Consider the following 57,671-nt stretch of genomic DNA (forward strand, 5'->3'; position numbering starts at 1 on the left):
TTGGTTTTGGATCTGGAGTTGGTTTTGGATCTACTTCTTTCTCATACTCATAGATAACATGAGTTGTACCTTCTTTTAACTGACCTGTTTCTGGTGCAGATGTTGAAGAAACACCAACTAGATTGTATTTTTGACCATCTACAGTGATAGAAGACGGACGCTCATCTGCGTTTTCAGCAGCATTATAGGTCACAAGATTTCCATCAGATCCATAAATAGTAGTTAATGGTGTGTCTTTATAAGTTTCCTTGATAGATTGATTTGTTCCTTTGATCACATAATCCACCACTACATCTCCATAGTGAAGCGTAGAAACATCCTGGTCAGCCATATCTTCAAATTCTGAAGCATAGTATTTAACAGCAGGATTGTATTTCAAATTAAAAATTTTAACATAATTAAAGAAGGTCTCAGGATTAATATTAACATCATGAGGAATAGTTTTCCAGTCACCGTTATTTGGTGTGATATAAGTAGTTGGGTTTGAAACTGACCTAATTAGATGGTCATTCTGAACATAAGTATCATCTACTAAACTTGGATTAGCTAGGGCACCGTAAGTCAATTTCCCATTGTTGTCTTGATAATATGGTTGAATTTGATGATATTCTTCTAGACTTTGGCAACCTTCTTCATATGAACCAATCCCACCTTCTTGAGAACATTTCCAAGCAAATCTCACGTCGATTGGTAAGTACTTGATCTTCTTAGCTTCCTCCAAGGGTACGGTCACAGATACTCGAAGAGCTGTTGATCTAAATGTTTTTGAACTAACAGCATATGTACTAACTCTATCATTATAAAATTCATTATAATTGTCTAGAACACTGCCATTATAATCATCATATCCCTTCATATTAACAACGGAAGGTTTCTTACCAGCTGCTAGTTCCTCAGCAGTTGGAACAATCGCCTCTCCATCAGTAGACTCAGCATATTCATTGTACGAAAGCTCTTTCATTGGAACATTGACATCTACAGGATTTCCATTGGCATCACGTGTTCCGATCAAAGTGAAATCAGCTTTTGCCCCTGAAATTTCAGGAATACGGATACGAATGTCACGGACTGTTTGGCCACGATCACTTGAGTGCATTCCTTTGAAGGATACAGTGTAATTGTAGACTACACTTTTACCATCTTCACTAAAATGTGCTGGAAGTCCTTCAACATTGACGTAACCACCTTCATCAATGATATTGCTACCATCTGGTTCCCAACTAGCGCCTGGGACAGAGTCTGTTAAAGTCCCAGAAGGAGAGGTTGAATCTTCTTTCCCGCCAGTTGTAGCTTCGCTATTAGTTGAGATTTCTTCAGTTTTTGGTGAGGAAGCATTGGCACCCTCTTCGCCTGATTTTAGTGAGGTGTCACTAGTAGGGTCTGGTGCAACCCTATTGTCCCCTAAAGACGTGTTCTCAGCATCAGTTGAATTAGTAATACCTGGTGTCACTGAAACATTTGCTGGTTCGCTATTAGTTTCATCAGCTTGAACCACTGACTGTGATACCAGATTTAGAACAAAAACAGACATTGTGATAATGCCAAATTTAGTGAGTTTTTTCATTCACTTTTTCTCCTTATATGAAAGGGATCATGCATAAGCAAAATCCTATTCATAGATATTATTTTCACATACATTATACTATGTAAGCGCTTTGTTTGCAAGCAATTTCCTAATAAATTAAGAATTCTTTCATATTTTATTGAAAAAACGCGTAAAATCCACAAATAATCTATCATAAAATATAGAAAAAACCGAATTAAGACTCTTTTATTCAATATTTTCTTTCAATTTCTCAACAAAGAGATAGGCTACTGGACAGGTTAAAGTGTTTTTGATCATCAGATTATTAATTTGATAGATTTTTTAACGATCTGTATGTGAGAACTCATGACAGGATTTGGAACGGATATCATAGATAGATCAGAGATTGTCACCTCCTAAAAATGGACAGGGCATAGATTTGAAGATCTTAACCCCATCCTCGTCTACCCGCAAAAACTCTGATTTTTTTCACGGCGGAAAATTTCGGTATATTCTTAATCAAATTTAAAAGTTAGATCTTATGTTGATTTCTTTACAAAATCGCTTAACATATTTTACTTAAAAATTATTTTTTTAAAATTCTAAAGGAAGTTGAAGTCCCTTTAATTTTTGCTGTGAAGATGATATAATCATACGAGTGAAATCAATGAAAGAGAGTCAAGCATGAGTATTTTAGAGGTGAAAAATTTAAGCCACGGCTTTGGAGACCGGGCTATTTTTGAGGATGTGTCTTTCCGCTTGTTAAAGGGAGAGCATATCGGTTTGGTTGGAGCCAATGGTGAAGGGAAATCCACCTTCATGAGCATCGTGACTGGTAAAATGCAACCTGATGAAGGGAAGGTTGAGTGGTCTAAGTATGTGACGGCAGGTTACCTGGATCAGCATTCGGTCTTAGAAGAGGGACAAACAGTTCGCGATGTCTTACGGACCGCTTTTGATGAGTTGTTCACAGCTGAAGCTCGCATCAATGACCTCTATATGGCCATGGCGGAAGAGGGAGCCGATGTCGATGCTCTGATGGAAGAAGTTGGAGAACTCCAAGAGCGTCTAGAAAGTCGTGATTTTTATACCTTGGATGCCAAGATCGATGAAGTGGCGCGTGCTCTTGGGGTCATGGACTTTGGGATGGACACGGATGTAACCTCCTTGTCAGGTGGGCAACGGACCAAAGTCCTCTTGGCCAAACTCTTACTTGAGAAACCAGATATCCTTCTCTTGGACGAGCCAACCAACTACTTGGATGCAGAGCACATCGATTGGCTTAAGCGCTACTTGCAGAATTATGAAAATGCCTTTGTCCTCATTTCCCACGATATTCCTTTCTTGAATGATGTGATCAACATCGTCTACCATGTGGAAAATCAACAGTTAACCCGCTATTCCGGAGACTACTACCAATTCCTCGAAGTCTATGAAATGAAGAAATCGCAATTGGAAGCGGCTTATGAGCGCCAGCAAAAAGAGATTGCTGATTTGAAAGATTTCGTAGCCCGCAATAAGGCGCGTGTGGCTACACGGAATATGGCCATGTCTCGTCAGAAAAAGCTGGACAAGATGGAACTCATTGAGTTGCAAAGTGAGAAACCAAAGCCATCCTTTGAATTTAAAAATGCCCGTACTCCTGGACGTTTTATCTTCCAGGCCAAGGATCTCCAGATTGGCTATGATCGTCCTTTGACCAAGCCTTTAAACCTAACCTTTGAACGCAATCAAAAGGTAGCCATCACCGGAGCTAACGGGATCGGGAAAACCACTCTCTTGAAGAGCTTGCTGGGGATTATCCCACCGATCGCTGGAGAAGTCGAGCGGGGAGATTACCTAGAGCTTGGCTATTTCGAGCAAGAGGTCGAAGGGGGCAATCGCCAGACACCTCTTGAAGCAGTCTGGAATGCATTTCCGGCTCTCAACCAAGCTGAAGTTCGTGCCGCACTAGCCCGTTGTGGTTTGACCACCAAACATATCGAGAGCCAAATCCAGGTGTTATCCGGTGGGGAGCAAGCCAAGGTACGCTTCTGTCTCTTGATGAATCGTGAAAACAATGTCTTGGTACTGGACGAGCCGACCAACCACTTGGATGTGGATGCCAAAGAAGAATTGAAACGGGCTCTGAAAGAGTACAAGGGATCGATTCTCATGGTTTGCCACGAACCAGACTTCTATGAAGGCTGGATGGACCAAATCTGGGACTTTAATGAATTGACGTAAAGACAAAAAGAGAAACTTGTCTCGCTTTTTAGAATGAAGAAATTTTGTTGTTTACATAAGGCGGCACAACTAATTCAAAAAATCTAAATGATTCTATTTTTACATTTAGTCAAGTAATGACCGAAACATTCCGCAGTGAGAAAAGTGCCTGAAACAGATTTGTTTCAGGCACACGGAATTATTGAGAGTAAAACAGTTTGGGAAACTGTTTTAGCGTGAGCCCAGAAATTAAAAAGCGAAGGGGCTCAATGCGAATTGAACACGGGCTGCGGATTGTGTCAAAAAGATAAGTTTTCCTTGAACCAAAAGATTCTGTGTCAAACTTCCTATTTTGACCTTATCCGCAGACGCCCTTTGTATCTTGATTTAGTCATGGAACTTCGCAGAAGTTCGCTGACGTCCGTACTCACCTAAGGAAAGTTTCTAAGAAAAATTTACATTTGATAGAAAAAGAGAACCGTTTGGTTCTCTTTTCATTATTTCTTGAAATTATAGTCTTTTAAGATCTCGATTTTTTCAATCTTGATGTCTGTTTTTGGTTTGTCCTTATCATCAGTTTCGGCAGAGGCGATTTTATCGACCACATCCATGCCATCGATCACTTGGCCAAAGACAGTGTAGTTACCACCATCGAGGGTTGGATTTCCACCATTTTTATAAGCATCGATGATCTTAGCTGGGAAGCGGTCAGTTGGGAGTTTACTTGAAATATCATCCTTATTTTGGTTGATATAGAATTGACTACCATTGGTATCTGGACCAGAATTGGCCATGGCAAGGGCTCCACGAAGGTTGTAAAGGTATGGAGAATACTCATTCTCAAAACCAGTACCTGAATCTTTGGATTTGTCTTTGCCCTTCCAGATAGATTCGCCACCCGTACCGTCTCCTTTAGGATCCCCAGTTTGGATCATAAAGTTGTTAATAACACGGTGGAAAAGCAAGCCATTGTAGTAGCCTTCTTTTGCATGGGTCAAGAAGTTTTCAACTGCAAGGGGCGCATATTTAGGGAAGAGCTTCACAGTGATATCGCCTTCAGTTGTTGTGATTTTAACCTCTGCTTCGTCTTCAGCCACATCAGTTGAAAGTTGTGGGAAGACGGCATTTTCATTGGTCATGGCATCGTTAAAATCTTTGCGCAGTTGTTCTAATTTCTTTTGTTCTTGTTCAATTTTCTTTTGATCTTTTTCACTAGAGCTAGAAGTTGCTGTCTGCTCTGTCTTTTCTTTGCTTGAACTTGAAGAGTTAGCATCAGTCTTATTAGACGAACAAGCTGTCAAAGCCAAGCCGGAAAATAATAGTAGTGCGATTAATTTTTTCATATTCTTCCTTTCCAACATAGTTGTCTTTCTCTATTGTACCTTAATTTTGCGATACTTTCAAATCTGGATAAAATTTAAGGTGAAAACACTATTCTGAAAATTTGCAGAAAATAGATGAAAGTAATTCCGAATTCCTGTATAATAGGATGACTACAGGAGAACGATCATCAAAAAATGAAATCATCACATTTTGCGAGAGCCCTTTGGTTTGGTATCCTAGGTGCTCTCTTTTTTGCATTTACCTTTATTTTTAATCGAAGTATGAACCTGGCAGGTGGTTCCTGGATGTGGAGTGCTAGTTTGCGCTACCTTTTTAGTTTGCCCATGATGGCTGTTTTAGTCTGGCAGAAAGGCGAATTAAAGGGTGTCTTGTCAGCGATTGCACGAGCCCCGTGGACTTGGCTGCTATGGAGTACGGTTGGCTTTGGTCTCTTTTATGCTCCTTTATCGATGGCTTCTATCTATGGAGAATCATGGTTTGTGGCTGCAACCTGGCAGATTACGATTTTAGCGGGTCTCCTTCTGACCCCACTTTTTGGCCAAAAGATTCCAAGAAAACAGTTAGGAATGACTTTGCTGATTTTGTTAGGAATCGTATTGATTCAAATTCCATATTTTGGACGAGGTCTCGGAGAAGGTGTGGTGCGAGCTAGTATCTTAATTTTGATCGCTGCTTTTTCATATCCATTGGGAAATCGCAAGATGCTGGTTCATTGTAAAGAAGAACAATTATCAACGACCCAACGGGTCTTTGGGATGACCTTAATGAGTGTTCCTTTTTGGTTGCTCTTATCCGTCTTTGCAGGACTTGATGCAGGCTTGCCATCAGGTGGACAAATTCTCCAATCCTTGATCGTAGCTGTATTTTCCGGAGTCATCGCGACCATGCTCTTTTTCGAAGCAACCAACTTGGTGAAACACAACCATCAGCAGTTAGCCGTTGTTGAAGCTACCCAGGCCGGCGAGGTCCTCTTCACCCTATTTGGAGGCTGTCTCTTTCTGGGAGATCAGATCCCAACCCTACTAGGATTTTTAGGGGTCTTCATTGTGATCATCGGTATAGTAGGAAATAGTCTGCTGACTTCTTCAGAATAGATAGTGGTAGAAAAGTAGAACTTAAAAGATGATATTGCGGTTCAGTCTATCAATGCTAACGCCCACAAGGGTGTTTTCTTTTTGGACTAAATCACTAATTAAGAAGAAAGTTGCGTAGAGATGGAAAATTCGGTATGATGGGAGATAAGTTGATTTGGTGGGATATGAACGAATTCCCTCAAAAATCGTATCATGAATGGGGAGCCCCAGATGAACATTAAGAGAGGTATAAAATGGATAGAAATAAGAGTTTGATCTATATGATGCGTTTTGCTGGTAAAGAGTATTACCTAGATAAGATAAGAATGAGACTTTATGTGAACCATCAAAAAAAGCCTGTCAGATTTGATCGATGGACTTTTGGTCTAGGAGCGATCATTGGCTTTTTCATTCTAGTTCCCCATTGGGTCCATTCCATTTCTGTAGTTTACAAAACTATCTTGCTTGGATTGGGCTGGTTGTTGGTTGCTACACTGATCAGACGTATGATGACCATGGAACAAGATCCAAATTTTGAAGAGTTTCATATTGAGACGCTGGACAAGCGAGCGGAGTTTCTTTTAAGAATGAAATCAAAGCTTTATCGTAAACTGTGGATTGGACTGGTCTTTCTGTATGCCAGCATCTTTCATGCAGTTCATTACATCATGACCAATCTTCCAGGAAGCTATGGTATGAGTCTGATGATGTTCTATGGAGTCTATCTCTGCTTAGGTCAATCCCATATTCTATCTCAGATGAAGATCTTTAAAGAGCTAACAAAAACAATTGCGTAGATAAGGACCAGATTTGTACTTAAGATGTGCTGACTTCATATGAATTAAAGAGTGGGAAAGATTTATTTTACTTGTTAAAGGGGAGAAGGTTGACACTTTATCAATCAGCAAGAATCAAGGATGATGAACCAGATATGAATAAAAGCATAATCTTTCAAGAAGCGAAAATTTAATTGTTCCAATGAATTAGAAGCCGTTTCAAATAAATATTTCTGATTCTAAGGTTGCTAAATTATATCCTGAAGTAGAAAAGATATAAACTATTTAAATCAAATTTGTTTCCGTCCAAACAATACAATGAACGCAAATTGTGTGATAAAATCACTCATTAGTTTGCGCTGAAAGGTCAAGAAAATATGGAACTTTATGTTAGAGACGAAACAAGAGGGGATAAAACACAAATTTATTCTTATGACGAGTTTGTAGCGTGGATAAAGTTCCATCGGAAGAATGAATCATCAGCTAAACAAAGTCAAGTTTTTATAGATCAATCAGATACTGGGGAATGGGCAGAGCTTCCTCACGATAGTCTTTATTTTCTTGCTCGTCATTCGGTTTTAAAGACGTTCGTAGACTTACCATAAGCGTTTTTCAAACAGCTAGGGATGTTTATCTTTTGGAAATCATTCTGGGTCTATTTGCTTCATTAAAATTTTCCCGATCTTCGCTTACAATACCTACCGATCAAAATGGGGCTAGGACTGGTTTCTAGCTTTATTTTTTTCAGTTTTATTCTGTACATGTTCGGAAATGATTTTACTAGAGAACTGGCTTGGAATTGTGATATAATAAAGGTTATGGCAAACAATAATCAATCAAAAAAAACACGGTCGACGAGACGACTGTCCAAAGCAGAATTAGAAAGAAAAAAAGCGATTCATCGCATGATTGCGACCATTCTCATTAGTCTGGTTTTAGTCTTTGCAGCCTTGAAATTGGGGGCAGTAGGGGTCTTGGCCTACAACTTAATCCGACTGTTTGTTGGGAGTTTGGCTTACTTGGCTATTTTAGCGACCTTTTTCTACCTCTATGCCTTTAAATGGCTGGACAAACACGAAGGGGTTATTTCAGGATTCCTAAGCTTCTTTGCTGGGGTTCTCTTGATGTTTCAGGCCTTCTTTGTATCCTCCCTTCATTTAGACAATAATGGAATCAAGGTCACCTTTTCAAGAATCATGGCAGACTTGATTCATCTGCGAGTGGAGAGCTTTGCCGGTGGTGGTATGATCGGTGCCCTTCTTTATGCCCCGATTTCCTTCCTGTTTTCAAATATTGGCTCTTATTTTATTGGCCTTCTCTTTATTGGATTGGGGATCCTCTTGATGAGTCCTTACTCCATCTATGATTTGTTTGAAAAGGGATCGGAAGCCTTCCACGCTTCTATGGAAAAACGCAAAGAACGTCGCGAGCAAAAATTCCTTGAACAGGAAGCGAGAGCTGCTGAGGAAGCTGCTGCAGCTGAACGAGAGCAAGAAGAAGCAAGTGCAGTTCTTCCAACTCCCCTTTCAATGGAAGGGCATCCTGTAGACCCTGAAACGGGAGAGGTGCTGGCGGAAGAGCCGTTCACAGAGGCCTTCCCAGAAGCCGAAATTTTCGCACCAGCAACACCAGAGATCTACCTGCCAGATGAAGAATGGCCTGAAGAGCCTGAAGCATACGAAGAGCTTCCGGAAGCCGAAGAATTCGAGGACGATGGGGAAGAAGTTCAAGTGGATTTCACACCTAAGGAACTCCTCCAGTACAAGCTTCCAACCATTGATCTCTTCGCACCTGACAAGCCCAAAAATCAATCCAAAGAGAAAAACATCGTTCGCCAGAACATCCGCATTTTAGAAGAGACCTTTGCAAGCTTCAATATCAAGGCGACAGTGGAGCGGGCAGAGATCGGTCCTTCTGTCACCAAGTATGAAGTCAAGCCAGCTGTTGGTGTGCGGGTCAACCGCATCTCTAACCTAGCAGATGATTTGGCCTTGGCCCTAGCAGCCAAGGATGTGCGGATTGAAGCACCGATTCCAGGGAAGTCTCTGGTCGGGATTGAAGTGCCCAACTCAGAGATTGCGACGGTTTCCTTCCGTGAATTGTGGGAGCAGTCCAAAACAGATCCAGCTAAACTCCTTGAGATTCCTCTTGGGAAGGCTGTAGATGGTTCAGCTCGGACCTTTGATTTGGCTCGGATGCCCCACCTCTTGGTAGCGGGTTCTACTGGATCTGGTAAGTCAGTAGCGGTCAATGGGATTATTTCGAGTATCTTGATGAAGGCTCGTCCAGACGAAGTCAAATTTATGATGGTCGATCCAAAAATGGTGGAGCTTTCTGTCTACAATGATATTCCTCACCTCTTGATTCCAGTGGTGACCAACCCACGCAAGGCCAGTCGAGCTCTGCAGAAGGTCGTTGATGAGATGGAAAATCGCTACGAGCTCTTCTCAAAAGTAGGCGCTAGGAATATTGCTGGCTTTAATGCCAAGGTGGCTGAGTACAATGCCCAGTCTGAGATGAAGCAAGTGCCCCTTCCATTGATCGTGGTCATTGTCGATGAGCTGGCAGACTTGATGATGGTCGCAAGTAAAGAAGTGGAAGATGCCATTATTCGCCTTGGACAAAAGGCGCGTGCGGCGGGGATCCACATGATCCTTGCAACCCAACGGCCATCGGTTGACGTTATCTCAGGTTTGATCAAGGCCAATGTGCCTTCCCGTGTCGCTTTTGCGGTATCATCTGGAACCGACTCACGGACCATCTTGGATGAAAATGGGGCAGAAAAATTGCTTGGTCGTGGGGACATGCTCTTTAAACCGATCGATGAAAACCACCCAATTCGTCTGCAAGGATCCTTTATCTCAGATGACGATGTGGAGCGGATTGTCAACTTTGTCAAAGAGCAGGCAGAAGCCGATTATGATGATGCCTTTGATCCAGGAGAAGTATCGGAGTCGGACTTTGATGGAGGTATGGGTGGCTCAGACGAGGGTGATCCTCTCTTTGAAGAGGCCAAAGTGCTCGTCATCGAGACCCAAAAAGCCAGTGCTTCGATGATCCAGCGTCGTTTATCGGTTGGTTTTAACCGGGCGACTCGCCTCATGGAAGAGTTGGAAGCAGCGGGTGTGATTGGACCAGCTGAAGGAACCAAGCCTCGAAAAGTATTGCAACAATCATAAGGATAGGGAAAAAGGGCATATGCTCCACTCCCTTTTCTTTTTATAGAAAATAGAAAGTAGGACCAGATGAAGTTAGACACGATTCATCATATTGCCATCATTGGACGGGATCGCGACGCTATGTTGCACTTTTATGTGGACCAGTTGGGCTTTGCGATTGTCAGTGAGTATGACCGTCCAGAACGCGGAGATATCTTGATCAATCTCCGCCAGGGGCAGCTGACTTTAGAACTCTTTATCAAACCGACGGCCCCAGAACGGCCTAAGCTCCCCTTGCCCGAGCATGCGGGACTGCGTCATCTGGCCTTTCAAGTGGACGATGTAGAGACCTATCTAGCCAGATTGGATCAGCTAGGTATAGAGAATACAGGCCTTCGCTATGATGATTTTGATGGCAAGAAGATGGCATTTTTCTTCGATCCAGAAGGATTGCCCTTGGAAATACATGAGTGAGGAAAGCAATGGTTAGATTAGAAGGACTCAGTCAGGAAGAAGTAGCGAAAAAGATCCAAGAGGGCAAGCAAAATAAGGTCACGATTAAGACAGAAAAAAGTATTGGGCAGATCATTCGAGACAATGTCTTTACTTACTTTAATCTGATTTTCCTGGTCTTAGCGGTCTTGCTGGTAGCAGTGAAGTCTTGGAACAATCTCTTGTTTGTCCCGGTCGTCGTGGTCAACTCCTTGGTAGGAATTGTGCAGGAAGTCCGCTCTCGACGGATCTTACGTCAGATGCAATTTCTACATATGAGTGAGGCGATTGTTCTTCGCGAAGGAAAAGAAGTCACTCTACCGATCGATCAGCTGGTAGAGGGCGATCTGGTTCGCTTTCAAGCTGGAGATCAGATCTATGCGGATGGGGTCTTGCTGGAGGGGGATCTAAAAGTCGATGAGTCGCAATTGACCGGTGAAGCCGATGAGGTCAAAAAAGGAGCGCAAGACGCGCTCATGTCAGGTAGTTTTGTGATCGCTGGTCAAGGACTGGCGCGATTGGAAAAAGTTGGGAATGACTCCTACATCAACCAGCTGAGCCTCGAAGCCAAGCAGGTCAAGTCTCATGAGGAGTCTGACATGGTCCATGCAGTCAATCGTATTGTGGGGATCATTGGTCTTCTCATCATTCCGCTAGGTTCTCTCCTTTTTCTTCGCAGCTATATCAGCCTAGGCGATAGTCTCAAGCTCAGTGTGACTTCAACAGTCGGGGCCTTGATCGGGATGATTCCGGAAGGCTTGTATCTCTTGATGACCTTGGCACTGGCTCTGGGTGCTGTCAGATTAGCCAAGGAAAAGGTCCTGCTCAATAGCATGAAGGGAATTGAGACCTTATCGCGCGTGGATATCCTTTGTGTCGATAAGACGGGGACCATTACAGAGCCGGGTATGGAAGTAACAGAGATTCGTTCAGTTAAAGACGCTCAAGACTTGGAAGCTCTAGCTCAGTATGTAGAGGCTAGTATGGATCAAAACGATACCATGGATGCCATCCGAAAATTTCATAAGACACCAGTCAGCCAGCCTTGGAAGGCTAAAGACATTCAGCCCTTTACGTCTAAGAAAAAGTATGGGGCCATTGCCTTTGAATCTGGGATCTATGTATTAGGTGCACCAGAATTTGTTTTACGAGAGGGCTTCTCTGAGCTTGAACAGGAGATAGCTCCTGCTACTCAGGCTGGCAATCGGGTCTTGGCCTTTGGGAAATATCGGGGGGATCACCTGGGAGAGACTTTAGAGGCTCCTGTAGACTTGGTAGCCTGGATTATTCTCTCCAATCCTTTGAGAAAAAATGCCAAAGAAACCTTCGCCTACTTCAAACAACAAGGAGTGACCATTAAGGTCATTTCAGGGGACAACCCAGCAACGGTCTCAGCTATTGCACAAAAAGCAGGCATTGAAGGAGCAGAGGATCTAATCGATGCCAGAACCTTACTGACGGAAGAAGACTTGCACCAGGCGGCGAGCCAATATACGGTCTTTGGACGAGTGACACCAGAGCAAAAGAAAAGCCTTGTAGAAGGCTTGCAGGCAAAGGGGCATAAAGTCGCCATGACTGGAGATGGAGTCAACGATATTCTGGCCCTCAAAACAGCGGATTGTAGTATTGCGATGGAATCTGGAAACGATGCGACCAAAAAGATGGCGCAAGTAGTCTTGCTAGATTCCGACTTTGGGAAGATGCCGTCCATCGTGGCAGAAGGGCGGCGGGTGGTCAATAATATTCAACGATCAGCCAGTCTCTTTTTGATCAAGAATATCTTTTCCATTTTGTTGGCCATCTCAGTGACGCTCTTAGCCTTTACCTATCCCATCATGCCGTCGCAGATGTCTTTGATCAGTGGTTTTACAATTGGGATCCCAGGATTCTTCCTAGCACTGGAGCCCAATAGCGAGCGCATCAAAGGGCGCTTTATCGAAACGGTCTTTAAAAATGCGCTACCTGCTGCCTTGACGGATTTTATACTGATCTTTAGTTTGGTTTTGCTCTCTTCAGCATTTGGCATGAGGTCGGAAGAGCTCTCAAGTGCAGCCATCTGCTTGATGGCCTTCGTCGGCTTTACCATCATCTATCAAGAATCCCAGCCTCTCAATCACTACAAGAGACTGGTTCTTCTAGGAAATATCCTAGCCTTCTTGGTTTCAAGCAGTATCCTAGGGAAATTCTTTAACATGAGCCCCTTGAGGCTTCAAACGCTACTGATCTGCGCCATCATGGCAGCTCTAGCTCTCATCTTGATTCAAGTCTTTAAGAAACTAGTGGGCTGGTTCTTTCATCGGAAGAAATAAAAGAAAAGGCAACTCTTACAGATAGAGTTGTCTCAGATTGAAGAAAAAGAAAATTTGGAAACTTTCCTTAGGTGAGTACGGACGTCAGCGACCTTCCACGAAGTTCCATGACTTAGTTTTGAACCTAAAGTTTCAAAACTCCCGAGTGCTAGAAACAATCGTGTTTCTAGCACTTTTCTCACGTCGGAAAGTTTCAGTAAATATTTGGAGAATTTAAACTTAAAATGACTTCAGTCTATGCAGTATCATCAGGGTTATTTATAAAAAAGACAACTCTTAAAGATAGAGTTGTCTTTTGGTATTAGATAAACAAACTAGCGGTTAGGATCAGATAGAGGAAGAAGGTAACCAGAAATCCAGCGCGCCAGAAGTATTTGATAAATTTCGGATAATAAAAACTCTTTTTCTTTTTTAAGAAATAAACCGTTAGTCCCAAGGCCAAAAGCGAAAGACTCAAGGCTAGCAGCGGTAAGAGGCTGTGGTAAAAGGCGCTGTCTGAGATCAGGTAGTACTCCAAAGCAAATAAAGGAAAGGCAATATCGGTGGATCGCCATCCTCTTTTTTGGAGTTTAAAGAGGTGAACAATGATGCCGCTCAGAATCAGCGTTAAAAAAATAAATAATACAGAAGCAACTTTGATTAACATAGCTTCATTCTATCATAAAACGAAAAAAAAGTTTACTATATTTTAATTTTTTCTTGCAAAAAATGAGAAATCGTGTATAATAGAAAGGTATGCACAACGCATACTTGTGGGAGGTAAAAATCTGTAATTACCGCCAAAACCACAAAGGAGGATTTAAGAAATGGCTAAAAAAGTCGAAAAACTTGTAAAATTGCAAATCCCTGCTGGTAAAGCTACTCCAGCTCCACCGGTTGGTCCAGCGCTTGGTCAAGCAGGTATCAACATCATGGGATTCACTAAAGAGTTTAACGCTCGTACAGCTGATCAAGCTGGTATGATCATCCCAGTTGTTATCACTGTTTATGAAGACAAATCATTCGATTTCGTTACAAAAACACCACCAGCTGCTGTTCTTTTGAAAAAAGCTGCAGGTGTTGAAAAAGGTTCAGGTACACCGAACAAAACGAAAGTTGCAACTGTAACTCGTGCACAAGTACAACAAATCGCTGAAACTAAGATGCCAGATTTGAACGCTGCAAACATTGAGTCTGCAATGCGTATGATCGAAGGTACTGCTCGTTCTATGGGATTCACTGTTACTGACTAATTGTAACAATCCTATTTGCCCGCAATACACTTGATCAAATGACGAGTGACGTGGGAGATGAAAATCGATATGACCACATTACAAGGAGAAAGATAAAATGGCTAAAAAAAGCAAACAACTTCGTGCTGCTCTTGAAAAAATCGACAGCACAAAAGTCTACAGCGTAGAAGAAGCTGTAGCTCTTGCAAAAGAAACTAACTTTGCAAAATTTGACGCAACTGTAGAAGTTGCTTACAACTTGAACATCGACGTGAAAAAAGCTGACCAACAAATCCGTGGTGCAATGGTATTGCCAAACGGAACTGGTAAAACAGCTCGCGTACTTGTATTTGCACGTGGTGCAAAAGCTGAAGAAGCAAAAGCTGCTGGTGCAGACTTCGTAGGTGAAGATGACCTTGTTGCGAAAATCAACGATGGTTGGTTGGACTTCGACGTTGTTATCGCTACACCTGACATGATGGCTCTTGTTGGACGTCTTGGACGTGTCCTTGGACCACGTAACTTGATGCCAAACCCTAAAACTGGTACAGTAACAATGGATGTTGCGAAAGCAGTTGAAGAGTCTAAAGGTGGTAAAATCACTTACCGTGCTGATAAAGCAGGTATCGTTCAAGCAATCATCGGTAAAGTTTCATTCGATGATACTAAATTGGTTGAAAACTTTAAAGCTTTCAACGACACAATCCAAAAAGCAAAACCAGCTACAGCTAAAGGTACTTACGTAACTAGCTTGACTTTGACTACAACTCAAGGTCCTGGTATCAAAGTGGATGTTAACTCACTTTAATTGAAATGAAAAGCTGCCTTCGGGTAGCTTTTTTTGTACTCCATTTTTATTTGCTACAGTTGGTAAAACTAATCGGGTGGAAAATAGAAATTTTTGATGGATATGACTATATAAAAAGCGTAATTTATGGTAAAATAATACAGATCAAAAAAGGAGAGAGAAAATGGTAGAACCTAAGTATAAACGTATCTTAATCAAGCTATCTGGTGAAGCCCTTGCTGGCGAACGTGGTGTCGGAATCGATATCAAAACTGTCCAAAATATGGCTCAAGAAATCAAGGAAGTTCATGAACTTGGAATTGAAATTGCCTTGGTGATTGGAGGGGGAAACCTTTGGCGTGGAGAACCTGCTGCTGAAGCAGGGATGGATCGTGTCCAAGCAGACTACACAGGTATGCTAGGTACTGTCATGAACGCCCTTGTGATGGCTGATTCGCTTCAACAAGTTGGCGTGGATACCCGTGTTCAAACTGCGATTGCTATGCAACAAGTTGCAGAACCATATATCCGTGGTCGTGCCCTTCGTCACCTTGAAAAAGATCGGATCGTGATCTTTGGTGCAGGGATCGGTTCTCCTTACTTCTCAACAGATACGACTGCAGCCCTTCGTGCAGCTGAGATTGAAGCAGATGCCATTCTCATGGCCAAAAATGGGGTCGATGGTGTTTACAATGCCGATCCGAAAAAAGATGCTTCAGCTGTGAAATTTGAGGAATTGACTCACCGCGATGTGATCAACAAAGGTCTTCGCATCATGGACTCAACAGCCTCTACTCTCTCCATGGACAACGACATTGACTTGGTTGTCTTTAATATGAATGAACCAGGCAATATCAAACGCGTTGTCTTTGGTGAAAATATCGGTACAACCGTATCGAATAACGTAGAAAAATAATAGAAAATAGAGGAAGATTATGGCAAACCCAATCGTAGAAAAAGCAAAAGAAAGAATGACCCAGTCTCACCAAAGTTTGGGACGTGAATTTGGTAGCATCCGTGCTGGACGTGCAAATGCAAGTCTTTTGGATCGTATTTTCGTAGAATACTACGGAGTAGAGACACCATTGAACCAATTGGCATCTATCACCATTCCAGAAGCGCGTGTCTTGTTGATCACACCATTTGATAAATCATCTTTGAAAGACATCGAGCATAGCATCAATGCATCTGACCTTGGCATCACTCCAGCCAACGATGGATCTGTTATCCGCTTGGTTATCCCAGCTTTGACAGAAGAAACTCGTCGTGACTTGGCAAAAGAAGTGAAAAAAGTGGGTGAAAATGCTAAAGTAGCGATCCGTAACATCCGTCGTGATGCTATGGATGAAGCGAAGAAACAAGAAAAAGCAAAAGAAATCACAGAAGATGAATTGAAAGGTCTTGAAAAAGAGATCCAAAAAGTTACGGATGACGCTGTTAAGCATGTAGATGAAATGACAGCTCATAAAGAAAAAGAATTGATGGAAGTTTAATCCATCCCAACCATTACAGGAAAGAAAGACTCAGTTGGCACTGCTGGCTGGGTTTTATTTCCATTATTCTTGTGAAGAAGCAAGAGGAAAGAAGGAAACATGAATACGAATCTAGCAAGCTACATCATGGGAATGGTCATTGATGAAAATGATCACTTCTATTTTGTTCAAAAAGATGGCCAGACCTACGCACTTGATAAAGCAGAAGGCCCACACAAAGTCGGGGAAAGTGTCAAGGGCTTTGCCTATACCGATATGAAGCAAAAACTCCGACTCACGACACTTGAAGTTACTGCAACTCAAGAAAGCTTTGGCTGGGGAACGGTCACGGAAGTGCGCAAGGATTTGGGAGTCTTCGTGGATACAGGACTTCCAGATAAGCAGATTGTTGTCTCACTAGATATCCTACCGGAGATCAAAGATCTATGGCCTAAAAAGGGCGATCGTCTCTATATTCGCTTAGAAGTTGATAAGAAAGATCGGATTTGGGGGATCTTAGCCTACCAGGAAGATTTCCAGCGTTTGGCTCGTCCAGCTTACAACAATATGCAAAACCAAAACTGGCCAGCCATTGTCTACCGCTTGAAATTGTCTGGAACCTTTGTTTACCTTCCAGAGAACAATATGCTGGGCTTTATCCACCCAAGTGAGCGCTATGCAGAACCTCGTTTGGGAGAGGTCGTAAATGCTCGCGTTATTGGTTTTCGTGAGGTGGACCGGACCTTGAATCTATCTTTGAAGCCACGCTCCTTTGAAATGTTGGAAAACGATGCCCAAATGATTTTGACCTATTTGGAAGCTAATGGAGGCTTTATGACCTTAAATGATAAATCCTCTCCAGAAGAGATCAAGGCAACTTTGGGGATTTCAAAAGGCCAGTTCAAAAAGGCCTTGGGTGGCTTGATGAAGGCAAAAAAGATCAAGCAAGACCAGTTTGGAACAGAGTTGATCTAAGAGGAGACTTATGCGAAAATCATTTTATACTTGGTTGATGACGGAGCGCAATCCTAAAAGCAATGCTCCTAAAGCCATTCTAGCAGATCTTGCTTTTCACGAGTCTGCTTTTCCCAAGCATACAGATGACTTCGACGAGGTCAGTCGCTATCTAGAAGAGCATGCCAGCTTTTCCTTTAATCTTGGCGATTTTGATGCGATTTGGGAAGAATACCAAGCCCACTAGAGAAGGATAGGTCGAGGATGGTTTTTTCTCGGCCTCTTTGTTATAATAATAGAAAAATACAGGTAGAGAGGTTCTTTATTTGCAAGAACATTCAGTTGAAATTACATTAACGCATCCAGACGATCTCTTTCATTTGTTTGGATCTAACGAACGCCATCTTCGTTTGATGGAGCAAGAATTTGGGGTAACTATTCACGCCCGGACAGAAATCGTCCAAATTATTGGGGAAGAAGAAACCTGCGAGCAGGTTCGTCAAGTCATTCAGGCTCTTTTGGTCCTCGTCAACCGTGGCATGACCATTGGAACGCCGGATGTGGTGACCGCCATTACCATGGTGAGAAATGGTGAATTGGATAAGTTCATCGCTCTCTATGAAGAAGAGATTATCAAGGATAGTTACGGCAAGCCCATTCGGGTTAAAACGCTTGGTCAAAAGATCTATGTGGATAGTGTCAAGAACCATGATGTCACCTTTGGGATTGGACCAGCGGGGACTGGGAAAACCTTCCTAGCAGTGACCTTAGCCGTGACTGCCCTCAAGCGTGGTCAGGTCAAGCGGATCATTTTGACGCGTCCTGCTGTAGAAGCTGGAGAGAGCCTTGGTTTCCTACCAGGGGATCTTAAAGAAAAAGTAGACCCTTATCTACGTCCGGTCTATGATGCTCTTTACCAGATTTTAGGGAAAGACCAAACCACTCGGATGATGGAGCGGGAGATTATCGAGATTGCGCCTTTGGCTTATATGCGGGGGCGGACCTTGGACGATGCCTTTGTCATCCTCGATGAAGCGCAAAATACCACCATCATGCAGATGAAGATGTTTTTGACCCGTCTTGGTTTTAACTCTAAGATGATTGTCAATGGAGATACTAGCCAGATTGACCTTCCTCGAAATGTCAAATCCGGCTTGATTGATGCTCAGGAGAAATTGAAGAACATTTCTCAAATTGACTTTGTGCATTTCTCTGCCAAGGATGTCGTTCGCCATCCAGTAGTAGCAGAGATTATTCGGGCCTATGAGCCCATTCCAAATCCAGTCCTCAAAGAAAAACCGGATGTGGAAGAAGAAGAATAAAAGAAAAGGCAAAGATCATCAGATCTTTGCCTTTTTTATGTTAGAAATTAAACCAATTCATCGATTGGTGTGAAGTCGCGCTCTAAACCAGTAGCAACGGGTTGGCTTGTGATATGGCCTTGGTAAGTAGTGACACCTTGGCGCAAGCCTTCATCGAGGGCAATTGCCTTGTGGAAACCATTGTCAGCTAGGGATTCAACATAAGGAAGGGTCACATTGGTAAGGGCGATAGTAGAGGTACGTGCGACAGCCCCTGGGATATTGGCAACGGCATAGTGGAGCACGCCATGTTTTTCGTAAACTGGCTCCGTATGCGTTGTGACACGGTCTGCTGTTTCAATAACCCCACCTTGGTCCACAGCTACGTCCACGATGACTGAACCGGGACGCATTTGTTTAACCATATCGTCTGTCACTAATTTAGGAGCTTTAGCACCAGGAATCAAGACAGCACCGATGACAACATCGGCATCACGGACGCTGGCTTCAATGTTAAATGGATTGGACATAAGGGTTTGGATTTGGTGACCAAAGACATCTTCCAGAACAGCTAAACGTTTAGCGCTGATATCTAAGATGGTCACTTGGGCGCCGAGTCCAAGTGCGATCCGAGCTGCGTGGGTTCCAACGACCCCGCCTCCGATGATGGTGACTTTTCCTTTGGGAACACCTGGCACCCCACCTAGGAGAACACCAGCCCCACCTTCTTGTTTGGTCAGGAAGTGAGCACCGATTTGCACGGCCATACGTCCAGCAACCTCACTCATTGGCACCAAGAGTGGCAACTGTCCATCTAAGTCACGAACGGTTTCGTAGGCCACCCCAGTTGTTTTAGCTGCGACCATAGCGTCCGCTAATTCTGGTGCAGCGGCCATATGCAAGTAAGTGAAGAGCAAGAGGTCTTCGCGAAGGAAGCCATATTCTTCAGCGAGGGGTTCTTTGACTTTGACCACCATCTCAGCGGCCCAAGCTTCTGTAGCAGTCGCAACAATGGTTGCCCCTTGCTTCGTGTAATCTTCATCCGCAAAGCCAGAACCAAGTCCAGCATTTGTTTCCACCAAAACGTGATGACCTTTCTTCACCAAGCTTTGTACGCCTGCAGGTGTCAAACCGACCCGATTTTCGTTGTTTTTAATTTCTTTAGGAATTCCAATAAGCATTATTTTCTCCTTGCTCAGATTTAGGTGTAAAAAGGTCATTGGTGTGAGATGGCTCTCTTGACTCAATGACCTTTTCACTCCTTATCTGATTGTTTTGATTGATTTTATTGTATAGAAAAGTGGGTTAAAAAGCAAGAAAAATTTGAGCTTGCCTTACTTTATGTTATTTGTTAAACTAATCCCTAAAGAAGGAGAGTCAAATGGAAAATTTATATGTGAAGTTAGCGGCTTATCGTGAAGTGGAGACAGAGCGTTTGCACTTGCGTCCGGTCACTCTTGATGATGCACCAGCTATGTTTGAGTATGCTTCTGATGAGACAGTTACGCGCTATACCTTTTCAACCAATCAAAGTCTTGAAGAGACGCGTAATAATATTGCCCTCTTTTACCTAGCGAGCCCACTTGGAAGATGGGGGATCGAGCTCAAAGAGAATGGAAAATTTATCGGGACGATTGATTTACTGGATTTGGATCTTTGTCTGAAGAAGGGGAGTATCGGCTATGTTCTGAATAAAGACTATTGGAACCAGGGTCTTGCGACAGAGGCTACCAAGGCAGTCATTGCCTTGGCTTTTGAACAGTTAGGGATGAACAAGCTAATTGCTGTTCATGATCAGGACAACCCAGCTTCTGGACGGGTGATGGCCAAATCAGGGATGAAATATTCTCACGAGGAGCCCTACGCGATGCTAGACCTGCATGAAGAAGGGAGAATGGTAACGAGAGTTCATTATGTCCTCACTAAGGAAGAATATTTGTCAGAAAAATGAGTCAGGATATTGACAAAAGACCTATCTCCATGATATAGTAGATAGGTACTGCTGGTTTAGCTCAGTCGGTAGAGCGCATCCATGGTAAGGATGAGGTCGCCGGTTCAATCCCGGCAACTAGCATAGCAGAAGAGAGAAGCTTAGAGAAGATCTAGGCTTCTTTTTTTGCGAGTCCATCTTAAAAATTTTGCTTTTTTCAATAATTTTCAAAAAAGCGTTGACAAGCAAGGAAATCCGTGGTAAAGTTAGAACAACAAAGAGAAAGGAGAAAACCATCATGAACAAAGTAGATGTTTTGATGACACAATTGAATACACAGCTTCTCCAATCTCAGTTGAGTTCGATGTAAACTATAAATAGAACCCAAGATGGAGGAGCCTGTCTTGGGTTTTTTGTATGCATTTTTACCTGCCTTAACTGAATTGGTGATAGGTATCAGAAGGCCCAAGTGTGGACTGAGACTGCTCTCAGCTCCTTGCTTGGGTTTTTCTGTGCCATTTTGAAAAGGAGAATATATGATCAGAGCTATTTGGGAGTATATCAGGGAGCGCAAGTGGCGATATGTGAAGATCGCTATGGTCCTGATCCTTTATGATTACACTTTATTGATCCCGACGCAAGTTATCCAGCGTTTAGTGGATCATTTGAGTCAGCAGACGCTGACGCAATCCAACTTTGTATGGGATATGGTCCTCTTGGTAGGATCAGCCATCCTCAATTACCTGACGGCTTTTTATTGGCAGTTGCGACTTTTTCAGTCGTCAGTCCATTTCAAGGCGACCCTTCAGGGACAAGCGTTTCGTAAGCTAGTAGCTATGCGGCGTCCGTTTTTTGAGAAATTCCGTTCAGGGGATCTCTTGACGCGCTTTACGACAGATGTGGATGGGATGGCTGATATGGCTGGTTACGGGATGATGGTGCTCCTGTTTGGCGGTGGCTTGTTTGCCTTTATTATTCCGACCATGTTTTTCATTTCTTGGCAATTAACCTTGATTTCCTTTATTCCCATGATCTTCCTCGTCGTCTCTACCTATTTTTTGAGTAGAAAGCAGGAGGAGTATGTTGAGCAAAACCGGGAAGCGGTCGCTCAGTTGAATGATGAAGTCTTGGAGTCGATCGAAGGGATCCGTGTCATGCGGGCCTATAGTAGACGGGACCAGCAGGTCAAACAGTTTCAGAAAAAAACGGCCAGTCTATCCAAAACAGGGGATAAAATTGCCTCTATCCAGTATTCTTTTGGACCTTTAGCCCTGTTGTTTATTGGATTCTCGACAGTCTTGCTCCTGCTATTTGGAGGCCAGTCCCTGGCAAGCGGACAGTTGAGCCTTGGCAAATTATTGGCTTTACAGCTGTATTTGGTCTTTTTAATTGAGCCTATGTGGATGATGGCGGACTTGATCTTGGTCTACCAGACAGGGCAAATGTCCTATAAAAAATTAAAAGAAGTGATTGATGAAACGGATGATCTGGAGTCAGATGGTCCTCATTACCTAGAGCAGATTGATTTGGTGCAGTTTAAGGACTATTCTTTCAGCTATCCTGGTGCTGAGCGAAAGAGCCTATCAGGCATTGATTGGACTATCCAGCGAGGACAGACGGTTGGAATTGTTGGTCGTACCGGAGCAGGAAAGACAAGCTTGGTTCGACAATTCTTGCGGCAGTACCCAGTTGGTGAGGGAGAGTTTTTGATCAACCAGCAACCGATCGTGGACTACAACCGACACTCCATCGAAGAAAAAATTGGTTATGTTTCCCAAGAACATATTTTATTCTCCAAGTCTATCCGTGAGAATATAGCGCTTGGTAAAAAAGGAGCCAGCCAAGAAGACTTGGTGGAAGCAGTAGCCCAAGCTGCTTTTGCGGATGATCTCGAGCGGATGTCTCAGGGAATGGACACCCTGATCGGTGAGAAAGGGGTCTCTGTATCAGGAGGTCAAAAACAGCGGATCTCTTTGGCGCGTGCCTTCTTAAGAGATGCAGAGCTCTTGCTGTTAGATGATTCTCTTTCTGCAGTGGATGCTAAGACTGAACAGGCCATTATTGACACGATTCAAAAGGAACGAAAAGACAAGACGACCATCATTGTTTCCCATCGCTTGTCGGCTGTTCATCAGGCTGATTGGATCATCGTCTTGGATCAAGGTCGTATTGTAGAAGAAGGTAGGGCTAGTGATTTATTGGCTCAAGAAGGCTGGTATTATGAACAATACCAACGGCAACAAAAACAGGAAGGAGAATAAGATGAAAGTTTTAAAACGATTATTATCGAGGATCACGCTTTATCCAACTGTCTTTCTTGCTGGCTTTATTTGCCTCTTACTAGCCACCATTTTTTCTGAATTGTCTCCCTTTCTTCTCCAAAAGATGATCGATGGCCCTTTGACCGCACTGACCCATGGTGGCGGGCAAGGTGACTTGCTTCAGATGGGAGGATTTTATCTCTTGGTCTTGAGCCTAGGGCAGCTGATAAGCTACATGGGCAATCGGATCTTGCTACATGGAAGTAATCAAGTAACCGCTAATCTGAGAGATCAAGCCTTTCAAGTCATGCAAGGGCTGCCTATTTCTTATTTTGATGATAAGCCGGCTGGGAAGATCGCGACAAGAATTGTCAATGATACGGAGACCTTGCGGACCCAGTTTTATAACTCTTGTATGATTTTAGTCATCTATTTGGTACGCTTTCTTTTTATCCTAGGTATTCTCTTTTACCTGAGTCCTATGATGGGCCTTCTCTTGTGTTTGGTCTTTCCGATTTTCTATGGGATCCAGTATCTCTACAAGGTCATGACGGACCAGCCTATGAAGGATTTCTTTGATGCGAGAAGCGAGGTCAATACCCAGGTCAATGAACTCTTGCACGGTGCCAGTATGATTCAGCTCTATCATCAAGAGCCTGGTGTGGTGGAGGAGTTTGAAGCCACTACCCAGAAGATGTTAGGAGCCAATGATCGAATCCTCTTAGCCGATTCTATTGCTTCTTGGACCTTGACGGAATTGCTCAAGTTTTTAGTGATTGCAGGCATTTTGACTATCGCTGGGATTTCTTTCCTACAGGGTAATATCGGTGTGACGGCTGGTTTCTTATTTATCAATATTAACTATGTGATTAATCTATTTGATCTCATGGCCAATCTTAGTCGTCAATTCCCAAATATTCGGCGATCCTTAGAAACGGGGAGCCGTGTCCTTGCTTTCTTAGACCAACCGTTGGAGGCCGATGGTGCATCGAAACTGAAGATAGAAAAAGCTCAAGTCGTGTTTGACGACGTTCAATTTGCCTATGAAGAAGACAAGCCAGTTCTGCGGGATATTGCCTTTCAGGCTAGTCCAGGTCAAACCATTGCTCTTGTGGGTCATACTGGATCGGGTAAGTCTTCCATTATGAATCTACTCTATCGTTTTTATGATCCTCAAGAAGGAGCGATTTTGATCGATGGTCAAGATATTCGCCAAGTTTCTCGTGAGAGCCTGCGAAGCCACATGGGGATTGTTCTGCAGGATCCTTATCTATTTACAGGGACTATTGCTAGTAATGTGGCCATGAGTCAGGATCACATTGATCGGGAGGCGGTCCAAGATGCGCTGAAAAAAGTCGGGGCTTGGCCCTTTGTAGAGCGCCTTGAAAAGGGAATCGACCATCCAGTCGTAGAAAAAGGATCCGCCTTTTCAAGTGGTGAGCGCCAATTGATTTCCTTTGCGCGGACGCTCTATATGAATCCGCAAATTCTGATTTTGGATGAGGCAACCTCTCACATTGATACGGAAACAGAAGAAATCATCCAGAAGGCTATGGCAGTCCTGCAAAAGGGCCGGACCACCTTTATCATTGCCCATCGCTTGTCCACTATCCAAGACGCGGATCAGATCTTAGTCTTATCTGAAGGACGCATTGTGGAGCTTGGTAGACACGAGGAACTAGTCGCACAAGGCGGGATCTATGCCCAGATGAATGCCATCCAGCAAACAGTGGTGTAAGATGAGTTCCACTGTTTAAGACGAGGAAAATCCCTAGCTAATTTATCTTTGTAATAAACAGACTATATTTTAGATATAAGCTGGTTAATATCTGGGATAAAAGATTCTTAGAAACTTTCCTTATGTAATTACGGACATTAGGTGAAATTATCCAGTGGATGATTTCAGCAATCCAGGAAGTTCCATGACTTAGTTTTGAGCCTAAAGTCTCAAAACTCCCGAGTGCTTGAAACAGTACTGTTTCAAGCACTTTTCTCACGGCGGAAAGTTTTATTAGTGTCTTGAATGATCAAAAAAATAAAAATTATTATATCTTTCTTGATATTTTGATATGAAAAACTGCGGATCTATATTTTAAACCAGCCTGTATCTAGTATATAGGCTGGTTTTTGTGATATAATAAAGTGATAATAGTGAGGTGATCCAGATGTATATTGAAATGGTAGATGAGACTGGTCAAGTCTCTGACGAAATCTTAAAACAAACGCAAGAAATTTTAGAATTTGCTGCTCAAAAAATTGGGAAAGAAGACAAGGAAATGGCTGTGACTTTTGTAACCAATGAACGCAGTCATGAACTAAATCTTGAATACCGTGATACGGATCGTCCGACGGATGTCATCAGTTTAGAATACAAGCCAGAGATGGAGATTTCTTTTGATGAGGAAGACCTTGCAGAAAATCCAGAATTGGCAGAGATGATGGCTGAATTCGATACCTATATTGGTGAGCTCTTTATTTCAATTGACAAGGCGCGGGAGCAAGCCGAAGAATATGGCCATAGCTTTGAGCGCGAAATGGGATTTTTAGCAGTGCATGGTTTTCTTCACATCAATGGCTATGATCACTATACGCCGGAAGAAGAAAAGGAAATGTTTGGCTTACAGGAAGAGATTTTGACAGCCTATGGACTCACAAGACAATAAGAGAAAATGGAAAAATCGGGACTTCACTTCAAGCCTGGAGTTTGCGATAACAGGAATTTTCACTGCGATCAAGGAAGAGCGCAATATGCGCAAGCATGCCTTATCAGCCCTTGTAGCAATTCTTGCTGGTTTGGTATTTAGGATTTCTGCGACAGAATGGCTCTTTTTATTGCTCAGCATCACCTTGGTGATTGCTTTTGAAATTATGAATTCAGCCATTGAAAATGTGGTGGATTTAGCGAGTAACTACCATTTCTCCATGTTGGCAAAGAATGCCAAAGACATGGCAGCTGGAGCAGTCCTCGTCGTATCAGGCTTTGCCCTACTAACAGGACTGGTGATTTTTGTGCCCAAATTCTGGGCCTTGGTATTTGGATAAGAGGGAGTATGCCCTCGTGAAAGGATAATATGACATTTAAATCAGGCTTTGTAGCCATTTTAGGACGTCCCAATGTTGGGAAGTCAACGTTTTTGAACCACGTCATGGGGCAAAAAATTGCCATCATGAGTGACAAGGCGCAGACAACGCGCAATAAGATTATGGGGATTTATACGACGGATAAGGAACAGATCGTCTTTATCGATACCCCAGGGATTCACAAACCAAAGACAGCGCTTGGAGACTTCATGGTGGAGTCGGCCTATAGCACCCTTCGAGAAGTGGATACCGTTCTCTTTATGGTGCCAGCAGATAATCCACGTGGAAAGGGCGATGACATGATCATCGAGCGTCTCAAGGCTGCTAAGGTGCCGGTTATTCTGGTGGTCAACAAGATCGACAAGGTGCACCCTGACCAACTCTTGGCGCAAATCGATGACTTCCGTAGTCAGATGGATTTCAAGGAAATCGTGCCGATTTCAGCCCTTCAAGGAAACAATGTTTCGCGTTTGATTGATATTTTAAGTGAAAACTTAGAAGAAGGGTTCCAATATTTCCCTGCTGACCAAATCACTGACCACCCAGAGCGCTTCTTGGTCTCTGAAATGATCCGTGAAAAGGTCTTGCATTTGACGCGGGAAGAAATTCCCCACTCTGTTGCAGTAGTCGTGGATTCTATGAAGCGGGATGAGGAGACAGATAAGGTTCATATCCGTGCAACCATCATGGTCGAGCGCGATAGCCAAAAAGGGATTGTCATCGGAAAAGGTGGCGCCATGCTCAAGAAGATTGGAACCCTTGCGCGTAAGGATATCGAGCTCATGCTAGGGGACAAGGTCTTCCTAGAAACCTGGGTCAAGGTCAAGAAAAATTGGCGGGATAAGAAATTAGACCTAGCTGATTTCGGATACAACGAAAAAGAATATTAAGAAGAGGTGGGCAGAAGCCTGCTTCTTGTTTTTAGAGAAGGAGAAGCTATGCCTGAATTACCAGAAGTAGAGACGGTTCGACGCGGTCTTGAGAAATTAATTCTTGGGAAAACCATCCAGTCCGTGGAAGTAAAGTATCCAAAGATGATTCAGACGGATCTGGATACTTTTCGTCAAGATCTCCCAGGCCAAGAAATTCGGGTCATGGGGCGCCGTGGGAAATACCTTTTATTTTATCTGACGGATCTGGTCCTCATCTCGCATTTGCGGATGGAAGGCAAGTATTTCTTTTATCCAGACGAGGTTCCTCTTCGCAAGCATGCCCATGTCTTCTTTCATTTTACAGATGGTAGCACCCTGGTCTATGAAGATGTCCGCAAGTTTGGGACCATGGAAGTCCTAGTACCTGAGCTTGTCGACAGCTATTTTTTGGCGAAAAAAATTGGTCCAGAGCCGACGGAAGCGGATTTTAAAGCACCAGCCTTCCAAGCAGCTCTTAAAAAATCAAAGAAACCCATTAAATCAGCTCTTTTAGACCAAAAATTAGTAGCTGGTTTGGGCAATATCTATGTGGATGAGGTCCTTTATCGAGCCAAGGTTCATCCAGCCCGTTTGGGTCAAAGCTTGACTGCTAGAGAAGCCAAAGTAATCCGCAAAGAAACGATTGCTGTGCTTGCTCAAGCTGTTGAAAAGGGTGGCTCCACCATTCGCTCCTACAGCAATGCTTTTGGAGAAGATGGCACCATGCAGGAAGAACACCAGGTCTATGGGAAAACAGGCCAGCCTTGTTTGCGCTGCGGGACGCCGATTGAGAAAATTCAGCTGGGGGGACGTGGAACCCATTTTTGCCCTCACTGCCAAAAGGAGAACTAGATGGCGAGAATCATTGGATTAACAGGAGGGATTGCTTCAGGAAAGTCCACTGTCACCTCCTATTTGAGAGAAAAAGGCTATCCGGTTATTGATGCTGATCGAGTGGTCCATGACTTGCAAGCACCAGGAGGAGCTCTCTACCGTGTCCTAGTAGATCATTTTGGGAGAGAGATCCTTACCAAAGAAGGAGAGCTGGACCGCGTCGCTTTAGGTCAGCGGATCTTTTCAAATCCTAGTGAAAGAAACTGGTCCAATCGCGTACAAGGCAGGCTTATTCGTGAGGCTCTAGCAGAGGTAAGAGATAGACAAGCTGCACAATCCGATATCTTTTTTATGGATATTCCACTCTTAATTGAACAAGGCTATGAAGAGTGGTTTGAATCTGTCTGGTTGGTAGCTGTATCAAAAGAAACCCAGCTCAAACGCCTGGTGGAACGCAACCACTTATCAGAACTGCAGGCCCAAGAACGCATTGCGTCTCAAATGCCGCTAGATGAAAAAAGAGCCCATGCAGATCTGGTCTTAGACAATAATGACGATCTTGCTGCCCTCTATGCCCAATTAGATGCAGCCCTACAACAATTAGAAAGAAGATGATTTTATCACAAGAGAAATCAATTGGCGTAAAAATCTATATATTGCCTGGATCGGGTGCTTTTTCATCGGAGCCAGCCTTTCTTTAGTCGTCCCTTTTATGGCCCTCTTTGTGGAAGAGTTGGGTGTTACGGGTAAGGCTGTTCCCCTTTATGCTGGGATTGCCGTCGCGAGTTCTTCTGTGACTTCTGCGATCATGTCCCCCATCTGGGGGAGCCTGGCCGACCGCTATGGTCGAAAACCTATGATGCTTAGAGCTTCCATTGCCATGACGCTGACCATGGGAGGCATTGCCTTTGTCCCTTCTGTCTTTTGGCTCTTGGTCCTGCGTTTGCTCAATGGGGTCTTTTCAGGCTTTGTCCCTAATAGTACAGCCTTGATTGCCAGTCAAGTTCCCAAGGACCAATCCGGCTATGCCCTAGGGACCTTGTCGACCGGTGTCGTGGCTGGAACCTTGATGGGGCCTTTGATTGGAGGACTCATTGCTGAAAATCTGGGAATGCGCAATGTCTTTCTCTTGGTCGGCTTCTTCTTATTTTTGGTTTCCCTCTTAACCTTCTGGGGTATTGAGGAAGAGTACGAACCCCTTCCAAAAGAAGAACAAAAATCCAGCTGGGAGTTACTCATGTCCATTCAGCAAAAAGATATCCTCTTGGGACTCTTTTTGACCAGCATGACCATTCAAATGATCGCCCAATCTATTTCTCCGATCCTGCCTCTTTATGTGCGGGCTTTGGGACAAAGAGATAACCTGATCTTTGTATCAGGGATGATTGTTTCGGCTATGGGAGTCTCCAGTATGCTCTTTTCAGGTTGGATGGGAAAACTCGGAGACCGAATCGGGAATCACCGACTCTTATTAATCGCCCTTCTCTATAGTGGCTGTCTCTATATTCTTTGTGCCCAAGCGCAATCACCCCTTCAATTAGGGATTTTACGCTTCCTCTTTGGGATCGGGACAGGAGCCCTACTACCTGGAGTTTCTGCATTATTGAATCGTTTAACCCCTCCTGAAGGGATCTCTCGGATCTTTAGCTACAACCAGCTCTTTTATTACTTAGGTGGTGTATTAGGGCCAATGATGGGGTCGAGTATTTTCATGCATTTTGGCTATCATTGGGTATTTTACGGTACAGCCCTTTTGGCTTTTACCGATTTGATGTTCCTCTTATTCTTATTTAGAAAGTATTTGAAAGTGAGAGACGTACGTGCGAATTAAAGTTCAATTGACCTGCACCAGCTGTGGGAGTCAGAATTATTTGACCAGTAAAAATACCAAAACCCATCCTGAAAAGATCGAGGTCTTGAAGTATTGTCCCAAGGAAAGAAAAGTAACCTTACATATTGAATCAAAATGATTTTCATGGTATAATAGTGAAGATTTTAAGGAGTTTTGAATATGAGCGGAGCATTAACAACTATTTTACTAGTATTATCAGTATTGATTATTATCGCAATTTTTATGCAACCAACAAAAAACCAATCGAGCAACGTCTTTGACGCAAGCTCAAATGACTTGTTTGAACGTTCAAAAGCGCGCGGGTTTGAAGCCGTGATGCAGCGTTTAACAGCTATTATGATCTTCTTTTGGTTATTGATCGCGATGATCTTAATGGTACTTTCTAGTAGATAAGATAGGCTCAGACATTGTCTTTGCCTATTTTTATTTTGCAAAACAAAGACACAAGTAGATAGAAAAAAGGAGGCTGGATAACCAGCAAATAAATCAATGAAAACAAGTATTAAAGAATATTTACAAGAGCATGACAAAGTCCAGATCAATGATCTAGCAGCAGCTCTAGGAAAAGAAGGGTCAAAGGATTTCCGTGACTTGGTCAAGACCATCTCTATGATGGAACGCCGCCATGAGTTGAAATTCGAAGATGATGGCTCTCTTCGTTTGGCTCAAAAGAAGGCCCCGGCCATTACGCTCAAGGGGATCTTTCATGCCCATAAAAATGGCTTTGGCTTTGTCAGTTTAGAGGGCGAAGAAGAGGACCTCTTTGTTGGCCGAAATGATGTCAACCACGCTATCGATGGTGACACCGTTGAGATCGTCATTACCAAGGTAGCAGACCGAAACAAGGGAACGGCAGCAGAAGCCAAAATTATTGATGTTCTGGAGCATAGCATCAAAACGGTGGTTGGACAAATCGTTCTGGATGAGGAAAAACCTAAATATGCCGGCTACATTCGTTCGAAAAATCAAAAGATCAGCCAGTTGATCTATGTGAAGAAGCCAGCCATCCAATTGGAAGGGACCGAAATCCTCAAGGTCGAAATAGATCAATACCCGAGCCGCAAGCACAATTATTTTGTGGCAACCGTGCGGGATGTGGTCGGTCATGTAACAGATCCAGGAATCGATGTCTTGGAAGTGTTAGAATCCATGGACATTGTCTCAGAATTTCCAGAAGAAGTGCTGAAAGAGGCTGAACAGGTTCCAGATGCACCGTCTAAAAAGGATTTAGAGGGGCGATTGGATCTGCGAGAGGAGATTACCTTTACGATTGATGGGGCAGATGCCAAAGACTTGGACGATGCAGTCCATATCAAGCTACTCAAGAACGGCAACTTTGAGCTGGGGGTTCACATCGCAGATGTTTCTTATTATGTTACAGAAGGTTCAGCACTCGACAAGGAAGCTCTAAATCGTGCTACCTCTGTCTATGTGACCGACCGAGTAGTACCCATGTTGCCCGAGCGTCTGTCCAATGGGATCTGTTCTTTGAATCCGAATGTGGATCGCCTGACCCAGTCTGCCATCATGGAGATTGATCCTCATGGCAAGGTTGTCAAGCATACCATTACCCAAACAGTGATCAATACAACCTTCCGAATGACCTATAGCGACGTCAATGATATCTTAGCAGGCGACGAAGAAAAGGCTCAAACCTTTAAGAAAATTGTCCCAAGTATTCATCAAATGGCCACCTTGCATGGCATTTTAGAAAGCATGCGGATTCGCCGCGGAGCCCTTAATTTTGATACCAATGAGGCTAAAATCTTGGTCAATAAAGAAGGAAAACCAGTTGATATCGTTTTGCGTCAAAGAGGGATTGCCGAGCGGATGATTGAGTCCTTTATGTTGATTGCCAATGAAACGGTAGCGGAACACTTTACGCGACTGAAGCTGCCGTTCATCTACCGGATCCACGAAGATCCGAAAGCAGAAAAAGTACAGAAGTTTATCGATTATGCTTCTAGCTTTGGGATCCAGATCTACGGAACGGCTAGTGAGATGAGCCAAGAAGCCCTGCAAGAAATTATGCGCAAGGTTGAAGGAGAACCCTATGCAGATGTCCTTTCGATGATGTTGTTGCGCTCGATGCAACAGGCCCGTTACTCAGAGCACAACCATGGCCACTATGGGCTTGCTGCTGAGTATTATACCCACTTTACCAGTCCCATCCGTCGGTATCCGGACCTGATGGTTCATCGAATGGTGCGCGAATATGGGAAATCCCAAGAAGTAGCTGAACACTTTGAACAAGTCCTTCCAGACATTGCCAGCCAATCCTCTAGTCGAGAACGCCGAGCTATTGATGCAGAGCGCGAAGTAGAAGCCATGAAGAAGGCTGAATACATGGAAGACTATGTTGGAGAAGAGTACGATGCTGTGGTTTCCAGTGTGGTGAAATTTGGCCTCTTTGTGGAGTTGCCAAATACGGTTGAAGGTTTGATCCATATTACCAATCTTCCTGAATTCTACCATTTTAACGAACGAGATCTAACCCTTCGCGGAGAAAAATCAGGAGTGACCTTCCGTGTCGGTCAGCAAATCCGGATCAAGGTAGAAAGAGCCGACAAGATGACAGGAGAGATTGATTTCTCTTATATTCCAAGTGAATGGGATGTCGTCGAAAAAGGCCTCAAGTCTAAAGGACGTGACCGAGGTGGCAACCACAGGGATCGCAGACGCAAGGACAAAAAAGTTTCTAAGGGATCAACCGCTAGAAAAGATGACAAGCGGAAAGATTCTTCCTCTAAAACCAAAAAGAAAAAAGGGAAGAAACCATTTTACAAGGAAGTAGCAAAGAAAGGAGCCAAACATGGCAAAGGGCGAAGGAAAGGTAGTCGCGCAAAATAAAAAGGCGAGACATGACTACACCATCGTGGATACGATTGAAGCAGGGATGGTGTTGACGGGGACAGAGATCAAAAGTGTCCGTGCAGCACGCATTAACTTGAAAGATGGCTTTGCACAAGTAAAAAATGGCGAAGTTTGGCTTAGCAATGTCCACATTTCCCCTTACGAGGAAGGGAATATCTGGAACCAAGACCCAGACCGTCGTCGCAAGCTCCTTCTTCATAAAAAGCAAATCCAAAAGCTGGACCAAGACACCAAAGGGACCGGAATGACCTTGGTGCCTTTGAAGGTCTATCTCAAGGACGGCTATGCCAAATTGCTTTTGGGGCTCGCTAAAGGGAAACATGATTATGACAAGCGTGAATCTATCAAACGTCGGGAACAAAACCGGGATATTGCACGGGTCATGAAACAATACAATACACGTTAAAGAAAAAGGCAGTTTTGAAACTTGTTTCAGATCTGTCTTTTTTATGGTTTCTGCTTGTAATCGCTTGCAAAATGATTGCTTATATTATATACTAAAATTAGGGTGTTGGTATAGTTGCTTTTCTTAGGCTTGAAAGTTTTTCTAGCCTCTTTTGTAGTCAATAAGGAGAAAGACTATGAAGAAAATCCTATTCAAACTACTGTTTGGCCTCATGCTAATCGCTCTCTTCCCTGTGCAGGTCGCACAAGCCTGTTCGGCCTTCATTGTAGGGAAGGACTTAACCACGGATGGCTCCATGCTGTACGGTCGTACAGAGGACTATCCCTATGCACCAGATGGCGGGCGCCACAATCAAAACTTTGTTGTAGTTCCAGCAAAGGACTACAAGGAAGGGGATAAGATCGAAGATGAGTCCAATGGCTTTACCTATCCTCATTTGAGCCATGAAATGAAGTACACAGCGACCTATGATGCTGCGCGTGGTGATGGAAGTAACGGGAATTTCGGAGCTCATGGTTTTAATGAAGTGGGCGTGTCAATGACAGCGACAGTATCAGCGACTCCTCATGACAAGATTTTGAAAGCCGACCCTTTGGTCAAGGATGGCCTACCAGAAGCTTCCATGATCGACTTGGTCTTGCCTCGTGCAAAAACTGCTCGAGAAGGAATCGAAATTGTTGCCAAGACCTTGGATGAAAAAGGTTCTGCCGAAGGGAACATTATCGTTGTAGCAGATAAAAATGAGCTCTGGTACATGGAAATCCTCTCAGGTCACCAATATGTGGCTATTAAATTCCCACAAGACCGCTATGCTATTTTTGCCAATACCTACTATCTGGGACATGTGGATCTCAAGGACAAGGACAATGTCATTGCTTCAAAAGATGTAGAAGCAGTAGCTAAGAAAGCCGACCATTACAAGACGGATAAGGATGGCAAGTTCCATATTGCGGACTCTTATGGTCCGGACGAATACACCGAACGCAACCGCTCACGGACCTATGCAGGGATTACCTTGATGGATCCAAAAGCGGATGTCAAATATGATGATCAACACTTTGATCTACTTCGTAAACCAACGGATCCTTCTAAGAGGTATAGTCTAGAAGATGTTTTCGCCGAACAACGGAACCGTTTCGAACACCTCAAACAATTTACAGCAGATGACTTGGCCGAACCAGGTAAAAAAGTTGATACCAAGAAATACAAGTATGCTCTAGGAAATGAAAACGTCATTGATGCCCATGTCTATCAAATCAAGAAAGACTTGCCAAGTCCATTTGGTGGAATCGTTTGGTTGGGTCTCGCCCAAAGTCGCAATACCCCATATGTTCCATTCTATGGCTTAGTCAATGACACCTACGGTGCCTTTAAAGTCCGCTCTGCTAAGTATGATCCTACTTCATGGTATTGGGCTGTTTGGCATATCGACCAAATGGTCATGAAATATCCAGACCTCTTTGGCACCAGTATCCAAGATAAATGGAAAGAAATGGAAGCCGGCTGGATCAAGGAACAAGCTGCTTTGGATAAAAAATATAGTGGTCTCACAGATGAGCAAGCCAAAGCTCTTCAAGGTGAAGTTACTAAGGAATCCATGGATCGAGCAGATGTAATCTTCAAACAAATCAAGGCTACTGAAAAGGAAATGGAAGATAAGATTCGTGAAGAAAAGGGCTTGGAAGCTGACTTTGTCTACGATGGCTATAACAAAGCGAATTTAATGGCTGCTGCTGAAAAAGACAGTTCAGACAAGAAGCCAGAAACTTGTCAGGAAGCGCTCGGAGATACCCCTAAAAAGGCTAGCCAGACTCAAGATTCAAGTGTGGTCTTCTCAGTCCTTCTTGGAGTATTGGCTGTTTGTGGATTTAGTTTAGCTGGATTCTTTTATAAAAAATCAAAAAATAAAGAGGATGAATAGATCCTAACAAGGAGGTTTCGCTAGAAAGCGGAGCCTCTTTTTCCAACTTGTAAAAAGGGGCTTTTTTCTGTATGATAAGAGTAGTGAAAGAAAAAGGAGAAGTAGCATGACACAAAAATTGATTGCTTACAAGCGCATGCCTATCTGGACCAAGGATACCATGCCAGAAGCTCTTCAAAGAAAGCACAATACCAAGGTCGGAACCTGGGGGAAGATTACTGTTTTAAAGGGTCAGTTACGATTTATTGAATTGACCGAAGAGGGGGAAGAAATCGCGAGCCACCTCTTTGAAGCAGGAGCAGAAAACCCCATGGCTGAGCCCCAGGCCTGGCACCGTGTGGAAGCAGCGACGGACGATGTGGAGTGGTACTTGGAATTTTACTGTGAGCCAAAAGACTATTTCCCAAAAAAATACAACACCAATCCTGTCCATTCAGAAGTACTAGAAGCAGTGGAAATTGTCCCAGCTGGAAAGGCGCTGGATCTAGGATGCGGGCAAGGCCGTAACGCCCTCTTTTTGGCCCAACATGGCTTTGATGTGACAGCTGTAGATCAAAATGAACTGGCTCTTGAGATCTTACAAAGTATTGTCGCTGAGGAAGATCTGGACATGCCTGTGGGTCTCTATGATATCAATGCTGCAGCTCTTACCCAAAACTATGATTTCATCGTATCGACTGTGGTCCTCATGTTTTTAGACGCTGATCGGATTCCAGCGATTATCCGCAATATGCAAGAGCATACCAATCCAGGTGGCTACCATCTCATTGTCTGTGCCATGGATACAGAAGATTATCCTTGCCAGATGCCTTTCTCGTTCACCTTTAAAGAAGGAGAATTGGCGGAGTATTACAAGGATTGGGAATTGGTCAAATATAATGAAAATCCTGGCCATCTCCATCGTCGAGATGAGAATGGCCATCGGATTCAACTTCGATTTGCAACCATGTTGGCAAAGAAAAAATAGAGAAAAAGCAGGATCCTAGCATCCTGCTTTTTTGCTTTCTACAAACAAGTTGAACAAGGTGATCTGAATGTTGTTCACTTGCCAAAAAGAAAAACCTTCTCCATAAAGGTAGGAGAAGGTTGGGGAATTTAGTTCCAGCTAGCAAAGTCGCAGACGCTGAGAATGATCGTCCCGATTTCGATTGGCTCTTCTTTCGCACCGGATTCTAACCAGGTCACAATCACAGATTCAATCGTAGCGATGAAAATCTCTAGACCATACTTGTATGGAACTTGAAAATCTGAAATGATATGTTCCTTTGCATGGGGAGTATCGTCCAGTGCATGTAGGGTAAAACTTCTTACCAATTTACGGAAGTCCGAGCAACAGGATTGTGACAATGCATAAATAAAATCATAATTCTCTTTAATAGCAGTCAAGACATTGAGAAAGTTCACCTTGACAGGGCTTCCTTCAACGAAGAGGCTATCTAATTCTTGCATCATGTCCAATTTCATTTGCTCAAACATGTCGTATTTATCGACATAGTGCAAGTAGAAGGTCCCGCGGTTAATTCCAGCGGTTTCGGTTAATTGTCGAATAGTGATGCTTTCAAAAGGTTGTTGCAAGAGGAGTTTTGAGAGCGCATTTCGTAAGTCTGACTTGGTTGTTGTTTGTCTTTGGCGTACCATATGTTCCTTTCTGTAGTTGTATCAATCTGTTTATTTTTATTTGACGTTAAAATAATTTATATGTTAAATAATTTTACGACACTAACAAATAGCATTATACTCCAAAAGAATAAATTAGACAACAATTCTCATTTTTGTACAGATAACGAAAAGTGTACAAAAATTTTACAAGTTTATGAATGACGGGCACTGACAAGATTTTGTGAAAACCTCACAACAATTAGTGATTTAAAATAATTCCCTCCTAAAAAAATGGTCAGGAAATTTTTAGGAAATGGAGGAGCAAGATGGAAAAGGGAGTGTAATAAATAAAAAGAGGCTGGGACAAAAGTCCTAGTCTCTCAATTGTCTTTGGATTGTCGAGCAAGACGCAGTGGTTGAGTGGGCTCTACTACGCTGATTTCATCAGTTTTTACAGCCCTACTCAACTGTTCGGAGGTGGGACGACGAAATCGAATTCTAACGAATTACCGATTTCTGTCCCACTCTCTCTTTATTTGATAAAAGTTGTCACGATCAGATTGAAATTTAAGATAGTTAAGACAATCGCAACGAGATAGCCTAAGAAAGTATTCCACTTCGCATTGACATGTTCTCCCATGATTTCCTTGTTGGAGGTGAAATAAACCAGAGGGAAGATAGAAAAAGGAAGAGCCGCTGATAGGAAGACTTGAGAATAAACCAGAAGGTCGTCAAGGACATGTTCCTGATCTCCAAATAAGATCGCAACGACGATGACAGGAAGAAGGGCAATGATCCGAGTCATGAGACGAACGACCCATTGTGGCAGGCGGAATCTCAAGAAACCTTCCATAACGATTTGACCGGTTAGGGTCCCAGTAATGGTTGAATTTTGACCACTAGCTAACAAAGCGATGGCAAAGAGAGTGGACAAGAAAGGACTTGCGATGGCACCAGCAATATGGTTATCCTTGAGGGCATTGTACATGCTAGAGAAAGCACCAATCTTATCTCCGTGCCCGAAGAAGAGGGCCGCTCCAAGAATCAAGAGGAGGGAGTTGACGACAAAAGCCAAACTCAATTCAATATTTGAATCCCAGGTCATAAAGCGCACTGCCCGTTTGATATCTGCTGGATCCTTATAATCAACTTTTCGCGTTTGCGAAATGGAAGAGTGGAGGTAGAGGTTGTGGGGCATCACCGTTGCCCCGATGATTCCAAGTGCCAAGGTCAAGGCTTCATTTCCTTTTGGAAGCCCAATTCCCAGTACTTCTTTTTGAGGCAGGAATCCAGCAAAGATTCCCCCGATATCTGGTTTCGATAGGAAAACCAGATAACCAAAAATCGCAAGGATTGTGAGGATCAAGGTTGATACGATGGCCTCGATCTTTCGAAATCCTAGATGCATGAGCCCCAATAAGAGGAAGACATCAAAGATGGTGATCAGAATGGAAAAAAGCAAGGGCCAGCCAAAAAGAAGGTGGAGGGCAATCCCTGATCCGATGACTTCTGCTAAATCTGTCGCCATCAGGGCAAGCTCGATCACAATCCAAAGGGTATAGCGAAGCCATTTTGGCAAGTGATGGGCGGTTGTTTGGGCCAGGTCCTTACGATGGACAATTCCTAGTTTACCAGCCATTTGTTGCAACTGCATGGCGATTAAAGAGGAGAGAAGAACCACTGATAAGAGGAGGTAGCGGTATTGTGCCCCTCCGACCACACTGGTAATCCAGTTTCCCGGGTCCATATAGCCGACAGCTACCAGACTTCCTGGTCCTGAAAAGAGTAGAAGAGTCTTCCAAAAGGGGATGCCTTTTGGCACGTCAATAGACTGGTTGATTTCTTGAAGAGATTTCCTTTCAAACTGTTGTAAACTCATGATGAGCCTTCTTTCTAAGAATAAATCAAATTTCTCTCTAATTATAGCATAAAATTTATAATAGTTCATGATAATGAGGAAGAATCACTATTGGTGATGCCTCGATTTCTTTGTAATCTATCAGAAAAGGACTATAATAGAGTTAGGAAATAGGAGGGAGGAGAGAAAAAATGGCCTACATCGAAATGCAGCACTGTTACAAGCGATACACTAGTGGAGAAACGGAGATTCTCGCTAATCAGGATGTTTCTTTTGAGATTGAAAAAGGCGAATTGGTCATTATTTTAGGGGCGTCAGGAGCTGGAAAATCAACAGTTCTCAATATCTTAGGAGGGATGGACACGAATGACGAAGGACAGGTCCTGATTGATGGGGTGGATATTTCTAAGCTCAATTCCCATCAACGAACGGATTATCGACGAGATGACGTTGGCTTTGTCTTTCAATTTTATAATTTAGTAGCCAATCTGACAGCCAAGGAAAATGTCGAATTGGCTTCAGAAATCGTCTCTGATGCCTTGGATCCGGAAGCCGTTTTAAGAGAAGTAGGACTTGGCAATCGTCTTGATAATTTTCCTGCCCAATTGTCAGGTGGAGAGCAACAACGGGTGGCGATTGCTCGGGCAGTGGCGAAAAACCCTAAAATTCTCCTTTGCGATGAGCCTACAGGAGCCTTAGACTACCAGACAGGTAAGCAAGTATTGGGGATTTTACAGGCCATGTCTCGTAAAAAGGGAGCGACGGTCATCATCGTAACCCATAATGCTGCTTTAGCCCCGATTGCAGACCGTGTGATTCGCATGCATGATGCCAAGGTCAAGTCGGTAGAAATCAATGAGCTTCCTCAAGATATTGCTACACTAGAGTATTAGAAGAGGTGCTAGCATGAAACGAAAAGTCTATTGGAAGGATCTGTTTGGTTCTTTTACACATTCAAAAGGACGTTTTCTCTCCATCTTAACCTTGATGTTGTTGGGAAGCTTGGCCTTGGTAGGCTTAAAGGTGACTACTCCAAATATGCATCGAACGGCTAACCAGTTTATTCAGCAACAAAAGATGCTAGATCTTGCTGTCATGGGGGACTTGGGATTAGACCAGGTAGACCAAGAGGAGCTTTTAGGACTCAAAGGGACGCGTGTCGAATTTGGTTCACTGCTGGATCTGACGTTGAAAGGAACAGGAAAGGCAATCCGACTTTTTTCTCCCCCAAAGAGTCTCTCTTCTTTTCGTGTGACCAAGGGGCGTCTGCCTCAAAAAGAAGGGGAATTGGCCCTAGCGAGTTTTTGGGAGGATCGTTATCGATTAGGGGATACCCTCACACTTGAAGAAAAGGCGGGAACTAGGTCTAGTTTAAAGCAAAAGCAATTCACCATTGTTGGCTTTGTTCAATCCTCTGAGATGTGGTCTCAAAAGAATTTAGGCACTGCCATGAGTGGCAGTGGGAATCTGGATGCCTATGCTCTGGTTTCAAAAGAGGTCTTTACGACTAAACTCCCTGTGATGGCGCGGATCCAGTTTGATGATCTGAGATCTTTGGATTCTTTTTCGCAAGCCTACCAAAAACGGCTCGAAGCTCACCAAGAAGAGTTAGAAAAATTTCTGAAAGACAATGGAAAGGCTCGCTATCAAAGACTCAAGAAGGAGGCGGATGGGCAGATCCAAAAAGGCCAGAAAGAACTCAGTCGTGCCAAGGAAACATTACAGTCAGCCAAGAATCAGATCGATCAGGCTCAAAAGCAATTAGACTTGCAGGAGACGCAGCTCAGTAAACTAGCTCCATTTCTGCCAGCTAAAGAGCGAGTAGCCAGTCAAGAAAAAATCCATCAAGCTAAAGAACAACTGGATCAGAAAAAGAAGGACTGGACTGCAGGTGAAAAGGAACTTGCAAAAAAAGAGGAGGAGCTAAAAAAAGCCAAAACCGAGCGAGATCAGCTAGAAATTCCAACTTATCATGTTTATGATCGCAAGACCATGCCAGGCGGACAAGGTTACCTGATGTATAGCAATGCTAGTAGCAGTATCTCTGCTATCGGAAATATTTTTCCGGTCGTTCTTTATCTGGTAGCAGCCATGGTGACCTTCACCACGATGACGCGCTTTGTCGATGAAGAGCGGACCAATGCAGGCGTTTTTAAGGCGTTGGGCTATCGAACCAAGGACATCATTCTCAAATTTGTCCTCTATGGATTCTTTGCTGGTACGATTGGAACCCTTCTAGGAAGCTTGTTGGGGCATTATTTCCTATCGGGAATCATCTCCAACATTATTACGCAAGGGATGGTGATTGGAGAGAGCAGAGAGTATTTTTATAGGGATATTACTCTGATTGCTCTTGGACTGTCTTTCGTCGCGAGTGTGCTTCCAGCTTACTGGGTTGCTCGTAAGGAATTAAAAGAAGAAGCCAATCTTTTATTACTGCCCAAACCACCAGTATCCGGTTCGAAAATTTTTCTGGAGCGTGTCCATTTTATTTGGAAGCGTCTGAATTTCACGCACAAGGTTACTGCTCGCAATCTCTTTCGTTACAAACAAAGGATGCTGATGACCATTTTTGGAGTGGCGGGTTCTGTTGCTCTTCTCTTTGCAGGGCTAGGGATTCAATCTTCTGTAGGAAGTGTTTCCAAACGCCAATTTCAAGAGATCCTATCTTATGAGTTGATTGTAGCCAAAAAAACGAATGCCTCCTACCAAGAAAGCAAAGAACTAACCAATCGTCTGGCAAAATCAGACATCAAGGATTATCGAGCTATCTATAGTAAGGTCATTGAAGCTTCTTTAAAAAATGGACACGACAAGCAGACCGTTACGATGTTGGTTACGGATTGTGCAGATTTTTCTCCCTTTGTCAGCCTGCGTTCTTTCAAGCAAGGGGAATCTTTGTCTCTAAAGAAAGGGGTTATCATCAGTAGCAAACTAGCACAACTAGCCCAGGTTACAGTTGGGGATCGACTGACCCTAGATGGTCACTCTTTTAAGGTGGCAGGAATCACTGAAAATTATGTCGGCCATTTTGTCTATATGGATCAGGCAAGTTACCAAAAGATCTACGGAAAGCGGACTTCAGCAAATAGCTATTTGGTGCAGTTGAAAAATCCTTCTACACGACAAGTGCAGGCTATTAGTCGGGATATGATGGCACTTGCAGCTGTGAAGGCGGTTAGTCAGAATGCTTCGATGATTTCCCTCTTTAATTCAGTTGCCAAATCCTTGGACACCACTATGATGATTCTAGTAGTCGTATCGATCTTGCTAGCCATCGTGATCTTGTATAATTTAACCAATATCAATGTGGCGGAGCGGATCCGGGAATTATCGACCATTAAGGTCTTAGGATTCCATAATAAGGAAGTGACGCTCTATATTTACCGCGAAACTATCTTATTGTCTATCATAGGGATCCTTTTGGGATTAGTGGGTGGTTATTATCTTCACCAATTCCTCATTGCCATGATTGCACCAGATGCCATTCTCTTTTACCCTAAAGTGGGACTTGGAGTTTTTCTCTTTCCTGTCGGAGGAATGATCCTTCTCTTGATCCTGTTAGGAATTTATGTTGACCATTATCTCCGAAAAGTAGACATGCTCGAAGCCCTCAAATCAGTAGACTAAGATACAAAGCCTGTAGCTGATAGCGACAGGCCCTCTAGCCTGAGTTTTCATTTCTAGTAGCATGGAATGTTCATAAAACTTTCACCTTAGGGTGGAAGTTTTTCTTCTCTTTGTTATAATGGAGAGAAGGAGAAGATCATGATTAAAATTGCTTTACTTTCAGATATTCATGGAAATACGACAGCATTGGAAGCTGTCCTAGAGGATAGTCGAAAAGCCAAGGTGGATGAATATTGGCTCTTAGGAGATAGTTTGATGCCTGGGACAGGGAGACGGGCCCTCTTGGAGCTGTTAGAGGAGTTACCGATTACGGTCAAAATCCTTGGAAACTGGGAAGATAGTCTTTGGCGGGCCATGAGGGGGATGTTGGATGAGACCAGACCCAGTCATCGCTACCTCATGCGCCAGTGTCAATATATTCTTGAAGAAATCACACCCCAGGAAATTGAAGCTATGCAGGAAATGCCCATGCAGGTCCATAGAGAAATCGCAGGTTTAAAGATCGGTATTACCCACCACTTACCCGATAAGAATTGGGGTCGCGAATTGATCCACATTGGTGAGCAGAAGGATTTTGACCGCTTGGTGACAAACCCGTCTTGTGATATCGCAGTCTACGGACACATTCACCAGCAGTTTTTCCGCTACGGGACAGGAGGAGAACTGATTATCAATCCTGGATCGATCGGTCAACCTTTCTTTTTGGAAAAGAATCTTCGCAAGGACCTTCGGGCCATGTATGCTATTCTTGAATTTGATCAAATGGGGCTAAAAGATGTAGATTTTAGACGGGTGGATTATGATGTCCAAAAAGAACTGCAACTCGCAAAAGATCTCCATCTTCCTTATTACCAAGTGTATTATGAAAGTTTGGTCAATGGCATTCATCATACCCACAATCATGAGCTTCTTCATGAGATTGAACAGAGAGAAGGTCATGATCGAGAAATCGATGCTTGGCTAGAGGACTTCTTCCAATAGTGTAACTGTTGACATTACAACTGAAAAGAGTATAATAGGAATAACGAAAGTCGTCCCTTGACGGTTGTTCAATAGACTCTACCTTCAAAAACGGGTAGAAAGGAGTGAAGTTATGCAAATTTCGAGTCGCTTTACCATTGGGACTCATGTCTTGATCATGATTGCTCTACAAGGAGAAAAAACAAAAGTAACCAGTGATTTTTTGGCAGGAAGTGTCGGCGTGAACCCTGTTATTATTCGAAAGACCTTGTCTCAGTTGAAGAAAGCTGGATTGATCCATGTAGCGCGTGGGACAGGCGGAGCTGAGCTCGCAAAAGCAGCCGATGAGATCAGCCTGCTGGATATCTATCAAGCAGTAGAATGTTTAGGTTCGACAGGTCAATTATTTGGTTTTCATGACAATCCAAATCCAGCCTGCCCAATTGGCCACAATATCCACAATGTTTTAGATGGGAAGCTTGAGGACATTCAGACTGCTATGGAAAAAGAAATGTCTCAAACCACTTTAAAAGACGTCGTAGAAGATACGCAGAAAAGAATGAAACTCGAATCGGTTTCATAAGAAAAAAGAGAGTGGGACAGAAATCGGTAATTCGTTAGAATTCGATTTCGTCGTCCCACCTCCGCACAGTTGAGTAGGGCTGTAAAAGCTGATGAAATCAGCGTAGTAGAGCCCACGCAACCACTGCGCCTTGCTCGACAATCCAAAAACAATTAAGAGGCTAGGACTTTTGTCCCAGCCTCATTTTTTATAGTTATTAACGAAACAAGATGTTTGTTATATATTGAAACGACTAAAGGATTAGTCAAAGTAAAGTAAGTCTTTGCTGGTTTCTGTGAAGAGTCCAAATCCGTCTTTTGTGACATAACCACAATCTTCGATACGGACACCGACTTTACCTGGAATATAGATTCCTGGTTCGACTGAGAAGCACATGCCTTCTTCAAGCACCATGTCATTTCCTTCCATAATAGAAGGGAATTCATGCACGTCCATTCCGATCCCGTGTCCGAGGCGGTGGTTGAAGTATTCACCATAGCCAGCTTTTTCGATGACGCTCCGTGCAGCACGGTCGACGTCATGTGCTGTTACACCTGGTTTGATCATGTCAATGGCTGCTTGTTGAGCTTCTAACGTCAAGTGGTAGATTTCTTTTTTGAAATCATCTGGTTTCCCAACAGCAACGGTACGAGTCATATCTGACGCATAACCATTTACCATACAGCCAAGGTCAAAGAGCAAGAGAGCATCGTTTTCGACTTTGTTGCTTCCAGGAATTCCGTGTGGGTTAGCTGCATTATTTCCAGTCAAGACCATGGTTTCAAAGCTCATTTCATAACCCAAGCGTTTGATACCAAAGTCGATTTCTGCTACGATATCAGTTTCTGTTTTATCCAGTGAAATGGCGTCGAATCCCATATTGACAGCCTTATCTGCATATTGACCAGCCACCAACATTTTTTGGATCTCATCAGCAGATTTGATCAAGCGCATGCGGTTAATCCGTGGTGTCAAGTTGGTAAATGTTGCTTTTTCAAAGACAGTACGCAAGCCATTGTATTTGGTAAGGATCAAGTTATCATATTCAAGTGCAACGGTTTTGGCATCTGGTTTTGCGATAGCCCCTTTAATCTTTTCCCATGGGTTTTCAGAATCCACATAGCCAACCACTTGGAAATCGACAACTGCAGTCGCCCGTTCCACTTCAAGGGCAGGAACGAAGAGAAGTGGTTCGTGGTCTGTGTAAACGAACAAGAAGAGTTGACGTTCGTGGGGATCACTGTAAAATCCAGTTAGGTAATTGATGGTGACAGGATCGGATACAACAGCGACATCTGTTTTTTCAGTTTCAAGAAAATCGACGATTTGATCTAATTTAGACATAATGCTACCTTCTTTCTATGGATCTATTTTGTCAAATTTTCCCCAAAAAAGCAAGAGTTTACAAAATTTTACCAAAATACTTGAAAGTGTTTACAATCCATGATAAAATAGGATTAATTAGAGAGTGAAAACGAAATTTTCAACAATGAAAGGAAATCTTATGAATACAGACGATACAGTTACAATTTATGATGTCGCCCGTGAAGCAGGGGTTTCAATGGCAACCGTTAGTCGTGTAGTAAATGGAAATAAGAACGTTAAAGAAAATACACGTAAAAAAGTTTTAGAAGTGATCGAACGCTTGGATTACCGTCCAAATGCTGTTGCGCGTGGCCTTGCTAGTAAGAAAACAACAACAGTAGGTGTCGTGATTCCAAACATTACCAACAGCTATTTCTCTACCTTGGCTAAGGGGATCGATGATATTGCTGAAATGTACAAGTACAATATTGTTCTTGCAAATAGCGATGAAGACGATGACAAAGAAGTTTCAGTGGTAAACAACCTCTTTTCAAAACAAGTGGATGGGATCATTTTCATGGGTTATCACTTGACTGAAAAAATTCGCTCAGAATTTTCACGCTCTCGGACGCCAGTTGTCCTTGCTGGGACAGTGGATGTTGAACACCAATTGCCAAGTGTCAATATTGACTACAAGCAAGCGACCGTTGATGCTGTTACACAGTTGGCAAAACACAACAAGAAAATTGCTTTTGTAAGCGGCCCATTGGTGGATGATATCAATGGAAAAATTCGTTTGACAGGCTACAAAGAAGCTTTGAAAGCGAAAAAATTGAGCTATAGTGAAGGACTTGTGTTTGAATCCAAGTACCGTTACGATGAAGGTTATAACTTGGCAGAACGCATCATTGCGTCAAAAGCAACAGCTGCCTTTGTAACAGGGGATGAATTGGCTGCAGGTCTCTTGAACGGCTTGTCTGATAAGGGAATCAAGGTACCAGAAGACTTTGAAATTATCACCAGCGATGATTCACAAGTAACTCGTTACACGCGTCCAAATCTATCAACGATTGGCCAACCTTTGTATGACCTTGGTGCGATCAGTATGCGCATGTTGACCAAGATCATGCACAAAGAAGAGTTGGAAGAACGCGAAGTACTGTTGTCTCATACGATCAACCAACGTGGAACGACCAAAAAATAAGGATTAGTAGACTAGAGTCTCGACATGGGAAGACGTGTCTACTAGTCTGAGAGGTTAGAACAGAACTGTTCTAGCCTCTTTTTTATACTGCAAACAGGTAGAGACTTGCTGGGCACTCTTTATTTCGGTATAATAGAAGGTATGAAAGTTTTACTGTATTTAGAAGGAAAATCCGTCTTACAAAAATCAGGAATTGGTCGAGCCTTGCAGCATCAAATGCATGCGCTTGATTTGGCTGGGATTCCGTATACGACAGATATTTTAGGAGATTATGATGTGGTGCATATCAATACCTATGGCCCACGGAGTTTCCTTTTGCTCCATGCAGCAAAGCGTCGTGGAAAGAAAGTCATCATGCATGGCCATTCAACCCGTGAGGATTTTGAAAATTCCTTTATCGGGTCTAACTTTTTTGCGCCCTTGTTTGGGAAGTATTTGGCTCACATGTACCAAAAGGCAGACTATGTGATCACGCCATCTGAGTATTCCAAACACCTGATTCAGTCTTATGGGGTGACCACACCGATTATCGCGGTCTCCAATGGGATTGATTTGGAAAAATACAAGAAGGATCCGAAAAAAGAAGAAGTCTTTCGCAAGCATTTTAAAATCGAAGAAGGTCAAAAGGTTGTCATCTGTGCAGGGCTTTATTTTAAACGCAAAGGGATTGAAGATTTCGTAGAAGTGGCCCGTCGCATGCCGGATGTGCGCTTTATTTGGCTAGGTTCTATCAACAAATGGATCATTCCGCGTAAGATTCGTCGTATCGTGGAAAAGGATCATCCTAGTAATGTGGAATTCCCTGGCTACTTCAAGGGAGCAGTCTTCCAAGGGGCTATGACGGGTTCAGATGCTTTCTTCTTCCCATCTTATGAAGAAACAGAAGGAATCGTTGTTTTGGAAGCCTTGGCCAGTCATCAGCACACGGTCTTGCGGGATATTCCAGTATACAATGGCTGGATCGACGAGACGTCTTCTGAATTGTGCCATAATGTAGACGAATTTGTGGATTCCTTGAACAAGGTCTTGAACGGTCAAGTAGACAAGCGGGAGGCGGGCTACAAGGTCGCTGAAAGTCGTTCGATCGACTTAGTGGCTTATCAATTGGTCGAAGCCTATCAAACAGTTTTGGAGATGTAAGATGCGTGTAGGGTTATTTACAGATACCTATTTCCCGCAAGTTTCGGGAGTAGCGACCAGTATTCGGACGCTCAAAACAGAATTAGAAAAATTGGGTCACACGGTCTTTATCTTTACGACAACGGATAAAGATGTCAACCGCTATGAAGATTGGCAGATCATTCGGATTCCAAGTGTGCCTTTCTTCGCCTTTAAGGACCGCCGCGTTGCATATCGTGGATTCTCAAAGGCGCTTGCCATTGCCAAGCAATACCAGCTGGATATTATCCATACCCAGACTGAGTTTTCACTGGGCCTTTTGGGAGTGTGGATTGGACGTGAGTTGAGGATTCCTGTTATTCATACATACCATACCCAGTATGAGGACTATGTCCGCTATATTGCAAGAGGTATGGTCATTCGCCCAAGTATGGTCAAATACATTGTGAGAAGTTATATGAATGATCTGGATGGCGTGATCTGTCCTAGTGAGATCGTCTATGACTTGCTCCAAAAGTACAAGGTCAAGGCAGAAAAACGCATTATTCCGACAGGGATTGATTTGGCCAAGTTTGACCGACCGGAAATCACTCCGACAGAGACAGCTGCTCTTCGTGAAAAATATGAAGTCGCAGAAGATGAAACGCTTTTATTGAGCCTGTCGCGGGTGTCTTATGAAAAGAATATTCAGGCTGTTATTGCGGCCCTTCCAGATGTCCTCAAGGTCAATCCAAAAGTTAAGTTGATCGTGGCTGGAGATGGTCCTTATTTGGATGATTTGAAAAAACAAGCGGCGAAACTGGGGATTTCAGATGCGGTTGTCTTTACAGGGATGATCCCACCAAATGAGACAGCTCTCTACTATAAGGCGGCTGACTTCTTTATTTCAGCTTCAACGAGTGAGACGCAAGGGTTGACTTATTTAGAGAGTATTGCAAGTGGTACCCCGATCATCGCTCATGGCAATCCTTATCTCGATCATGTGATTGATGACCCTATGTTTGGAAAGCTCTTTTATGAAGAGAGCGATCTGGCACAAGCGATTCTTGAAGCGATTGACGAGATGCCTGCAATCGATGAGACCAAGTGGGCAGAAAAGATTGATGATATTTCTGCAGCAACCTTTGGCCGTCGGGTCTACGAATTTTACCTGGATAAAATCATCTCTAAAGACTTTTCAAATGATTTGAATCCTGAGCAAAGTCGGGTCAAGCGGATGTCTAAGACCATCGTGAAAATCCCGACCAAGGTGATTGCTCTTCCGGTCAATGGATCTGTGAAGATGATGAAGGCTTCGGTCAAACAAGTGAAGAAAATCCGTAAAATCACGCATTTCTTTGATTGAAAATGAAACTTTTTCTTGCAAAATTTTTCAATCGTGCTATAATAACTGACAGAGACATATCAAATCTAGGAAATCTGATAGAGAGCGCGTGGGGCTGGAAATCGCGTAGAGGATAGGTTTGGGACTACTCGTGATTCTTTTATGCAAACATAAAACGGTGGCTACGTTAGAGCCAATCAGAGGTGTCCCTCTTTTTTGAGGAACATAAATGAAGGTGGAACCACGTTGCGACGTCCTTTCGAGGAGGTCGCTTTTTTGATTTCTTAATGAAGACATCAAAAGGAGTGCCGATTCCAATGTTCAAAGACACCTCCCACCCATTTAGCTACTAAAAACTTTATAAGGAGAAAATCATGATTAAGATTACTTTCCCAGATGGCGCTGTTCGTGAATTCGAATCTGGCGTTACAACTTTTGAAATTACCCAATCTATCAGCAATTCTTTGGCTAAAAAAGCCCTTGCTGGTAAATTCAACGGCAAATTGATTGACACAACTCGTGCCATCACTGAAGATGGAAGCATCGAAATCGTGACACCTGATCACGAAGATGCTCTTCCAATCTTGCGTCACTCAGCGGCACACTTGTTTGCCCAAGCAGCTCGTCGCCTCTTCCCAGATATCCACTTGGGTGTCGGTCCAGCGATCGAAGATGGTTTCTACTACGATACAGACAACCAAGCGGGTCAAATCTCTAACGAAGACCTTCCTCGTATCGAAGAAGAAATGAAGAAAATCGTGAAAGAAAACTTCCCATCTATTCGTGAAGAAGTGACTAAAGACCAAGCGCGTGAAATCTTCAAAAACGATCCATACAAATTGGAATTGATTGAAGAGCACTCAGAAGACGAAGGTGGCTTGACCATCTACCGTCAAGGTGAGTATGTAGACCTTTGCCGTGGCCCACACGTCCCATCAACTGGTCGCATCCAAATCTTCCACCTTCTTAACGTTGCTGGAGCTTACTGGCGTGGTAATAGCGACAATGCGATGATGCAACGGATCTATGGTACCGCTTGGTTTGACAAGAAAGATTTGAAGAACTACCTTCAAATGCGTGAAGAAGCCAAAGAACGTGACCACCGTAAACTTGGGAAAGAGCTTGATTTGTTCATGATTTCTCAAGAAGTTGGTCAAGGTCTTCCATTCTGGTTGCCAAATGGTGCGACCATCCGTCGTGAGTTGGAACGCTACATCGTTGATAAAGAAGTAGCAGCAGGCTACCAACACGTCTACACTCCACCAATTGCTTCTGTAGAACTGTATAAAACTTCAGGTCACTGGGATCACTACCGTGAAGACATGTTCCCACCAATGGATATGGGTGATGGAGAAGAGTTTGTTCTTCGTCCAATGAACTGCCCTCACCACATTGAAGTCTACAAACACCATGTGCATTCTTACCGTGAATTGCCAATCCGTATCGCTGAAATTGGGATGATGCACCGTTATGAAAAATCTGGTGCTTTGACTGGTCTTCAACGTGTCCGTGAAATGTCTCTGAATGATGGTCATACCTTTGTGGCTCCAGAACAAATCGAGGAAGAATTCAAGAAGATCCTTCAATTGATCATCGATGTGTATGAAGACTTTAACTTGACAGATTACCGTTTCCGCTTGTCTTACCGTGATCCTGAAGACAAACACAAATACTTTGATAACGATGAGATGTGGGAAAATGCTCAACGCATGTTGAAAGCCGCTGTTGATGATATGGGTGTTGAGTACTATGAAGCAGAAGGGGAAGCAGCCTTCTACGGACCAAAATTGGATATCCAAGTGAAAACAGCTCTTGGTAAAGAAGAAACTCTTTCAACTATCCAATTGGACTTCTTGCTTCCAGAACGCTTTGATCTTCATTACATTGGAGCAGACGGAGAAGAACACCGTCCAGTCATGATCCACCGTGGGGTTATCTCAACGATGGAACGCTTTACTGCGATCTTGATTGAAAACTACAAGGGAGCTTTCCCAACATGGCTTGCTCCTCACCAAGTAACCCTTATCCCAGTATCGAACGAAAAACACGTGGACTATGCTTGGGAAGTGGCTAAGAAGCTTCGTGACCGTGGTGTTCGTGCCGATGTGGATGAACGTAATGAAAAAATGCAGTTCAAGATCCGTGCTTCTCAAACTCAAAAGATTCCTTACCAATTGATCGTTGGGGACAAGGAAATGGAAGACAAGGCTGTAAACGTACGTCGTTATGGTCAAAAAGAAACAGAAACCATGTCAGTGGATGCATTTGTAGAATTGATTCTTGCAGATATTGCAAATAAATCTCGTGTTGAGAAATAAAACGATCACAGTCTGGGAAACATTTTTCAGTAAGAAAAAGCAACAACTATTTCAGTTGTTGCTTTTTCTATTTTGTTTAACCTGAGCTAGTAGTGATTGGTCAAACCACCACAAATAGTATCTTCATCAACAATCCTTTCTATCCATTAACTTTTGGATATAGGATATCCCCCCAAGATTTGCTTCCATGAGTTAGATAAGTTGACTATCCTCAATCCTTGTCTGCCTCATTTTCTTTTACGAGATCGTTTTGTGAATCTTTTTCAGAGAGTTTTTGATCGATATACTTGTCAATGTTTTCATAAAAATCCTTGGTCGTCTCACTATCTAATTTTGTCGAATTATGGACTTGATTGACTTTCAATTGAACAGATTCAATACCGTAAGAGGCTTGTTTTTGGCGAATGGTTTCTAATTCTTCTTCTGAAATCGGATCTCCAACAACCGTCAAGACCAATTCATTATTCCTTGACTTGTAGACTTGATTAATGACCGTATGATTGGCGAACTCTTTTCCTACAAACTGTTTGATTCCTTCTTTTCGTGCTTGATCCATCGTCAGAGTGACTGCTGAATAGCTGGCTGGAAGAACCAATAATACAATCAAGGATATCAACCCAATTCTCATTTTCATGTTTAGCTCTTTAAATGAACTTAAGGGAGATTGTCTCATCATAATTCTTGTTCCAACAATATTGATTAGCATGATAAAGACACAGTTGATCAAGAAAAGATAGAGAGCCCCAAATAAAAATCGTACATTTCCATTAGCTAAACCATAACCTGCAGTGCAGATAGGTGGCATCAGAGCTGTTGCAATGGCTACTCCTGGCACGATATTGTTTGCTTCTTTTTTCCTTGAACCAATGACACCTGCTATCCCACCCGCAATAGCAATGAGAACATCCCAAATGGTTGGAGAGGTTCGTGCAATCAATTCGCTACTTGCATAAGATAAGGGAGAAATCCAGAAATATAGAGTCGAGACAAGCAAACTGACCAATACTTGAGTAAATAAAACCCCTAGAGATTGCTTGATTAAACGCGTATCAAAAATAGCTAAACCGAATCCCAGTCCAACAATCGGTGTCATAAGAGGGGAAATCAGCATGGCTCCAATAATGACAGCTATTGAATTCATATTTAGACCTATAGAGGCAATAAAAATCGCACACATCAAAATCACTGTATCTCTTAATCGAACATGAAGGTCATCATATAGTTTCTCGCGGAATTCACGTGTTGAATAGTTTCCGGACATTGGTTACTCCTTTTATTTCATATAATTTTGTTTCTGCATGGATGATGGTAGAGAGCCTTCTGTCCAAACTGACATGTTTTTAATTCTTACCTATGATTCTTTTGAACATTATCTTTTAACTATCCATCAGTCCATCCTTGACATTATATCAAAAATTTTACAGTCTTTCTCTGAAGAAATCAATTGATTTAAAAGATAGAGAAAGGAAGTAATTTTTGTATCCTTATCCGAAGAAGAAAAACGATATCTCCTCTGAAAGTAGATACCGTTTTAATGTTTAAACAGGATGAGTTTGTAGCAGCAATCCTAGCTGATATCGCCAACAAACCACGTGTTGAGAAATAATGAACAAAGAAAAGATTGAGATGTCATGATCTCAGTCTTTTTGCTTTGTCTTATTAGAAAGTCCAGCAATTGAGACTCCACATTTCTTCATAAGTTTGATATAATAAGAAAATAGAGATTGATAAGGAAAAGTAGCATTAGAAACAGGTATGTAAGATGAAAAAAATATTAGTAGTTGATGATGAAAAACCAATTTCAGATATTATCAAATTTAACATGGCAAAAGAAGGCTATGAAGTCTTGACGGCATTTGATGGTCGGGAAGCTTTAGAGGTCTTTGCGGCTGAAAATCCGGATATTATTATTCTAGATTTGATGCTACCAGAGATTGATGGTTTGGAAGTGGCGCGTACGATTCGTAAGACCAGCAATGTGCCGATCATTGTCCTATCTGCTAAGGATACGGAATTTGATAAGGTCATCGGGCTTGAAATCGGTGCGGATGACTATGTCACCAAACCCTTCTCGAATCGGGAATTGCAAGCGCGTGTGAAAGCCTTGTTGCGTCGTTCTGAGTTTGCGGCGGATCCTCAGCTTGAAAATGATGCCGATACGGAAATTGTCATTGGTGATCTTCACATTCTTCCAGATGCTTTCTTGGTTCAAAAAGGCAACAAAGAATTGGACTTGACCCATCGCGAATTTGAATTGCTCTATCACCTTGCGACCCATGTCGGTCAAGTGATGACCCGTGAGCACCTTCTTGAGACGGTGTGGGGCTATGATTACTTTGGTGATGTTCGGACAGTAGACGTGACGGTTCGTCGTTTGCGTGAAAAAATCGAGGACACACCGGGACGTCCAGAATATATCTTGACCCGTCGTGGTGTCGGATATTATATGAGAAACAATGATTAATCAACTAAAACAATTTGTAATGTCGTCGAACTTTGTCTTTGTTCTGATTACGGTTGGGTTTATCATTGTGGTAGCCTTGCTTTTGCTAGAAAACCGTAGGGACAATATCAAGCTCAGACAATTAAACGCCAAAATTAAGGATCTGATTGCAGGGGACTATTCCGAAGTGGTCGACATGCAAGGAAGTCCAGAACTGACGGATATGACCAATAGTATCAATGATCTGTCTGAGGTTATTCGCCTGACGCATGAAAACTTGGAACAAGAAACCAAGCGTTTGACCAGCATCCTTTCTTACATGACAGACGGGGTGCTTGCGACCAATAGACGCGGTCAGATCATCATGGTCAATGAAATGGCCGCCAAGCAATTGAATGTCAATCCAGATGAGGTGCTCAATACCAGTATTCTGGAGTTGCTTTCGATTGGAGACGAGTATGATCTGCGCAGCTTGATTACAGAAGTACCAGAGTTGACCATCGATTCCCAGGATGAAAATGGGGAATACTTAAGTCTTCGTGTGCGCTTTGCCTTGATTCGTCGCGAGTCAGGTTTTATCTCTGGTCTGGTAGCTGTCTTGCACGATACGACAGAGCAGGACAAGGAAGAGCGGGAACGTCGCCTCTTTGTCTCCAATGTGAGTCATGAATTACGGACACCTTTGACCAGTGTGAAATCCTATCTGGAAGCTCTGGACGATGGCGCTTTGTCAGAGCCAGTAGCACCAGATTTTGTCAAGGTTTCACTTAATGAAACCAACCGCATGATGCGTATGGTCACAGATCTATTAAGCTTGTCACGAATCGATAATGAAACCAGTCAGTTGGACATCGAGTTGACTAACTTTACGGCCTTTATCACCTTTATTTTAAACCGCTTTGATAAGATCAAGAGTCAATCGCAAGAAGATACCAAGAAGTATGAACTGATCCGGGAATACCCGATCACTCCGATCTGGGTGGAAATTGATACGGATAAAATGACCCAGGTGATCGACAATATCTTGAACAATGCCATCAAGTACTCACCTGATGGTGGAAAGATCAAGGTAGGGATGAAAACGACAGACGCCCAGTTGATTATCTCCATCTCAGATGAGGGCTTGGGGATTCCCAAGAAAGACTTGCCTCGCATTTTTGATCGCTTTTACCGAGTGGATAAGGCACGTAGCCGGGCCCAAGGTGGGACTGGTCTAGGCTTAGCCATTGCTAAGGAGATCGTTAAGCAACACAAAGGCTTTATTTGGGCCAAGAGTGAATATGGCAAGGGATCTACCTTTACCATTGTCTTGCCGTACGACAAAGATGCTATTAAAGACGACTGGGATACAGAAGAGGAAGAATAAGGAGTCAATGACAGAAGAGGGATTTAAGTACAGTATTTTAGCTTCAGGTTCTAGTGGGAATTCTTTCTACCTTGAGACGCCAAAGAAAAAACTGCTTATTGATGCAGGGTTATCAGGGAAAAAGATTACGGGACTATTGGCTGAAATTGATCGCAAACCGGAAGACTTAGATGCCATTTTGATTACGCACGAACACTCAGACCATATTCATGGTGTGGGTGTTTTAGCGCGGAAATATGGCATGGATCTATATGCTAATGAAGCAACTTGGAAGGCTATGGAAGGCACCAAGTATCTAGGGAAAGTCGATGATGCTCAAAAGCACATCTTTGAAATGGGGAAGACCAAGACATTTGGCGATATCGATATCGAAAGTTTTGGGGTCAGTCACGATGCTGCTGCACCTCAATTCTATCGCTTTATGAAGGATGGCAAGAGCTTCGTCATGCTGACGGATACGGGCTATGTGAGTGATCGCTTGGCAGGTATCGTCGCGGATGCGGATGGCTATTTGATTGAGTCCAACCATGATGTAGAGATCCTTCGAGCAGGTTCTTATGCTTGGCGCTTGAAGCAGCGGATCTTGTCTGATTTAGGCCACCTTTCTAACGAAGATGGTGCGGATGCCATGATCCGAACCTTGGGGAATCGCACCAAGAAGATTTATCTGGGACATTTGTCAAAAGAGAACAATATCAAAGAATTGGCCCATATGACCATGGAGAATCAACTGGCTCGAGCAGATCTAGCTGTTGGCCATGATTTTGAGGTGTTAGATACCTCGCCAGATACCGCGACCCCTTTGACGAAGATATAAGATGGAAAACCACCTGCAGGTGGTTTTTTATATGTCTATTTGAGGAAATCTATATCTAGTAATGAATTTGCTCTTTACCAAAAATTCGTGTATGATAGGAAAGAATGAATTCTGAGTGAGAGTCACGAGAGTAGAATAATAAATGAAAAAAATGATGTTATTACTGGCTAGTTTGGTTGCTTTAACAGCTTGTAGTCAGTCTAAGCAAGATACGAAAGAGTCGACTTCCAATCAAACGACGAAGGAAACAAAAGTATCAGAGTCTTCTAAAGATAAAGAAGAAAAAGGTTTGAAATTTGTGGTGGCCCCTCAATATGAAGGAAAGACGTCTGATCTCATCGAGCTAGGAAAAAAATTGGTTAAGGAACATCCTGAAGTTGGTAGTGAAGGTCATATGGTAGTCTACTTTACTGGGGCTGTATCTGAAGGAAGAGCAGCGCTCATGTTGGTCAATAAGACAGATGTGGATATCAAGAAAGATTTGAATTTTTCAATTTCTTGGTCTTATGATGGAAAGACTATTTTTGATAATCAAAAGGTAAGTTATTTCATCAAGGATAGCGGCGAATTACCATCTCATTCAGCAACTTTGATATTGTTGCCACTGAATGAGGAACAATTGGGAATTGTAGATGGAATGTCAGACCCATCTAAGATGAAGCTTCAACTATCCGATATGATACTTGCAGACTGATATCAAAAAATGAATCATATAAAGGAGAAGTAAATGCGCCTTGTTTATCTTACGGTTGGTTTTGTGTCTTTGGGATTAGGAATTATTGGGATTCCTTTGCCCATTTTACCGACGACTCCCTTTTTACTGCTATCGATGGCCTGCTTTGCTAAAAGTTCCAAACGCTTTGAAACTTGGCTCTACCAAACCAAGCTTTATCAAACCTATGTAGCGGATTACCGAGAGACCAAATCGATTGCCAAAGAACGGAAGAAATGGATCCTTCTTCAGATCTACATTCTGATGGGGATTTCGATCTATCTGGCACCGATTATTTGGGTGAAGCTTGCTCTAGGGGCTTTGACGATTTTTATCACCTATTATCTCTTAAAAGTGATCCCTAATAAGCCTGAAAATCCAACAGAGGAAAATCCTGATTAAAATTGGAGAATTCAGGCCCTAGAACTAGGAAAAGAAGTGCGTTCGTGCTTCTTTTTTGGTATACTTAAGAGTATGAATTTATTAGAAAGTAGGCTTCCTATGGAGAAATTACAAGCCCTGTTATCGGAACGGTTTCAGATCGTTTTTTCAGATAGCAGTTTATTAGATACAGCTTTTACGCACACCTCTTATGCCAATGAGCACCGCCTCTTAAAAATTTCACATAACGAACGTTTGGAATTTTTAGGAGACGCTGTTCTTCAATTAGTTATTTCCGAATATTTGTATAAGGAACACCCCAACAGACCGGAGGGAGATTTGTCCAAATTCCGTTCTATGATTGTCCGTGAAGAGAGTCTGGCTGGCTTTTCTCGAGATTGCCAATTTGACCATTACATCAAACTAGGCAAGGGCGAAGAAAAATCTGGTGGCCGGGACCGTGATACGATTCTTGGCGACTTATTTGAAGCTTTTTTAGGTGCTCTTTTACTGGATCAAGGAGTGGAAGCAGTCAAACGATTCATCTATCAGGTCATGATTCCAAAGGTTGAAACGGGTCAATTTTCTCAAGTCATTGACTACAAGACCCGTCTGCAAGAACTGTTACAGGTTCACGGAGATGTGGAGATCCAATACCAAGTGGTTAGCGAGTCCGGTCCAGCTCATGCGAAAGAGTTTGAAGTAGAAGTGTTCGTGAACGGTCAAACGATGGGACATGGTCATGGTCGTTCCAAGAAATTAGCGGAGCAGGAAGCAGCCCGCAATGCAGTTGAAACGAGGAATGATGGGCCATGTATCTAAAAGAGATTGAAATCCAAGGCTTTAAATCCTTTGCGGATAAGACAAAAGTCGTATTTGACAAAGGGGTCACTGCCGTTGTAGGGCCTAATGGATCTGGAAAATCAAATATCACGGAGAGTTTGCGCTGGGCCCTGGGGGAATCTAGCGTCAAGAGTTTACGCGGGGGCAAGATGCCCGATGTCATCTTTGCAGGGACAGAATCGCGTAAACCGCTGAATTATGCCTGTGTCACAGTTGTCTTAGATAACCAAGATGGTTTTATCCAACAGGCAGGGAAAGAAATTCGTGTCGAACGGCATATTTATCGTTCAGGAGACAGCGAGTACAAGATCGACGGTAAGAAAGTACGTCTCAGAGATGTGCATGATTTGTTCATGGATACGGGATTGGGACGTGATTCCTTCTCCATTATCTCTCAAGGACGGGTAGAGGAGATCTTTAACTCCAAACCGGAAGAACGCCGGGCTATCTTTGAAGAAGCTGCTGGTGTCTTGAAATTTAAGACGCGGCGTAAGGAAACCGAGACCAAACTCAATCAAACCCAGGAGAATTTGGACCGTCTGGAAGACATCCT

The 57,671-nt window shown here is 43.1% G+C and carries 50 protein-coding genes, 1 tRNA gene and 3 pseudogenes (1 of these 54 running past the window's edge); 45 read left to right on the top strand and 9 right to left on the bottom strand.

Annotation, left to right across the window (positions count from 1 at the left end):
* Both HMPREF2904_RS08005 and HMPREF2904_RS11160 read right to left on the bottom strand, forming a co-directional pair.
* Positions 1–1,564: peptidase (locus HMPREF2904_RS08005; RefSeq protein ID WP_070661719.1), on the bottom strand; the 1,564-nt coding region annotated here is incomplete at its 3' end.
* Positions 1,565–1,771: 207 nt separating this feature from the next.
* Positions 1,772–2,002 (bottom strand): annotated as a pseudogene (locus HMPREF2904_RS11160) (YkgJ family cysteine cluster protein); the annotation flags it as partial.
* A gap of 207 nt (positions 2,003–2,209) precedes the next feature.
* Between HMPREF2904_RS11160 and HMPREF2904_RS08010 the strand changes: the two are divergent.
* Positions 2,210–3,751, top strand: a complete 1,542-nt coding sequence (locus tag HMPREF2904_RS08010; protein ID WP_070661721.1) for an ABC-F family ATP-binding cassette domain-containing protein — start codon at positions 2,210–2,212, stop codon at positions 3,749–3,751.
* A gap of 476 nt (positions 3,752–4,227) precedes the next feature.
* Here the strand turns inward: HMPREF2904_RS08010 and HMPREF2904_RS08015 are convergent, their stop codons facing one another.
* The gene (locus tag HMPREF2904_RS08015; RefSeq protein ID WP_070661723.1) at positions 4,228–5,073 is read right to left on the bottom strand and encodes a peptidylprolyl isomerase; all 846 of its coding nucleotides are present in this window, start codon (positions 5,071–5,073) and stop codon (positions 4,228–4,230) included.
* A gap of 174 nt (positions 5,074–5,247) precedes the next feature.
* On the opposite strand from HMPREF2904_RS08015, the gene HMPREF2904_RS08020 reads away from it, so the two are divergent.
* The 6 genes and pseudogenes from HMPREF2904_RS08020 (at position 5,248) to HMPREF2904_RS08045 (ending at position 12,882) form a co-directional block, all read left to right on the top strand.
* Positions 5,248–6,168, top strand: a complete 921-nt coding sequence (locus HMPREF2904_RS08020; protein ID WP_070661726.1) for a DMT family transporter — start codon at positions 5,248–5,250, stop codon at positions 6,166–6,168.
* A gap of 233 nt (positions 6,169–6,401) precedes the next feature.
* Entirely contained in the window at positions 6,402–6,944 is a 543-nt protein-coding gene (locus HMPREF2904_RS08025; protein WP_070661729.1) for a hypothetical protein, read from the top strand.
* A gap of 797 nt (positions 6,945–7,741) precedes the next feature.
* Positions 7,742–8,498, top strand: a pseudogene (locus HMPREF2904_RS12145) (DNA translocase FtsK); the annotation flags it as partial.
* 149 nt (positions 8,499–8,647) lie between these two features.
* Positions 8,648–10,102: pseudogene (locus tag HMPREF2904_RS12150) on the top strand (DNA translocase FtsK); the annotation flags it as partial.
* Between the two features lie 66 nt (positions 10,103–10,168).
* Positions 10,169–10,555, top strand: a complete 387-nt coding sequence (locus HMPREF2904_RS08040; protein WP_021153652.1) for an SMU1112c/YaeR family gloxylase I-like metalloprotein — start codon at positions 10,169–10,171, stop codon at positions 10,553–10,555.
* An 8-nt stretch (positions 10,556–10,563) separates the two neighbouring features.
* Positions 10,564–12,882, top strand: coding sequence for an HAD-IC family P-type ATPase (locus HMPREF2904_RS08045; protein WP_070661739.1), 2,319 nt, complete (start codon positions 10,564–10,566; stop codon positions 12,880–12,882).
* Positions 12,883–13,183: 301 nt separating this feature from the next.
* Here the strand turns inward: HMPREF2904_RS08045 and HMPREF2904_RS08050 are convergent, their stop codons facing one another.
* Positions 13,184–13,528: a DUF3397 family protein gene (locus HMPREF2904_RS08050; RefSeq protein WP_070661742.1), complete on the bottom strand. Its 345-nt coding sequence runs from the start codon at positions 13,526–13,528 to the stop codon at positions 13,184–13,186.
* 160 nt (positions 13,529–13,688) lie between these two features.
* Here HMPREF2904_RS08050 and rplK point away from each other — a divergent pair, with 160 nt between their 5' ends.
* From rplK to HMPREF2904_RS08085, 7 genes are all read left to right on the top strand, one after another.
* Positions 13,689–14,114 carry a 50S ribosomal protein L11 gene (gene rplK, locus HMPREF2904_RS08055; protein WP_003005369.1) on the top strand — a complete coding sequence of 142 codons (426 nt, stop codon included), beginning with the start codon at positions 13,689–13,691 and terminating at the stop codon, positions 14,112–14,114.
* 97 nt (positions 14,115–14,211) lie between these two features.
* The gene (rplA, locus tag HMPREF2904_RS08060; RefSeq protein ID WP_003005355.1) at positions 14,212–14,901 is read left to right on the top strand and encodes a 50S ribosomal protein L1; all 690 of its coding nucleotides are present in this window, start codon (positions 14,212–14,214) and stop codon (positions 14,899–14,901) included.
* Positions 14,902–15,064: 163 nt separating this feature from the next.
* On the top strand, positions 15,065–15,796 hold the full coding sequence (gene pyrH / locus HMPREF2904_RS08065; RefSeq protein ID WP_003005706.1) for a UMP kinase: 732 nt from the start codon (positions 15,065–15,067) through the stop codon (positions 15,794–15,796).
* A 19-nt stretch (positions 15,797–15,815) separates the two neighbouring features.
* Positions 15,816–16,373: a ribosome recycling factor gene (gene frr, locus HMPREF2904_RS08070; RefSeq protein WP_003005165.1), complete on the top strand. Its 558-nt coding sequence runs from the start codon at positions 15,816–15,818 to the stop codon at positions 16,371–16,373.
* Positions 16,374–16,472: 99 nt separating this feature from the next.
* Positions 16,473–17,327: an RNA-binding virulence regulatory protein CvfB gene (gene cvfB, locus HMPREF2904_RS08075; RefSeq protein WP_070661744.1), complete on the top strand. Its 855-nt coding sequence runs from the start codon at positions 16,473–16,475 to the stop codon at positions 17,325–17,327.
* Between the two features lie 10 nt (positions 17,328–17,337).
* Positions 17,338–17,553, top strand: coding sequence for a YozE family protein (locus HMPREF2904_RS08080; RefSeq protein ID WP_003005127.1), 216 nt, complete (start codon positions 17,338–17,340; stop codon positions 17,551–17,553).
* Positions 17,554–17,632: 79 nt separating this feature from the next.
* Entirely contained in the window at positions 17,633–18,628 is a 996-nt protein-coding gene (locus HMPREF2904_RS08085; RefSeq protein WP_049490841.1) for a PhoH family protein, read from the top strand.
* A 47-nt stretch (positions 18,629–18,675) separates the two neighbouring features.
* Here the strand turns inward: HMPREF2904_RS08085 and ald are convergent, their stop codons facing one another.
* On the bottom strand, positions 18,676–19,788 hold the full coding sequence (gene ald / locus HMPREF2904_RS08090; protein ID WP_070661747.1) for an alanine dehydrogenase: 1,113 nt from the start codon (positions 19,786–19,788) through the stop codon (positions 18,676–18,678).
* 200 nt (positions 19,789–19,988) lie between these two features.
* Between ald and HMPREF2904_RS08095 the strand changes: the two genes are divergently transcribed.
* The 16 genes from HMPREF2904_RS08095 (at position 19,989) to tehB (ending at position 35,644) form a co-directional block, all read left to right on the top strand.
* Positions 19,989–20,558 carry a GNAT family N-acetyltransferase gene (locus tag HMPREF2904_RS08095; RefSeq protein WP_070661750.1) on the top strand — a complete coding sequence of 190 codons (570 nt, stop codon included), beginning with the start codon at positions 19,989–19,991 and terminating at the stop codon, positions 20,556–20,558.
* 50 nt (positions 20,559–20,608) lie between these two features.
* Positions 20,609–20,681, top strand: a tRNA-Thr gene (locus tag HMPREF2904_RS08100).
* A gap of 392 nt (positions 20,682–21,073) precedes the next feature.
* The gene (tetA(46), locus tag HMPREF2904_RS08105; protein ID WP_070661753.1) at positions 21,074–22,798 is read left to right on the top strand and encodes a tetracycline efflux ABC transporter Tet(46) subunit A; all 1,725 of its coding nucleotides are present in this window, start codon (positions 21,074–21,076) and stop codon (positions 22,796–22,798) included.
* A 1-nt stretch (position 22,799) separates the two neighbouring features.
* Positions 22,800–24,536 carry a tetracycline efflux ABC transporter Tet(46) subunit B gene (gene tetB(46), locus HMPREF2904_RS08110; RefSeq protein ID WP_070661756.1) on the top strand — a complete coding sequence of 579 codons (1,737 nt, stop codon included), beginning with the start codon at positions 22,800–22,802 and terminating at the stop codon, positions 24,534–24,536.
* Positions 24,537–24,963: 427 nt separating this feature from the next.
* Positions 24,964–25,461, top strand: a complete 498-nt coding sequence (gene ybeY, locus HMPREF2904_RS08115; RefSeq protein WP_003005431.1) for an rRNA maturation RNase YbeY — start codon at positions 24,964–24,966, stop codon at positions 25,459–25,461.
* On the top strand, positions 25,442–25,840 hold the full coding sequence (locus HMPREF2904_RS08120; RefSeq protein WP_003008202.1) for a diacylglycerol kinase family protein: 399 nt from the start codon (positions 25,442–25,444) through the stop codon (positions 25,838–25,840). The genes ybeY and HMPREF2904_RS08120 overlap by 20 nt, the downstream gene beginning before the upstream one ends.
* Positions 25,841–25,869: 29 nt before the next feature.
* The gene (gene era / locus HMPREF2904_RS08125) at positions 25,870–26,769 is read left to right on the top strand and encodes a GTPase Era (RefSeq protein ID WP_070661759.1); all 900 of its coding nucleotides are present in this window, start codon (positions 25,870–25,872) and stop codon (positions 26,767–26,769) included.
* Positions 26,770–26,817: 48 nt separating this feature from the next.
* Positions 26,818–27,642, top strand: a complete 825-nt coding sequence (gene mutM, locus HMPREF2904_RS08130; protein WP_070661762.1) for a DNA-formamidopyrimidine glycosylase — start codon at positions 26,818–26,820, stop codon at positions 27,640–27,642.
* The gene (gene coaE, locus HMPREF2904_RS08135) at positions 27,643–28,239 is read left to right on the top strand and encodes a dephospho-CoA kinase (protein ID WP_070661765.1); all 597 of its coding nucleotides are present in this window, start codon (positions 27,643–27,645) and stop codon (positions 28,237–28,239) included.
* Between the two features lie 16 nt (positions 28,240–28,255).
* A complete protein-coding gene (locus HMPREF2904_RS08140) occupies positions 28,256–29,455 on the top strand; it encodes a multidrug efflux MFS transporter (protein ID WP_305366828.1) in 1,200 nt (399 codons plus the stop codon).
* On the top strand, positions 29,445–29,594 hold the full coding sequence (rpmG, locus tag HMPREF2904_RS11170) for a 50S ribosomal protein L33 (protein WP_003005699.1): 150 nt from the start codon (positions 29,445–29,447) through the stop codon (positions 29,592–29,594). Before HMPREF2904_RS08140 ends, rpmG begins: the two co-directional genes overlap by 11 nt.
* Before the next feature lie 41 nt (positions 29,595–29,635).
* A complete protein-coding gene (secG, locus tag HMPREF2904_RS08145) occupies positions 29,636–29,869 on the top strand; it encodes a preprotein translocase subunit SecG (protein WP_003008189.1) in 234 nt (77 codons plus the stop codon).
* Between the two features lie 96 nt (positions 29,870–29,965).
* Positions 29,966–32,326, top strand: coding sequence for a ribonuclease R (gene rnr / locus HMPREF2904_RS08150; RefSeq protein ID WP_070661771.1), 2,361 nt, complete (start codon positions 29,966–29,968; stop codon positions 32,324–32,326).
* Entirely contained in the window at positions 32,289–32,756 is a 468-nt protein-coding gene (gene smpB / locus HMPREF2904_RS08155; protein WP_070661774.1) for an SsrA-binding protein SmpB, read from the top strand. The genes rnr and smpB overlap by 38 nt, the downstream gene beginning before the upstream one ends.
* A gap of 175 nt (positions 32,757–32,931) precedes the next feature.
* Positions 32,932–34,677 carry a C69 family dipeptidase gene (locus tag HMPREF2904_RS08160; protein WP_070661777.1) on the top strand — a complete coding sequence of 582 codons (1,746 nt, stop codon included), beginning with the start codon at positions 32,932–32,934 and terminating at the stop codon, positions 34,675–34,677.
* 106 nt (positions 34,678–34,783) lie between these two features.
* A complete protein-coding gene (tehB, locus tag HMPREF2904_RS08165; RefSeq protein ID WP_070661780.1) occupies positions 34,784–35,644 on the top strand; it encodes an SAM-dependent methyltransferase TehB in 861 nt (286 codons plus the stop codon).
* A gap of 128 nt (positions 35,645–35,772) precedes the next feature.
* On the opposite strand, the gene HMPREF2904_RS08170 is transcribed toward tehB, so the two are convergent.
* Both HMPREF2904_RS08170 and HMPREF2904_RS08175 read right to left on the bottom strand, forming a co-directional pair.
* Positions 35,773–36,315, bottom strand: a complete 543-nt coding sequence (locus tag HMPREF2904_RS08170) for a TetR/AcrR family transcriptional regulator (protein WP_003005482.1) — start codon at positions 36,313–36,315, stop codon at positions 35,773–35,775.
* Between the two features lie 493 nt (positions 36,316–36,808).
* Complete coding sequence (locus tag HMPREF2904_RS08175; RefSeq protein WP_003005441.1) at positions 36,809–38,155, bottom strand: Nramp family divalent metal transporter; 1,347 nt, start codon at positions 38,153–38,155, stop codon at positions 36,809–36,811.
* Between the two features lie 170 nt (positions 38,156–38,325).
* On the opposite strand from HMPREF2904_RS08175, the gene HMPREF2904_RS08180 reads away from it, so the two are divergent.
* From HMPREF2904_RS08180 to HMPREF2904_RS08195, 4 genes are all read left to right on the top strand, one after another.
* A complete protein-coding gene (locus HMPREF2904_RS08180; protein ID WP_070595245.1) occupies positions 38,326–39,027 on the top strand; it encodes an ABC transporter ATP-binding protein in 702 nt (233 codons plus the stop codon).
* 13 nt (positions 39,028–39,040) lie between these two features.
* Positions 39,041–41,764 carry an FtsX-like permease family protein gene (locus HMPREF2904_RS08185; RefSeq protein WP_070661783.1) on the top strand — a complete coding sequence of 908 codons (2,724 nt, stop codon included), beginning with the start codon at positions 39,041–39,043 and terminating at the stop codon, positions 41,762–41,764.
* A gap of 138 nt (positions 41,765–41,902) precedes the next feature.
* Positions 41,903–42,745 carry a metallophosphoesterase family protein gene (locus tag HMPREF2904_RS08190; RefSeq protein WP_070661786.1) on the top strand — a complete coding sequence of 281 codons (843 nt, stop codon included), beginning with the start codon at positions 41,903–41,905 and terminating at the stop codon, positions 42,743–42,745.
* A gap of 112 nt (positions 42,746–42,857) precedes the next feature.
* Positions 42,858–43,307 (top strand): Rrf2 family transcriptional regulator, encoded by a 450-nt coding sequence (locus HMPREF2904_RS08195; protein ID WP_031576605.1) that lies wholly within the window; start codon positions 42,858–42,860, stop codon positions 43,305–43,307.
* Positions 43,308–43,547: 240 nt separating this feature from the next.
* Here HMPREF2904_RS08195 and HMPREF2904_RS08200 read toward each other — a convergent pair whose 3' ends face one another.
* The gene (locus HMPREF2904_RS08200) at positions 43,548–44,630 is read right to left on the bottom strand and encodes a M24 family metallopeptidase (RefSeq protein ID WP_003015591.1); all 1,083 of its coding nucleotides are present in this window, start codon (positions 44,628–44,630) and stop codon (positions 43,548–43,550) included.
* Positions 44,631–44,790: 160 nt separating this feature from the next.
* Between HMPREF2904_RS08200 and ccpA the strand changes: the two genes are divergently transcribed.
* From ccpA to thrS, 4 genes are all read left to right on the top strand, one after another.
* Entirely contained in the window at positions 44,791–45,795 is a 1,005-nt protein-coding gene (gene ccpA / locus HMPREF2904_RS08205) for a catabolite control protein A (protein WP_003005429.1), read from the top strand.
* A gap of 141 nt (positions 45,796–45,936) precedes the next feature.
* Positions 45,937–46,935, top strand: a complete 999-nt coding sequence (locus HMPREF2904_RS08210; protein ID WP_070661789.1) for an LTA glycolipid anchor biosynthesis glycosyltransferase, IagA/BgsA family — start codon at positions 45,937–45,939, stop codon at positions 46,933–46,935.
* Between the two features lies 1 nt (position 46,936).
* The gene (locus tag HMPREF2904_RS08215) at positions 46,937–48,259 is read left to right on the top strand and encodes a glycosyltransferase family 4 protein (protein ID WP_049485662.1); all 1,323 of its coding nucleotides are present in this window, start codon (positions 46,937–46,939) and stop codon (positions 48,257–48,259) included.
* Positions 48,260–48,612: 353 nt separating this feature from the next.
* A complete protein-coding gene (gene thrS / locus HMPREF2904_RS08220) occupies positions 48,613–50,556 on the top strand; it encodes a threonine--tRNA ligase (RefSeq protein WP_070661793.1) in 1,944 nt (647 codons plus the stop codon).
* Between the two features lie 211 nt (positions 50,557–50,767).
* Here thrS and HMPREF2904_RS08225 read toward each other — a convergent pair whose 3' ends face one another.
* Positions 50,768–51,817: a DUF389 domain-containing protein gene (locus HMPREF2904_RS08225; protein ID WP_070661796.1), complete on the bottom strand. Its 1,050-nt coding sequence runs from the start codon at positions 51,815–51,817 to the stop codon at positions 50,768–50,770.
* 501 nt (positions 51,818–52,318) lie between these two features.
* On the opposite strand from HMPREF2904_RS08225, the gene yycF reads away from it, so the two are divergent.
* The 7 genes from yycF to smc all read left to right on the top strand — a co-directional run.
* A complete protein-coding gene (gene yycF, locus HMPREF2904_RS08230) occupies positions 52,319–53,020 on the top strand; it encodes a response regulator YycF (protein ID WP_024054739.1) in 702 nt (233 codons plus the stop codon).
* Complete coding sequence (gene vicK, locus HMPREF2904_RS08235) at positions 53,013–54,365, top strand: cell wall metabolism sensor histidine kinase VicK (protein ID WP_070661800.1); 1,353 nt, start codon at positions 53,013–53,015, stop codon at positions 54,363–54,365. The genes yycF and vicK overlap by 8 nt, the downstream gene beginning before the upstream one ends.
* A 7-nt stretch (positions 54,366–54,372) precedes the next feature.
* Positions 54,373–55,182 (top strand): MBL fold metallo-hydrolase, encoded by an 810-nt coding sequence (locus HMPREF2904_RS08240; RefSeq protein ID WP_023918725.1) that lies wholly within the window; start codon positions 54,373–54,375, stop codon positions 55,180–55,182.
* Between the two features lie 142 nt (positions 55,183–55,324).
* Positions 55,325–55,876, top strand: coding sequence for a putative periplasmic lipoprotein (locus HMPREF2904_RS08245; RefSeq protein WP_070661803.1), 552 nt, complete (start codon positions 55,325–55,327; stop codon positions 55,874–55,876).
* Between the two features lie 33 nt (positions 55,877–55,909).
* On the top strand, positions 55,910–56,296 hold the full coding sequence (locus HMPREF2904_RS08250; protein ID WP_070661806.1) for a YbaN family protein: 387 nt from the start codon (positions 55,910–55,912) through the stop codon (positions 56,294–56,296).
* A 99-nt stretch (positions 56,297–56,395) separates the two neighbouring features.
* Positions 56,396–57,097 carry a ribonuclease III gene (gene rnc, locus HMPREF2904_RS08255; RefSeq protein ID WP_031573937.1) on the top strand — a complete coding sequence of 234 codons (702 nt, stop codon included), beginning with the start codon at positions 56,396–56,398 and terminating at the stop codon, positions 57,095–57,097.
* Positions 57,088–57,671, top strand: the 5' portion of a protein-coding gene (gene smc / locus HMPREF2904_RS08260; RefSeq protein ID WP_070661809.1) for a chromosome segregation protein SMC. The gene runs 2,953 nt beyond the window's last position; 584 of the gene's 3,537 nt are visible here — the first part of the coding sequence; its start codon is at positions 57,088–57,090; the stop codon falls past the right edge of the window. The genes rnc and smc overlap by 10 nt, the downstream gene beginning before the upstream one ends.

Source organism: Streptococcus sp. HMSC072G04 (assembly GCF_001813295.1).
In the GTDB taxonomy this organism is placed as follows: domain Bacteria; phylum Bacillota; class Bacilli; order Lactobacillales; family Streptococcaceae; genus Streptococcus.

Excerpts from the sequence above, each read along its gene's own strand:
- HMPREF2904_RS08010 (WP_070661721.1), top strand. The coding sequence starts at position 2,210 with ATGAGTATTTTAGAGGTGAAAAATTTAAGCCACGGCTTTGGAGACCGG.
- HMPREF2904_RS08015 (WP_070661723.1), bottom strand. The coding sequence starts at position 5,073 with ATGAAAAAATTAATCGCACTACTATTATTTTCCGGCTTGGCTTTGACA.
- HMPREF2904_RS08020 (WP_070661726.1), top strand. The coding sequence starts at position 5,248 with ATGAAATCATCACATTTTGCGAGAGCCCTTTGGTTTGGTATCCTAGGT.
- HMPREF2904_RS08025 (WP_070661729.1), top strand. The coding sequence starts at position 6,402 with ATGGATAGAAATAAGAGTTTGATCTATATGATGCGTTTTGCTGGTAAA.
- HMPREF2904_RS08040 (WP_021153652.1), top strand. The coding sequence starts at position 10,169 with ATGAAGTTAGACACGATTCATCATATTGCCATCATTGGACGGGATCGC.
- HMPREF2904_RS08045 (WP_070661739.1), top strand. The coding sequence starts at position 10,564 with ATGGTTAGATTAGAAGGACTCAGTCAGGAAGAAGTAGCGAAAAAGATC.
- HMPREF2904_RS08050 (WP_070661742.1), bottom strand. The coding sequence starts at position 13,528 with ATGTTAATCAAAGTTGCTTCTGTATTATTTATTTTTTTAACGCTGATT.
- rplK (WP_003005369.1), top strand. The coding sequence starts at position 13,689 with ATGGCTAAAAAAGTCGAAAAACTTGTAAAATTGCAAATCCCTGCTGGT.
- rplA (WP_003005355.1), top strand. The coding sequence starts at position 14,212 with ATGGCTAAAAAAAGCAAACAACTTCGTGCTGCTCTTGAAAAAATCGAC.
- pyrH (WP_003005706.1), top strand. The coding sequence starts at position 15,065 with ATGGTAGAACCTAAGTATAAACGTATCTTAATCAAGCTATCTGGTGAA.
- frr (WP_003005165.1), top strand. The coding sequence starts at position 15,816 with ATGGCAAACCCAATCGTAGAAAAAGCAAAAGAAAGAATGACCCAGTCT.
- cvfB (WP_070661744.1), top strand. The coding sequence starts at position 16,473 with ATGAATACGAATCTAGCAAGCTACATCATGGGAATGGTCATTGATGAA.
- HMPREF2904_RS08080 (WP_003005127.1), top strand. The coding sequence starts at position 17,338 with ATGCGAAAATCATTTTATACTTGGTTGATGACGGAGCGCAATCCTAAA.
- ald (WP_070661747.1), bottom strand. The coding sequence starts at position 19,788 with ATGCTTATTGGAATTCCTAAAGAAATTAAAAACAACGAAAATCGGGTC.
- HMPREF2904_RS08095 (WP_070661750.1), top strand. The coding sequence starts at position 19,989 with ATGGAAAATTTATATGTGAAGTTAGCGGCTTATCGTGAAGTGGAGACA.
- ybeY (WP_003005431.1), top strand. The coding sequence starts at position 24,964 with ATGTATATTGAAATGGTAGATGAGACTGGTCAAGTCTCTGACGAAATC.
- HMPREF2904_RS08120 (WP_003008202.1), top strand. The coding sequence starts at position 25,442 with ATGGACTCACAAGACAATAAGAGAAAATGGAAAAATCGGGACTTCACT.
- era (WP_070661759.1), top strand. The coding sequence starts at position 25,870 with ATGACATTTAAATCAGGCTTTGTAGCCATTTTAGGACGTCCCAATGTT.
- mutM (WP_070661762.1), top strand. The coding sequence starts at position 26,818 with ATGCCTGAATTACCAGAAGTAGAGACGGTTCGACGCGGTCTTGAGAAA.
- coaE (WP_070661765.1), top strand. The coding sequence starts at position 27,643 with ATGGCGAGAATCATTGGATTAACAGGAGGGATTGCTTCAGGAAAGTCC.
- secG (WP_003008189.1), top strand. The coding sequence starts at position 29,636 with ATGAGCGGAGCATTAACAACTATTTTACTAGTATTATCAGTATTGATT.
- rnr (WP_070661771.1), top strand. The coding sequence starts at position 29,966 with ATGAAAACAAGTATTAAAGAATATTTACAAGAGCATGACAAAGTCCAG.
- smpB (WP_070661774.1), top strand. The coding sequence starts at position 32,289 with ATGGCAAAGGGCGAAGGAAAGGTAGTCGCGCAAAATAAAAAGGCGAGA.
- HMPREF2904_RS08160 (WP_070661777.1), top strand. The coding sequence starts at position 32,932 with ATGAAGAAAATCCTATTCAAACTACTGTTTGGCCTCATGCTAATCGCT.
- tehB (WP_070661780.1), top strand. The coding sequence starts at position 34,784 with ATGACACAAAAATTGATTGCTTACAAGCGCATGCCTATCTGGACCAAG.
- HMPREF2904_RS08170 (WP_003005482.1), bottom strand. The coding sequence starts at position 36,315 with ATGGTACGCCAAAGACAAACAACAACCAAGTCAGACTTACGAAATGCG.
- HMPREF2904_RS08175 (WP_003005441.1), bottom strand. The coding sequence starts at position 38,155 with ATGAGTTTACAACAGTTTGAAAGGAAATCTCTTCAAGAAATCAACCAG.
- HMPREF2904_RS08180 (WP_070595245.1), top strand. The coding sequence starts at position 38,326 with ATGGCCTACATCGAAATGCAGCACTGTTACAAGCGATACACTAGTGGA.
- HMPREF2904_RS08185 (WP_070661783.1), top strand. The coding sequence starts at position 39,041 with ATGAAACGAAAAGTCTATTGGAAGGATCTGTTTGGTTCTTTTACACAT.
- HMPREF2904_RS08190 (WP_070661786.1), top strand. The coding sequence starts at position 41,903 with ATGATTAAAATTGCTTTACTTTCAGATATTCATGGAAATACGACAGCA.
- HMPREF2904_RS08195 (WP_031576605.1), top strand. The coding sequence starts at position 42,858 with ATGCAAATTTCGAGTCGCTTTACCATTGGGACTCATGTCTTGATCATG.
- HMPREF2904_RS08200 (WP_003015591.1), bottom strand. The coding sequence starts at position 44,630 with ATGTCTAAATTAGATCAAATCGTCGATTTTCTTGAAACTGAAAAAACA.
- ccpA (WP_003005429.1), top strand. The coding sequence starts at position 44,791 with ATGAATACAGACGATACAGTTACAATTTATGATGTCGCCCGTGAAGCA.
- HMPREF2904_RS08210 (WP_070661789.1), top strand. The coding sequence starts at position 45,937 with ATGAAAGTTTTACTGTATTTAGAAGGAAAATCCGTCTTACAAAAATCA.
- HMPREF2904_RS08215 (WP_049485662.1), top strand. The coding sequence starts at position 46,937 with ATGCGTGTAGGGTTATTTACAGATACCTATTTCCCGCAAGTTTCGGGA.
- thrS (WP_070661793.1), top strand. The coding sequence starts at position 48,613 with ATGATTAAGATTACTTTCCCAGATGGCGCTGTTCGTGAATTCGAATCT.
- HMPREF2904_RS08225 (WP_070661796.1), bottom strand. The coding sequence starts at position 51,817 with ATGTCCGGAAACTATTCAACACGTGAATTCCGCGAGAAACTATATGAT.
- yycF (WP_024054739.1), top strand. The coding sequence starts at position 52,319 with ATGAAAAAAATATTAGTAGTTGATGATGAAAAACCAATTTCAGATATT.
- vicK (WP_070661800.1), top strand. The coding sequence starts at position 53,013 with ATGATTAATCAACTAAAACAATTTGTAATGTCGTCGAACTTTGTCTTT.
- HMPREF2904_RS08240 (WP_023918725.1), top strand. The coding sequence starts at position 54,373 with ATGACAGAAGAGGGATTTAAGTACAGTATTTTAGCTTCAGGTTCTAGT.
- HMPREF2904_RS08245 (WP_070661803.1), top strand. The coding sequence starts at position 55,325 with ATGAAAAAAATGATGTTATTACTGGCTAGTTTGGTTGCTTTAACAGCT.
- HMPREF2904_RS08250 (WP_070661806.1), top strand. The coding sequence starts at position 55,910 with ATGCGCCTTGTTTATCTTACGGTTGGTTTTGTGTCTTTGGGATTAGGA.
- rnc (WP_031573937.1), top strand. The coding sequence starts at position 56,396 with ATGGAGAAATTACAAGCCCTGTTATCGGAACGGTTTCAGATCGTTTTT.